Here is a 56579-nt window from a genome sequence, read left to right as displayed (position 1 = left end):
GCCCGGCCAGTATCCGACCTGGTCCACCCGGACGAGGGCGGGGGCGGCGGCCTGGGCGGGGGCGACGTTCGCGGACGCCAGCATCGCCAGCGCGAGCGTGGCAGGGATCAGCCTTCTCATCTGCTCCTCCTGAAATGATCGCGAACTCGGGTGCGCGCGGCCTCGGCCGCGCCGAGCAGGTCCAGTCCGGCCAGGGCGGCGCCCGCGACAGGAGGGAGGGCGCAGACCACGACCCGCGCGTGCGGCGCGCTCGCGCCGACCGCGGCCTCGATCATGCCCTGCATGTACGGGTCCCGAGCCGTCAGCACGCTCCCGCCGAGCACCACCTCGACAGGCGTGTTCAGCAGACCGAGCCGCTCCAGGCACACCCTGGCCATCACCGCCACCTCCTCTGCCTGCCGCGCGACCAACCCCCTGGCCACGGCGTCGCCACCGGCCGCGACGGCGAACAGGCCCGGCACCAGCTCGTGCAGCCGGGCCGGGTCCAGCTCGCCGAAGTGCAGGGCGAGCACCACCTCCGCGACGCTCGCCGTGCCGAAGCGCGTGACGACCAGCTCGGCCAGCGCCGTTGCCGGGCCACGCCCGTCCTCCATCCGGGAGGCGTGCCAGAGCACCCATTCGGCCAGCTCCTCGCCGCCGCCCCAGTCGCCGCTGCGCTTGCCGAGCGCTGGAAAGCGCGCCACCTCGCCGGACGGGGAGACGCCGGCGGCGTTCATGCCGGCCCCGCACACCACGACGACGCCGTACGGCCGGGAGGCGCCCGCGCGCAGCACCGCGAAGGTGTCGTTGGCCACCGACACCTCGCCCGCGCAGCCGCGTGCCAGAAACTCCCCGCGCAGCGCCTCCTCCTCAGCGGGGAAGTCGGCTCCGGCCAGGTAGGCCGACATCACGTCGGCGTACGGCGCGGCCATGCCGTCGCGCAGCGCTCTGGCCCCCCGCTCCACCACGTCCGCGGCGGCGCCCACCCCGGCGCTCTGGGGCAGGAACGGGCCGGTCCGGCCGGTGGCGAGCACCGTGCCGTCCTCGGCCACCAGCGCGAGGTCGGTCTTGCTGTTGCCGCCGTCCACAGCCAGGATCGTCCTCATCGCGCTCCTGCCCAGCGCAGGTGCGGACGGTTGGCCTCCAGCAGCAGCCCGGTCAGCTCGCGCGCCAGGTGCTCCTGGCCGACGAGCGGGTGGGCGAGCAGCGCGTCGGCGATCCGTCCACGCCCTCCGTGCAGGGCGGCTTCGAGGGCGAGCGTCTCGTACGCCGACACGTGCGCGACGAGCCCGGCGTACAGCGGCTCGACGGGGGCGACGGGCAGCGGGACGGCCCCCGAGGCGGTGATCCTGGCCGGGACCTCGACGACCGCCTCGTCCGGGAGGAACGGCAGGACGCCGCCGCCCCGCACGTTGACGACCTGGGTGTCGCCCCGGTCGCCGAGCAGCGAGGCGATGAGCGCCACCGCCGCCTCGGAGTAGAAGGCGCCACCGCGCTGCTCCAGCAGCGCGGGCTTGGTGTCGGCGGACGGCGAGGCGTAGAGCTCCAGCAGCCGCCGCTCCAGGGCGGCGACCTCGGACGCCCGCGTCGGCGCGGTCCGCTGCTCCTCGACGACGAGATCATGGGCGTAGAAGTAGCGCAGGTAGTAAGACGGCACCGCGCCCAGCCTGGTGACCAGCTCGACCGGCAGGCTGATCCCGGCGGCGATCTCCGGGCCGTGCCGCCGGATCAGCTCCGGCAGCACGTCAGCCCCGTCCAGGTGCACCGAGCGGACCCAGGTGAGGTGGTTGAGGCCGACGTGGCCGAGCGACACCCGCGACGGCTCGACGCCGAGCATGGACGCGAAGCGGCGCTGGAAGCCGATCGCCACGTTGCACAGCCCGATCGCGCGGTGCCCGGCGTCCAGCAGCGCTCTGGTGACGATGCCGACCGGGTTGGTGAAGTCGACGATCCACGCCTGGGGCGCGTGCTCGGCGATCACCTCGGCGATGTCCAGCACCACCGGCACCGTGCGCAGCGCCTTGGCCAGCCCGCCCGCGCCCGTCGTCTCCTGGCCGACGCAGCCGCAGCGCAGCGGCAGCGTCTCGTCCACCTCGCGGGCCGCCTGCCCGCCCACCCTCAGCTGCAGGAGGACCACCGCCGCCCCGGCGACCCCTTCCCGCAGATCGGCGGTGGCGGTCACGGTGGCCGGGTGCCCGGCAGCGCGCAGCATCCGGCGGGCCATGCCCGCGACCGGCTCCAGCCGCTCCGCGGCCGGATCCACCAGCGCCAGCTCGGTCAACGGCAGATCCTCCCGCAGCCGCGCGAACCCGTCGACCAGCTCAGGCGTGTACGTCGAGCCGCCCCCGACCACGGCGAGTTTCAACCTTTCACTCCCGTCAATGTGACGCCCTCGATGAAGACCCGCTGGGCGAAGAGGAAAACGATGATCACCGGGGCGGTCACCAGCAGGGTGGCGGCCATGGTGAGGTTCCACTGAACGCTGTGGAAGGCCTTGAAGGTGGCCAGTCCGAGCGACAGGGTCCAGCCCTCCTGGTCGACTCCGGCGTACAGCAGCGGCCCGTAGTAGTCGTTCCAGCAGTAGAAGAAGGAGAACAGCGCCACCGCGGCGATCGCGGGGCGGGCCATCGGCAGGATGACGGTGAACAGGATCCGCACGTCCGAGCAGCCGTCCACCTTCGCCGCGTCGGTGTAGTCGCGCGGGATCGTGATGAGGAACTGGCGCAGCAGGAAGATCGAGAAGGCGTCGCCGAAGAGCATCGGCAGGATCAGCGGCCACAGCGAGTCCGTCAGGTCCAGCCGCGCCCACACCAGGTAGATCGGCACCGCGACGACCTGTGGCGGCAGCATCATCGTGCTGATCACGACGAGGAAGGCCGCCTTGCGGCCGCTGAAGCGGAAGCGGGACAGGGCATAGGCCGCGGGAATGGACGAGACCAGCATGAACAGCGTCGCCAGCGAGGCGTAGACGAAGGTGTTGACCGTCCAGGTGAGCAGTTCCGAGCGGGCGAAGACCTCGCCGAAGTTGGCCCAGTTCCACTGCTGGGGCCACAGCTGACTGGTGAGCGCCTGCTCGTCGGTCATGAGCGCGGTCAGCGCCACGAACGCGATCGGGCCGAGGAACATCAGCGCGAGCGCGATGGCCAGCGCGTGCTGCGCGATCCACATCAGGCCGCGCCTGTGCGTCATGACGCCCCCTCCGCCCGGTTGAACTGGCGCAGCAGGATCAGTGTGAACAGCATCGCGACCGCGAACAGCAGCAGTGCGTGCACGCAGGCCAGCCCCATCGACCAGTCGCGGAAACCGGTGTGGAACAGGTGCTGGGGCAGGGTGAGCAGGGAGCCGTCCGGATAGCCGGGGGTGAACGTGCTGCCTGCCGAGTCGGTCGCGCCGGAGGCCACCCGGGAGGCGATCATCGCCTGGGTGAAGTACTGCACGGCGTAGATCACGCCGGTGACCGCCGAGAACATCAGCACAGGGGAGATGACGGGCAGCGTGACGCTGCGGAACTGCCGCCAGCCGCCCGCGCCGTCGATCGCGGCCGCCTCGTACAGGTGCTTGGGCACGTCCAGCAGCGCCGCCAGGAAGATCATGATGGTGTTGCCGGCGCCCCACAGGGCGAGCAGGGTGAGGCTGGGCTTGGCCCAGGCGGCACTGCCGAACCAGTCCGGGCCGGTGATCCCGAACCAGGCCAGCACCTGGTTGACCGGGCCGGTCGCCGGGTTTAGCAGGTACACGAAGGCGACCGTGCCGGCCACCATGGGCACCAGTGACGGCAGGTAGAAGATCGTCCGGAGGATCGCGCCGCCGCTCTTCAGCTTGGCCAGCAGTTGCGCCACGCCGAGCGCGAACAGGACCTGGGCCGGGACCATGAACACCACGAGCCAGAGGGTGTTCAGGGCCGACTGCAGCACGCGGGTGTCGGAGAAGGCGTAACGGTAGTTGTCCAGGCCGATGAACTCCAGCGTGAACAGGTCGTACCGGTGGAAGGAGAAGTACACCGTGGACAGCAGCGGGTAGACGAAGAAGACCGCGACACCGATCATCCACGGCGACAGCCACAGCAGGGCGCGCGCGCCCTCGCCGCGCCACCGGGGCGGCGGCGCGACGCGGGTGGAGACCATCATCAGCCTCCGGAGAGCTTCAGCTTGTCGTTGATCCGCTTGTCCACCCCGGCCAGCCCGGCGTCGAGGTCCTTGACCGCGCCCTTCTCCCACTGGGTGAGGAAGGTGGAGAAGGCGTCCTGGTTGAAGACGCTGTTGACGTTGGCCGGCAGCGTCGAGGTCTTGGGGTGGGCGAAGATCTTGAGGAACGTGGCGAAGTTGTCGTCCCTGGCCAGGTCCGGGTGTTCCATGGCGGCCTTGGTGGTGGGCACGTTGCGCAGGGCGTTGGACAGCGTCACCAGCGACTCGGTGTCGGTGGTGAGGTGCTTGACCAGCTCCCAGGCGTGCTGCGGGTTCTTGGAGCCGCGCGGCACGCCCATCACGGTCCCGGCGGTGAAGCCGCTGCCGTACAGCTCGGGCTTGTCGTCGGCGACGGGCAGCGGGGCGGTGCCGTAGTCCATGTCCTTCGCCACCGGGTCGTTGGCGATCATGGCGTTACGCCACTCGCCGTCGAGCACCATGGCTACCTTGCCCTTGAAGAACGGGTGTTCGGCGCCCCACTCGTCACCCAGCCCCTTGCGGAACTTCTCCAGCTTGTCGTAGCCGTACCAGTCGACCAGCTCCTTCTGCCAGCGCAGGAGCTCCTTCCAGGCGGGGTCGGCGCCGATGGCCGAGGTGCCGTCGTCGTTGTACCAGCTGGCGCCGACCATGGGGCCGAGGTGGCTGGGGGAGTTCTCGTAGTACTGGAAGCTCGGGATGAACCCGGCGACCTTGATGTCGCCGTCGGCGTCGCGGACCGTGAGTTTCTTGGTCAGCTCGGCCAACTCGGTCAGGGTCTTCGGCGGCTGCTCGCCCTTCATCAGCGCCTTGTTGTAGTACAGCCCGTACGCGTCGGCCAGTAGCGGCATCGTGCACCGCTTGCCCTCGAACTCGGTGTAGGCCCGGGACGCGGCCGGCAGCACGCCGAGGTCGATGCCGTCCTGCTTGATGACCGGGGTGAGATCCTGGAACGCGCCGCTCTTGCACCACTGGGCGACGTTGTCGGTGGTGAACGAGGCCGCCACGTCGGGCGCCTTGCCACTGCGGATCGCCTGGGTGATCTGGTCGTCCTGGATGCCCTTCTTCATGGTGACCTTGATCTGCGGGAACTTCTTGGTGAAGCTCGCGACCGCCTCCTCGAACGCCTTCGCCTCGACGTCGGTGGAGAAGCCGTGCCACAGCTCCAGCGTGGCGGCGGGCAACGCGGCGGCGGCCGGGCCGCTGCCGCTCGTCGTGGGTTTGGGCTGGGCGCCGAGCGAGGGTGGTGCCTCCTTGCCCGCGGTGCATGCGGTCAGCGACAGGGCCAGCAACCCGGCCGCCGCGAGAGGGACGAAGCGCACGAGGGTCTCCTAGGGCTGGTGTGGGGGGTTACGTCGTCCACCGGAGAATTAGTAAGGATTCCTAACTTGCTTGGGACCGTAAATGGTCGATTCGGCGCGGTCAAGCTCCCGAAACCAACTTGTGACGTCATGGTGAGCGCGTCGACCAGCGAATTGGGTTAGGACCCCTAACTAACTACGCCATCTGCAGCCGCTCCGCACGCCCTCCGGCCGCCGGTTCTTCTTCTCGTACAGCAGGACATCCTCCTTGAAGCAGATCTTCGAGCCGGCCCGCATCAGCGGCAGGGCAGAGCGGCGATTCAGCGGCCAGGCCGATGTGGGCCACCCGGCGGCGAACGGATAGTGGGGACGCACGTTCCCCACAAGATCATCCAAAAGGGAGATTTCCATGCCCAAGCCGTTCCGCATGATCGCCCTCGCCGCCATGGCGACGGTCCTGGCCGCGACCCCGGCCGCGGCCACGGCCAACCCCGACCCCCAGCCTTTACCGCGGGACGGAGACACAGTTCAGGCCGCCGGATGGTACAGGATCAAGAACGACAACAGCGGCCTGTGCCTCGATGTGGAGGGCGCCAGAACCGGGAACGGCGCCCAGGTGATCCAGTACCAGTGCAACGGCAACTACAACCAGCTCTGGTACATCTCCGGCGACGGGTCGATCAAGCCCAGGCACGTCTCCTCGCTCACGAGGTGCCTGGCCATCGGCAAGAGCAGCCAGGCCAACGGGGCTGACGCCATCCTCTGGGACTGCCTCGGCAGCCCGGGCCAGAAGTGGGGCTTCTATCAGCTCGGCGGCAACGTCAACAAGATCGTCAACATGAACTCCCAACGGAAGTGCCTGGCCATCGGCAGGAGCGTGGTCGCGAAGGCCGACGCCATCCTCTGGGACTGCATCGCGACGAGCCCGGGCCAGAAGTGGCAGTTCTACAAAATCTCCAACTGACCTCGGGGGCGAGGCTCCCCGGCGGACCTCCCGGGCCTGCGCACCGCGCAGGCCCGGGAGGCGCTGATGGGCGGGGGCTCTCGCGCGAGGATTCCGTTCCTGACGCCCTGTCCTGGCAGTCATCGGAGGGCCGCCGCACTCAGCCGGGCTTGGTCAGCCCGTTCTCGAAGGCGAAGATCACGGCCTGCACGCGGTCGCGCAACCCCAGCTTGGCCAGGATGTGGCTGACGTGCGTGCGGACGGTGCCTTCCGAGAGGAACATCCGGGCCGCGATCTCGGCGTTGGACTGGCCGGTGGCGATCTCGGCGAGGACCTCGCGCTCGCGGCGGCTCAGCAGCTCGGCGCGCCTGTCAGGAGCGTGCGCCGGGCGCGATGGCTGGTGGGCGACGAAGTGGGAGACGAGCAGCCGGGTGGCCGACGGCGCCAGCACGGACTCGCCGCGGTGCACGGTCTTGATCGCCTCGGCGAAGGCCTGCGGCCCGGTGTCCTTGAGCAGGAATCCGCTCGCGCCGGACTTGAGCGCGCCGAAGACGTAGTCGTCGAGGTCGAAGGTGGTCAAGATCAGGACTTTCGGCCCAGCCTTGGCGCAGATCCGTTCGGTGGCCTCCAGGCCGTCCATGCCGGGCATGCGGATGTCCATGACGACGACGTCGGTCTCGACCTCGGCCAGCAACTCCAGCGCCTGCTTGCCGTCCGCGGCCTCGCCGACCACGGTGATCGCGGACTCCCTGCGCAGCACCAGCCGGATGCCGGTGCGGACCAGTTCCTGATCGTCCACCAGCAGCACACGAATGGCGGTCATGACGTCCTACGCCCACGGCAGTGTCGCATCGACCTGAAAACCCGCCCCTTCCAGCGGCACGGCGCGGCTGGTCCCGCCGAACATGGCCGCCCGCTCCCGGATGTTGACCAACCCGTGCCCGTGCCCGTCCCTGCCCGGCTGGGCCGACCCGCCGGAGCGGCCGCCGCCGTCGTCGCGTATGCGCACGTGCAGCCCGTCGTCGGCGTATCGGAGCAGCACCTCGGCCGTGGCCTCCTTCCCGGCGTGCTTGAGGGTGTTGGTCAAAGCCTCCTGCACGATCCGGTAGGCCGCCAGCCCCAATCCCGGCGACACCTGGCGGACGGGTCCGTCGATCCGTAACCGTACTCGAAGGGGCAGCCGTTCCACCAGGGCGGTGATCGTCTCGATGCCCGGCTGGGGCGCCATCGGCGCCTCACGCAACATCCCGACGACCAGCCGCAGCTCCGCCAGCGCGGCCCGGCCCAACCGGCCGATCGCCCCGATGGCCCCGCTCACCTCCGCCAGGTCCGCGTCCAGCAGCGCGGCCTCGGCGCCGTCGGCCTGGATCACCATGGCGCTGACGTTGTGGGCCACGGCGTCATGGACCTCGCGGGCGATCCGCACCCGCTCCTCCGCCACCGCCCGGGCGGCGGCCGCCTCCTGCTCGCGGCGCAGTTGCTCGGCCAGGTCCGCCAGTTGCCGGTTCCGTACGGCCAGCAGACGCATGCCGGTGGCGAAGACCAGGACCCAGCCCACCACGAACGTCGCGTTGCCCAGGGCTGACCAGAACGCGCTCGGCAGCCACGTGTTGGCATGCGTCCACTCGATCAGCACCAGGGCGCTGCCGGGCGCCGCCGCCCACGGCGAACGGTGCACGGTCACCGAATACAGGGCCAGCAGCGGGCCCATGTTGTTCTGCCCGTAGTGGTAGCCCAGCTCGTGGTAGGTCATCGCGGCAGCGCAGGAGACCAGCAGCACCGTCACCGGCCAGCGGCGGCGCCAGATCAGCGGCAGGTTGACCAGGGCGCTGATGGCCAGGCCGAGCGCGTCGGGCGGCCGGTCCGGCGGCTGGGGTTCGATGACGGGGAAAATCCACGACCCGACGGCCAGCATGACCGCCACCACCCCGTCCACGAGCAGCGGGTGGCGCCGGGCCAGGGACACGGCCTTAGCATGCACTCGCGCATGCTAAGCGCCCGCCACCGTGATCACATCAGCCGCGCGGCAGATCCTCGGTACGCGTTCTGACGGATGGACGGCAGACACCGTCCGTACGGGTCACGGCGTGGACGCCCTGGCGGGGGAGTCGGCCGCGATCTCCTTGGCCAGCCGGGCGGCCGTTTCGCGCAGCCACAGGTGGGCCGCGTCGTGGGTGTGCACCGGGTGCCACCACATGGCCTCCTGTAGGGTCACCGCCTCGAAGGGGCAGGGCAGCGTGCGCACCGGGGCGAGATCGTGCAGCAGGTCGGCCAGCCGCCGCTGGATCAAGGCCACCCGCCGGGTGCCGGCCACGAGGCCGGGCAGGAGCTGGAAGCTCTGCACGGACACGTCCACGTACGGTTCCAGGCCGAGCATGGTGAGCTGGCGGGTGACGGGCGCGTCGAAGGGCCGCTGGTAGATCACCCAGGGCAGGCGGGCCAGATCGTCCATGGTGATGCGCTCGCCCACGTCGGGGTGGTCGTCGGCGACCAGGCACACCCACTCGTCACGGAAGAGCTCCACGGCCGGCAGGTCGCTGATGACGCCGTGCGGCATGAGCATCCCGTCCACGCCGCTGAGGATCGCGTCGGCGTTCTCCACGATCTCGGGCGTCACGTGCCGGAAGTGCAGCCGGACGCCGGGCGCCTCCTCGTGCAGGATGCGTGCGAGCCGGACGCCGAAGACCGCGATGCCGTAGTCGGAGGAGAGCAGGGTGAACTCGTGCTGCTCGCTCGCCGGCTGAAAGTCGGCGCGGCTGGCGAACAGCCGCTCCAGCATCGCGGACGCGTTGGCGGCCGGAGCGCGCAAGGCGGTGCCGAGCGGGGTCAGCTCATAGCGGTTGCCCTGCCTCACCAGCAGTTCGTCGGAGAAGTGGCGACGGAGTCTGGCCAGGGCGGCACTCATCGCCGGCTGGCTCAGCCCGATGCGCCGGCCCGCCTTGGTGACGTTCCGCTCCTCCAGAAGGGCGCACAGGGCGACGAGAAGGTTGAGGTCCAAGCTGGCGAGATTCATGGCACATCCGTGTGGTGGATGGTCGGGATCCAGAGAATCGATTTCCCAGATTCTTTTGCAGGGTTCAAGGTTAGGGGCACTGCCACTCGGAGGAAACCTCGTGGAAACATCCCCGTCTCTCGCCGGACCGTTCGCGCTCGGCACCTTCTCATCCGGGACCGGTTCTGCCTTTCCCGGCCTCGTCATGGACGATCGGGTCCTCGACCTGAGCACGTACGCGTCGTCCACGCGGACCCTCCTGGAGCGCTGGGACAGCGCCCTGCCCCTGCTGCACGAGGTCGCCGCCGCGAGGTCGGGGGAGTGGCTGCCGCCGGCGGAGCTACGGGTGCACGCGCCTGTCGAGCCCCGGCAGATCTTCCAGTCCGGCGCCAACTACCGCACGCACGTCATCGACCTGGCGGTCGCGCACGAACCCGCCGATGGTCGTCCCGCGGGACAGGTGCGGGCCGAGGTCGGGGCGATGATGGACCGGCGCGCGGCCGAGGATCAGCCGTACGTGTTCATCGGCCTGCCGTCCTCGGTCACCGGTCCGTACGACGATGTGGTGATCCCGGCCTGGTGCGCCAAGCCGGACTGGGAGCTGGAGCTGGCCGCCGTGATCGGCCGCGCGGCCTTCCGCGTCAGCCCGGGCGACGCGCTCGGCCACGTCGCCGCGTACACCGTCGCCAACGACATCACCGCTCGCGAGCTGGTGTTCCGGCGCGACATGCCGGAGATCGGCACCGACTGGCTGCGGGCCAAGAACGCGCCTACGTTCACTCCGCTGGGTCCGTACCTGGTGCCGTCGGTGTTCGTCGCGGATCCCGGCGACCTGCAGGTGACGTTGCGGCTCAACGGTGAGGTGATGCAGGACGAATCCACCAAGGACATGATCTTCGACGTGGCGCGGTTGGTGTCGTACGTGTCGCAGACCGTGGAACTGCTGCCCGGCGACCTGGTGCTGACCGGCAGCCCGGCGGGCAACGGCCTGCACTGGGGACGGCTCCTGCGGGCCGGAGACGTCATGGAGGGAACGATCACCGGGCTCGGCACGCAGCGGAACAGGTGCCGCGATGAACGCTGAAGAGGCCATCGCCGAGGTCGCCGCCCGCTGCTCCAACTGGGGGCGTTGGGGCGAGGACGACGTGCTGGGCACCGTCAACTTCATCGACGCCGCCAAACGTCGCGCGGCCGCCGCGCTGGTCCGGCAGGGCGCGTCCTTCTCGCTGTCCCAGCGCTTCGACACCGACGGCCCGCAGAAGGGCTGGCGCCGCCGCACCAATCCGGTGCACACGATGACCGACACCGGGCTGGACGCGGTGCACGGCGACCAGGGGTTCCCGCACGGTTTCGGCGGGGCGGACGACGTGATCGCCATGCCTCTGCAGTGCTCCACCCAGTGGGACGGCCTGGGCCACATCTTCGACCACGGCAGAGCGTGGAACGGCCGCCCCGCCGACAAGGTCGTCACCAGCGAGGGCGACCTGGTCACCGGCATCGAGCACCTGGCCGCCCCGGTGGCCGGCCGGGGCGTGCTGCTGGACGTGGGACGCGTGATCGGCGACGGCGAACTGCCCGACGGCTTCGCCATCACCGAGGAACACCTGACCGCCACCGCCGAGGCGCACGGCGTGGCGGTCGGCCGCGGTGACATCGTGTGCGTGCGCACCGGCAGGCTCAGCCGGGCCCGGCGCGAGGGCTGGCGCGACTACGCCGGCGGGCCGGCCCCGGGCCTGTCGTTCACCACGGCCGGTTGGCTGCACCGCACCGAGATCGCCGCGATCGCCACCGACACCTGGGGCTTCGAGGTGCGCCCCAACGAGTTCGAAGGAGCCTTCCAGCCCCTGCACCAGGTCGTCATTCCGCACCTCGGGCTGCTCATCGGCGAGATGTGGGATCTGGACGCCCTTGCCGAGGACTGCGCCGCCGACCACGTCTACGAGTTCTTCCTCACCGCCGCCCCGCTGCCCGTCACCGGCGCGGTCGGTTCCCCCGTCAACCCCCTGGCCATCAAGTGAGGCACGCATGACGGCAGTCGAGAACGTCCTGATCGTCGGCGGCGGCACCGCAGGCTCGGCCCTGGCGATCCCGCTCGCCCGCGCCGGCGTCAGCGTGGACATCGCGGAGATAGAGCCGGCGCCGACCGCGCTCGGTTCCGGCATCACGCTCCAGGGCAACGCGCTGCGGATGCTGCGCGATCTGGGCGTCTGGGAGCAGGTCAGCGCCGTTGGCTTCGCGTTCGACTCGCTCGGGTTGCGCACGCCCGACGGCAGCCTGCTCGCCGAGATCCCCGACGCCCGCACCGGCGGCCCCGACCTGCCCGCCACCCTCGGCATGAACCGCCCCGGGCTGGCGGCGATCCTCGCCGACGCCGTACGTGAGAGCGGCGCGCGCACCATGCTCGGCGTCACCGTTGACGCGCTGGACGATACCGGGGACACCGTGCGGGTGACGCTGTCGGACGGTACGGCCGGCGCCTACGATCTGGTCGTCGGTGCGGATGGCATCCGTTCCAAGGTCCGTGGCCTGCTCGGGATCGACGCCGCCCCCGAGCCGACCGGCATGGGCATCTGGCGCATCCACACCCGCCGCCCCAAGGAGGTCGAACGCACCGACCTGGTCTACGGCGGCCCCTGCTTCATCGCCGGCTACTGCCCGACGAGCCAGGACACCATGTACGCCTACCTGGTGGAGAGGGCCCGGCCCCGTGACGCGGTCGCCGACGCGGACAAGCCCGCCCACATGCGGGCGCTGGCCGAGGGCTACGGCGGCGCCTGGGACGAGATCCGCGCCGACATCACCGACCCCGACCGCATCAACTACACCTGGTTCGAATCCCTGCTGGTGGACCGGCCGTGGAATCGAGGGCGCACGGTCCTGATCGGCGACGCCGCGCACGCCTGCCCGCCCACCCTCGCCCAGGGGGCGGCCCAGTGCCTGGAGGACGCCGCCGTCCTGGCCGAGCTGCTGCTCGCCGCCGACCGGCTCGACCAGGACCTGTTCGACGCCTTCATGGACCGCCGCCACGAGCGCGTCAAGGCCGTCGTCGAGGCGTCGGTGCAGCTGGCCCGCTGGCAGCTCGACCACGTGGAGGACGCCGACGTACCCGGGCTGATGGGCCGCATCGCCGCGATGGTCACCGAGCGCCCATGATCACCGTTGACGTGCACGCGCACGTGCTGCTGCCCGCGGTCGAACAGGCCGTGGCCGGCCGGCCCGGCCACGCCGAGCACAGGGAGCTGGACGCACGCCGCAACGGCCCCGCCTCGGTGGAGGTCAGCGGCCGGATGATCAGGGATTGCCTCCCGCGCCTCACCCGGGCGGATGCGCGCCTGGCCGCGATGGACTCGGCCGGGGTGGATGTGCAGATCGTCTCGCCGTCACCGTCGCACTACCACTACTGGGCCGATCCTGGACTGGCGACCGAGGTGTGTCGTCTGGCCGCCGAGGGTGTCGCCGAGCAGGTGGCCCGGGCCCCCGACCGGCTGTATGGCCTCGGTTCGGCCCCCCTTCAGCATCCGGAGCTGCTGGTCAAGGCCCTCGATCATGCGCTCGGCCTCGGCTTGAAGGGCGTGGAGATCTCCTCTCACGCCCCCGGCCGCGAGCTGTCCGACCCCGCATACGAACTGTTCTGGGCACGCGCCGCCGAGATGGGCGCGGTGGTGTTCCTGCACCCGTTCGGCTGCACGCTGGATGAGCGGCTGGACCGCTGGTACCTGTCGAACATCGTCGGCCAGCCGGTGGAGAACGCCGTCGCGCTGTCCCACCTCATCTTCTCGGGCGTGCTCGACCGGCATCCGGGGCTGAAGCTGCTGGTCGCGCACGGCGGCGGCTACCTCCCGCACTACCTCGGCCGGGCGGACCACGGCTGGCGGATCCGGACCGACGCCCGCACCTGCGCCCGCGAACCCAGCAGCTACCTGCGCGATCTCCACTTCGACTCGCTCACCCACGACCCCGACGTCCTGCGCGGCCTGCTCCGCGTCGCCGGGCCCGGACACGTGCTGCTCGGTTCGGACTTCCCCTTCGACATGGGCGACCCCGATCCGCTCGCCGCCCTGCACGCCGCCGGGCTCGACGCCGCCACGACGGACGCCGTCCGCGGTGGAAACGCCGTACGACTCTTCGACCTGAAGGACCACCGATGAGACTCATCACCCACCTGCGGCATGTCGACCTGGCCGTGCCCGACTACGACAGGCAACGCGACTTCTACTCCGGCGTCTGGGGCCTGACCGAGGTCGCGGGCGACACCGGCATCAGCTTCCTGGCTGCCGAGGGCTCGCCCGAGCAGTACGTCATCCGGCTGCGCAAGGCGGGGGAGAAGCGGCTCGACCTGGTCTCCTTCGGCGCGGCGTCCGCGCAGGACGTGGACGCCCTGGCCGGACGGCTGCGCGCCGCCGAGGTCCACCTGATCAACGAGCCCGGCGAACTGGACACCCCCGGCGCCGGGTACGGCTTCCGCTTCTTCGACGTCGACGGCCGCACCGTCGAGGTCTCCGCCGACGTGGCGGTCCGCCGGCACCGCAGGCTGGAGGCCAAGGAGTCCATCCCTGTACGCCTGTCGCACGTCGTGCTGAACGCCCCCGACATCGACGCCACCCGCACCTGGTACGAGACCCACCTCGGCTTCGCCCTGTCCGACACCCTCGCCCACCCCCACATGGGCCAGGTCATGCACTTCATGCGGTGCAACCCGCAGCACCACAGCATGGCCATCGCCCGCGGCCCGCACGCCAGCCTGCACCACATCAGCTTCGAGCTGCGCGGCCTGGACGAGTACATGTACGGCACGGGCAGGCTGCTCCGCGCCGGGGTGAGGATGATCTGGGGTCCAGGTCGTCACCTGGCCGGGGACAACACCTTCTCCTACTTCATGGACCCGCACGGCAACACCGTCGAGTACACCACCGAGCTGGAGGAGCTCGACGAGGACGCCTGGCACCCGCACGTCCATGACTTCTCGGAGCCCGAGGTCACCGATCAGTGGGGCACCGCCAACCCGATGAACGAGCTGGTGGCCAAGGAGTCGTTCAACGACGTCGACCGCGGCGTGTTCGTCGCCCCGCCCGTCTGACCCGCCATGCGACTCGCCACCTTCACCCACCGGGCTCGTCGCGGCAGCGGCGTCGTCGAGGGGGAGGCCATCCTGCCCTTCCCGCCCGGGACCGAGCTGCTCGACGTGATCCGCGCCGGCGAGCTCCCGCCCACCACGGCGGCCGTGCCGCTGACCGAGGTGCACCTGCTGCCGCCCGTCGAGCCGCCCTCGGTCCGCGACTTCGTCACCTTCGAGGAACACGTCGAGGGGGTACGCAGAAGCGTGGAAGGCCGCGGCGGCGTCCCGGACGCCTGGTACGACGCACCCACCTTCTACTTCGGCAACCCGCACGCCATGGTCGGCGCGTACGACGACGTCTCGATCCCACCCGGCTGCCGGGCGTTCGACTTCGAGCTGGAGGTCGCCGCCGTCATCGGCAAGGAGGGCGCCGACCTCACCCCGGAGCGGGCACGCGACCACGTCTACGGCTATACGATCTTCAACGACTGGTCCGCCCGTGATCTTCAGTCTCGCGAGATGCAGGTCGGCCTCGGCCCGTGCAAGGGCAAGGACACGGCCACCACCCTTGGCCCCTGGCTGGTCACCGCCGACGAGCTCGAACCCTACCGAGACGCCGACGGCTTCCTGCGCCTGGCCCTCACCGCCACGGTCAACGGAAAGGTGATCGGCCGAGATCTGCTGTCCAACATGAGCTGGACGTTCGAGGACATGGTCGCCTACGCCTCCCGCGGCACCCGCGTACGCCCCGGCGACGTGCTCGGCTCCGGCACCTGCGGCAACGGCGGTTGCCTGGCCGAGCTCTGGGGCCGCAGCGGAAGCCAGGACCCGCCGCCGCTCAAGCCCGGCGACGTGGTCGAGATCACTGTCGAAGGCATCGGCTCCATCGCCAACACCGTCGTCGCGGGCGCGGAGCCCGCGCCGATCGCCAGGGCCAGACCACGCCACCGGACCCGCCCCTGAGGTCGTGGTGGTCACCGGCGCCGCCATGTCGAGAGCCAGAAACGAGCGTGGAGCGCTAGTCTGTAAATTCATTCTACAGATAAGATACAGCCCGCTAGCGACATGTAGCATTTATGGCGGGAGCTGACGGTGGACGGCACAGTGAAGATCGAGGACGGCCCGGACCGGCTGCTGGTCCGGCTGGACCGGCCGCAGGTGCGTAACGCGATCGACGCGTCCATGGTGGCCGACCTCCACGAGGTGTGCGCGGAGCTGGAGAAGCGGCCGCGGATCCTCGTTCTGACCGGTTCCGACGGGATCTTCGCCGCCGGGGCGGACATTCGCGAACTGCGTGAACGTCGCCGCGAGGACGCGCTGGCGGGTATCAACAGCGGCCTGTTCGACCGGATCGCCCGGTTGCCGATGCCCACGATCGCCGCCGTCGGCGGCCCCGCCCTGGGTGGCGGTGCCGAGCTGGCCTACGCCTGCGACTTCCGCATCGCCACGCCGAAGGCCCGGTTCGGCAACCCGGAGGCGGGGCTCGGCATCATGGCCGCCGCCGGAGCCTGCTGGCGGCTGCGTGAGCTGGTCGGCGAGCCGCTCGCCAAGGAGGTCCTGCTCGCGGGCAAGGTGCTCTCCGCGGAGGAGGCGCTGGCGGTCAGGCTGGTGACCGAGCTGGTCGCGGCGGACGAACTGCCGGCCGCGGCCGACCGGCTGGTCGATCGGATCGCGGCCAACGCGCCGCTGGCAGTGCGGCTGACCAAGCTCGCTCTGGCCGCTCCGCCCGGCGCGCACCCACGCTTCGACGACGTGGCCCAGGCCGTGCTCTTCGAGACGGAGGACAAGCACGAGCGCATGACGGCGTTCCTGGAGCGACGACGCTGAGATCGCACCGTCCTCATATCCTCATGGCGTCAGACCAGATACGCGGGCACGCCGAATGCTAGGGCTGCGGCTCCACCGTCCACGGCCGGAGCTTGTCGGGGTTGCGTATCGCCCAGATGTGCTTGACCCGGTCGCCTGCGACCTCGAACGCGTACACCGACACGGTGACGCCGTCCTGCTGGGCGATCAGGCCGGGTTGGCCGTTGACCGTACGCTCCAGGAGCGTGTGGTTGCGTAGCCTGTCGGCGAGATGGACCATGGAGCGCACGATCTGCTCGGCGCCTTCGATCGGGCGGAGCGCGGTGCTGACCAGGCCGCCGCCGTCGCTGATCGCCGTGGCGTCAGGGTCGAGGAGGCTGATGAGGGCGTTGATGTCCCCGGCTTCCAATGCCCGCTTGAAGTCCCTGATGATCCGGGCCTGCCGGGATGCCGGCGTCGCGGGAGCCTGCGCGGCGCGGATGCGACGGCGTGCCGATGAGGCCAGCTGGCGGCAGGCCGCCGGGGTACGGCCGACGATCTCGGCCACCTCGGCGAAGGAATACCGGAAGACATCGTGCAGGACGAACGCCACGCGCTCGGCCGGGGTCATCGAGTCGAGCACGACGAGGAAGGCCATGCTGACCGACTCGTCGAGGGTGACCCGGTCGGCCGGGTCGACGGTGATGCCGTCCGACCGTCCGCTGATCCACTCCGTAGGTTCGGGTAGCGGCTCGGGGATCCATTCGCCCACGTAGGTCTCTCGCCGGGCCCGTGCCGAGGAGAGCACGTTGAGGCAGATGCGGCTGGCGACCCTCGTCATCCAGGCGCCGGGAGATGCGATGGCGTCCTGCTGCTGCCGGGACATGGCGTACCAGCGGGCGTAGGTCTCTTGGACGACATCTTCGGCGTCGGCCAGGGAGCCGAGGAGCCGATACGCGAGATTGATCAGCTGACGCCGCTCGCTCATGATCGCGCTCAGGCCCGGACCGGATGGGGTGGTCATGGTGTCGCCGCACTTCCTTAGGTCGTTCTGTCCTCACAAGTACGACAAGACAGCGCGGTGAACTGTGAGGTTGGCGCGTCGCCTCACATTCCGGGGTGTTGCGTTGTCGTACTGGTGAGAACCATTCAGCACGCAGGAAGGCTCAGCGACCCCGGAACCGACTCCACCAGGTCGCGCAGCTCGAACCCCCGCTGAAAGCGAGAAGGGAAACCTCACCATGCCCCTGCCCGGCCACCACACACCCCACAAGGTCGTCGTCGTCGGCGGCGGTTACGCCGGCACGCTCGCGGCCAACCACCTGCGGATGCGCGCCGACGTCGACATCACTTTGGTCAATCCCCGCCCGGAGTTCGTCGATCGTATCCGGCTGCACCAGCTGGTAGCCGGCACCGGCGAGGCCACGGTCGACTACGGCACGCTACTTGGCGAGGGCATCAAGCTGGTCGTCGACAGCGTCACGCGCATCGACACCGCCGCCCGCACGGTGCGGCTGGCGTCGGGCCGCGCGCTGGACTACGACTACGTCATCTACGCGGTCGGCAGCACCGGGGCGATACCGGCATCGGTGCCTGGCGCGGCCGAATTCGCCTTCGACATCGCTGAACTCGAGCCCGCGCGGCGGCTGCGTGCCAGGCTGGAGGAGTTGCCCGTCGATGCACCGGTCACCGTGGTCGGCGGTGGGTTGACCGGCATCGAGACGGCCGCCGAGCTGGCCGAGCAAGGCCGCAGGGTCACGCTGGTGTGTGGCCGGATCCTGGCGCCGTCACTGAGTGCGCCGGGTCGCCGTTCCGTGGCCAGGTGGCTGTCCCGGCACGGTGTCGCGGTGCTCGAGGCCGCAGTGGTGAGCGAGGTCCGGCAGGATGAAATCGTCTTTGCCGACGGTGGGGTGCGCGGGAGCGCACTGACCATCTGGGCGGCCGGTTTCGGTGTGCCGGAGTTGGCGGCCGCGAGTGGGCTGCCCACCGACGCGCTCGGCCGGCTGCTCACCGACGAGACGCTGACCAGCATCGGCGACGACCGCATCATCGCGGCCGGGGACGCCGCCGCACCGTCGGGCCAGCCGCTGCGGATGAGCTGCTACGCCGCCGGGCCGCTCGGGGCACAGGCCGCCAACACCGTGCTGAGCCATATCGCGGAGACCGCTCCGGCGGTGATCGACCTGGCCTTCACGGGGTCGTGCGTCAGCCTCGGCCGGCGCGCCGCCCTACGACAGTTCGCCCGCAAGGACGACACCGCGACGAACGTCTACTTCGACGGCCGCATGGGCGCGGCGTACAAGGAGTTGACCGCCAGGCTCGCGACGTGGAGGATCCGCCGCGAGGCCCGCAAGCCAGGTTCCGCGATCTGGGTCAAGGGCGGCCCGCGTCCCGAGCAGCCGGCCTCCGCCGCGCGGGTGGTCACGTCCCCGTGACCACCGGCGAGCATGCCGAGCGGACACCCAGGGCCACCGCGACCAGCCGGTTCCGCACGGCCGTCCCTGAGGCCGTGCATCGCACGATGCTCGGCGGGCGGGTCCTGCGGGCCGTCGTCAGCGCGCACACGGCGGCGGTCGTCGGCCAGCCGGTGTTCGCCGGCGTGTATCTGAGCGGTGACTACGACGGCCTGCGCTGGCATGCGGCCGGCGCCGACGTGGTCACCTCCATCGGCTACCTGCAGGTGGTCGTGGCGATCATGGTCTGGGTCCGGCTGCGTCAGGTCTGGCCGTTCCTCGCCACGGTGGCGGTGGTGGCGGCCGAGACGGTGCAGTACTTCGCCGGGCTGGACGGCGCGCTGTGGTTGCACATCCCACTGGGGGTGATGACCGTCGCCGGGCTCGTCGTGCTGTTCATCGCCGTGTGGCGGCACCCCCTCCTGCGGCGGCCGCGCGAGCAGCGGGAGGCCCACGATGCGTGAGCAGGACCGTGCCTACGGCCTGACCAGGCGGCGGATGTTGGGCATCGGCGGGGCGCTCGGGCTGATGGCGGCCACCGGGCTGTCGGCCTCGGCCGCGCTCGCCCGCCGGCCGCCGATCACCGGTGCCGAGCTGCGCAGCGCCGTGCCGCTGCCGCCCGCCTTCCGGGTGCCGTTGCCGATTCCCGCCGTGCTGGCGCCGGTGAGCACCTCAGGCGGGGTCGACCGTTACGAGATCACCCAGCGCGAGGTGACCGCGGAGATCCTGCCCGGTGTCAGGACACCGCTCTGGACGTACGAGGGCGCCTTCCCGGGGCCGACGATCGAGTCCCGCCGTGGCCGGCCGATCACCGTGACGCATCGCAACGAGCTGCCCGTGCCGACCGTCGTGCACCTGCACGGCGGCCGGACCCCGGCGGAGTCCGACGGCTACCCGACCGACCTCGTCCTGCCCGAGGGCTGGCCGGAGGCCGGCATGCACACGGGGCACGGCATGCACGATCCGCGGGGGGTGGTGACCAAGCTGACGCGGGACTACACGTTCCCGCTGGACCAGCGGCCGGCGCTGCTCTGGTACCACGACCACCGGATGGACTTCACCGCCCCCGCGATCTGGCGGGGCCTGGCCGGGCTGCAGATCGTCCGCGACGATGCCGAGGACGCGCTCGGCCTGCCCGCGGGACGGCGCGAGCTGCCCCTCATGATCGCCGACCGCGCGTTCGCCGCCGACGGCGGCCTCGACTACCCCGCCCTCGACCCCACCCTGCGGGAGCGGCCGGGCGTTGGCGGGCCCTATCTCGCCGGAGTCCTCGGTGACGTCATCTTGGTCAACGGCGCCCCGTGGCCCGTGCACGAGGTCGACGCGGCCCGGTACCGGCTGCGCATACTGAACGCCTCGAACGCCCGGCACTACGAGCTCGAAGCGGTCAGCGACGACGGACGCCCGCTCGATCTCGTCCAGATCGGCGCCGACCAGGGACTGCTCGCAGAGCCGGTCACCCACCGGCTACTGCCGATCGCGCCGGCCGAACGCTACGACGTGATCATCGACTTCTCCGGTGTCCCGGTCGGCAGCCGCGTCAGGGTCGTCAACCGCCTGGGCTCCGGGCGTACCCGCGACGTGATGGCGTTCCGGGTCGCACGCAACGCCACCGACGACAGCCGCACCCCAGGCACCCTCTCCAACGATCTGCCGACCTGGCGCCGGTCGGACGCCGTCAGGGTGCGCGACTTCTCCTTCCGCACCGGGCAGATGCGCGGCGGCCACGGATGGCTGATCGGCGGGCTACCGTTCGACCCCGCCCGCTCCGATGTCACCGCCGGTCTCGGCGAGGTCGAAGTGTGGCGGCTGATCGCCGACGTCCACCATCCCGTCCACCTGCATCTGGTTGGCTTCCGGGTGCTCTCGCGCAGCGGCCGGCCGCCGCTGCCCCACGATGCGGGCCTCAAGGACACCGTCTCGTTGCGGCCGGGCGAATCGGTGGAGATCATCACCCGTTTCGACGGCTACCGCGGCCGCTATCTCTTCCACTGCCACAACGCCGAACACGAGGACATGGGAATGATGGCCAACCTCGAAATCGTCTGACACCTTGCGCACCACCCCCGGCTTCGCTCATTCCTCCTGGGGCAGGCCCGCGTACACCGCTCTGGCGCTCCCGGCGAGCACGGCTCTGGCGACCTCGTCCGGCAGCAGCTCTGCGACGGCGCGGGCGTTGGCGGCGATGCCGGGGACGCCGGGCCAGTCGGTGCCGAAGATCCATTTGCGGGCGAGGCGGGCGATGTCGTACCTGGCGTAGTACTCGGGCAGCCGTTTGGGCGGCAGGCCGGACAGTTCCAGCCAGACGGTGTCGTTGGACAGGGCCAGGAAGGCGGCGGCGTCGTACCACCAGCCGCGCCCGCCGTGGGCGAGCACGACGTTCAGGCCGGGGAAGTCGCGTACGACCGGGATGAGGAAGCCCGGGTCGGCGTTCTCGTTGGCCGCGCCGGGGAAGGAACTGGTGCCGCAGTGCACGACGAGCGGGACGCCGCGCTCTTCGAGCACGTGGTAGGCGGGGTAGAGGGCACGGTCGTCGCAGCGGAAGCCGCCGTGCACGGGGTGCAGCTTGAGCGCTGCCGCGCCGTGGTCGAGCTGGCGGCGCACCTCGGCGGGGAGGGGGAAGTGCAGGTGCGGGTTGACGTTGGCGATCGGACGGAACCGGGACGGGTTGTGCTCGACGATCGGCAGCAGGTCCTCGAACGCCTGCATGCCGGTCGCCTTCGGGCTGTACTCGCACAACAGCAGCGCGACGTCCACGCCCTGGGCGGCGAAGAGCGCGTCCAGACGGGCCGGGCGCGGCCTGCCGTCCGAGTCCCACACGTCCTCCAGGAGCCCGTCCTCGCCGAAGTCGCGGGCCCAGCGCAGCCAGGCGGGCTTGAGGGTGCCGAGCAGCGGCACGTGCACGTGCGCGTCGATGAGCGGGAAGCCGTCGAGCATCGCCTACCTGCCCTCGACCAGGAAAGTGTCCATTTCGAGCTCGCCCAGCACGTCGACGCCGAGAACGCTCATCCGGACCGCCCTTCGCCGGACAGGTCCGCGACGATCTCGCGGACTCTGAAGCGCTGGATCTTGCCGGTCGCGGTCTTGGGCAGCTGGTCAAGGAAGATCACTTGGCGGGGACGCTTGAAAGCGGCCAGACCGTCGCGGCACCACTGGACGAGTTCCCCGGCGGTGACGTCGCCCTGGACGACGACGCACGCCACCGGTTTGTCGAGCCCGTGCTCGTCCGCCAGGCCGACCACCGCGGCCTCCTGGACCTGAGGATGCTCCAGCAGGCGGCTCTCGACCTCCACCGGCGAGACCCAGATGCCGCCTGCCTTGAGCAGATCATTGCTCCGGCCCAGGCAGGTGTAGTAGCCGTCGGGGGAGCGGACGTAGGTGTCACCGGTGTTGAGCCACTCACCGGCGAACACGGCGCGGCTGGCGTCGGTCCGCCTCCAGTAGCCCAGGGCGATGGACGCGCCTCGCACATGCAGCGAGCCGGGCTGCCCGTCCGGCACGCAGGCCCCCTCCACGTCGCGCAGCTCGATCTCGTACCCGGGGACCGGGCGGCCCGTGGTGCCGGGACGCACCTCGCCGGGCATGTTGGACAGGAAGATGTGCAGCGCCTCGGTGGAGCCGATGCCGTCGATGATCTCGACGCCGAAGCGGTCGGTGAACCGCTTCTGGAGCGGCGCAGGCAAGGACTCTCCCGCCGAGATGCCCAGCCGCACCGACTTGAAGGTGCTCTCGGGGAGACCGGCGGCGAGCAGGGCGGCGTAGAAGGTGGGGACGCCGAAGAACAGCGTCGGCTGGTCGGCGGCCAGGCGCTCGGCGGCCACGGCGGGGGTGGAGCGGCGCGGCTCCAGCAGTGTCGCCGCGCCGGCCGACAAGGGGAAGAACATCGAGTTGCCGATGCCGTAGGCGAAGAAGAGCTTGGCGACGGAGAAGCAGAGGTCGTCAGGCTGGATGCCGAGCACGTGGTCGCCGTAGGTCTCGCACACGTGCCGGATGTTGGCGTGACGGTGCATGGCGCCCTTGGGTGCGCCGGTCGTCCCGGAGGTGTAGAGCCACAGCGCCCAGGAGTCCTCCACCGTGGCGGCGGGCTCGCGCAGCCCGGACGGCGCCCGCTCGCCCTCCGCGACGAGGTCCTGCCAGGTCAGTGAGGTGATGCCGGCGTGGGCGGATAAGGGCGTGGGGCCGTCGCACACCAGGTGGCGCACCTCGGGCGCCATGGTGAGCGCGTCCTGGAGCTGGGGGCCGTATTCGGGGCTCGCCACCACCACGCAGGCGCCGCAGTCGGCGATGATCGTGCCGAGCTCCCGGGAGCTCAGCATGGTGGAGACCGGCACGGCGACGAACCCGCCGCAGAACGCTGCGAGGATGCCGGCGAACATGGGCACGTCGTCGTTGGTGACGAACAGCACCCGGTCGTCGCGCCGCAGGCCGAGTCCGCGCAGGCCCGCGGTGACCACGCCGACGAGCTCCGACAGCCCGGCGTAGGTGAGCATCGTCCCGGCCCGTACCGCGACCTGATCGCCGCGGCCTTCCCGTACGTGGCGGTGGGCGAGCCAGACCCCCGCGTTGAACTCCGTGCCGCTCATGCTCACACCCGCTCGCTGTCGTAGTCGCCCTTGCGGCCGGTGCCGTAGCGTCTCAGGGCGCCGTCGGGGCCGGAGGCGTTGGGCCGGATGAAGATCCAGTTCTGCCAGGCGGTGAGCCGGCCGAAGATCTTGGTCTCCAGGGTCTCCGGGCCGACGAAGCGGTGGTTGGCCTCCATGCCGGTCAGCGCGTCGGGTGACAACGAGGCGCGCTCCTCGAAGGCGATGCGTAGTTCTTCTTCGAAGTCGATGTCGTCCAGGGCCATGGTGACCAGGCCGAGCTCAGTCGCGGCGGCGGCGTCCAGCTGCTCGCCGAACCTGGCGCGGACGGCGGCCAGGTCCTCGTCCTTGCCCCAGAAGCGGGACTCCAGGCGGGACAGGCCGTTGCCCATCGGGTAGTCGCCGTCGTTGGCCGGGCTGAGGACGACGGTGGCGGGGGTGGCGTCGTCGTCGCGGTCCTCGTAGACGCCCTCCAGCATGTACTGCCGGTCGGCGGCCAGGGCCAGCTCGGCCAGCGACCCGGCGAAGGCGGTGCCCGGCTCGATGACGGCGATGAGGCTGCGGCTGGTGACGTCGAGGCGCTTGAGCGTGCGCTTGTAGTAGTGGCGCACCTCGTTGACGAACCAGTCGCCGGCCAGGTCACGCAGCTGGGCGTCGTGGGCCAGCACGCGCTCGGGGTCGCCGACGGCGCGGACGACCCAGATGCCGAGGTCGAGTTCGTTGGTCCGCAGGTGCAGGATCAGGTCGTCCAGCGCCCGGGTCATGGCGAGGGGCCAGTAGTCCGCGCCCTGGGCGGCGGGATCGGCGGGCGGGGTCTCGTGCGGGCCGGACACCGTGATCTCGACCCGGCGGTTCGACCGGTCGAGGAGGGCGGACACGTAGGGGTAGACGATGGTGTCGCCCTCGTCCTTGCGGTCGAGCGGAGTCAGGGCCACGCCGGTGGCGTCCGAAGGCCGCCTGGAGGTCTGCGCCGCCTGCCGTGCTCGCCTGGCGACCTCTTCGGCCAGAGCGTTGCGCGGGACGGCCGCGTCGACGAGTCCCCACTCGACCGCGGTGCCGCCGCGGAAGCCCTCTGACTTGGTGGCGAACAGGTCGGCGCGGTCCTTGCGCACATACCGCTTGTCGACGACGCGGGTCAGTCCGCCGGTGCCCGGGAGCACGCCGAGCAGTGGAATCTCGGGCAGGGAGACGGCCGAGGAGCCGTCGTCGACGAGGACGATCTGGTCGCAGGCCAGCGCCAGCTCGTAGCCGCCGCCTGCGGCGGTGCCGTTGAGCGCGGCGATCCAGGTCTGGCCGGAGTGCTCGCTCGCGTCCTCGATGCCGTTGCGGGTCTCGTTGGTGAACTTGCAGAAGTTCACCTTCCACGCGTGCGAGGACTGGGCGAGCATGCGGATGTTGGCGCCCGCGCAGAACATCCGGTCCAGGCCGCCGGTCACCACGACCGCCTTGACCTCCGGATGCTCGAAGCGGAGCCGCTGGACGAGGTCGTACAGCTCGATGTCCACGCCGAGGTCGTAGGAGTTCATCTTCAGCTCGTAGCCGGGGACCAGGCCGCCCTGCTCGTCCACGCGCAGTGTGACGGTGGCCACCGCCCCGTCCACCTCCAGGCTCCAGTGACGGTAGCGGTCCGGTGAGGTCGCGAAGCGGACCATCGGTGGGGTTTCAGCGGTGACAGTCAATGGGTGCTCCGTTGAACGAGAGGGGTCCATCTCAATATTCGACGCGTTCTGGAAGATACGTCAAGAGTTTGTAGTATTATTGCCGCGGTCGGGATTTAGCAGACGGGCCACCTCGATGGTTTTCGTGACGGCATGCCCGACCTGGCAGAATGCGCGTCATCAGGGCGTCGAAGGACAGGGGGGCGACGTGGTCCCGCGCGCAGCGCGCACCGGCATCGGGCAGGCGGCCGAGCTCGCAGCACCGCAGCATGAGAAGACCTCGGCCAGCGCCCGCTCGATGCTGCTGACGGTGCTGGGCGAGTTCGTGCTCCCGCGCGGCGGCGAGGCCTGGACGGGCAGCCTGATCGACGCGCTGGGAGCGCTCGGCGTGGAGCAGAAGTCCGCCCGCCAAGCGCTGTCCCGCACCGCCGCCGAGGGGCTGCTGGAATCCCTGCGGCATGGCCGTAAGGTGCGCTGGAACCTGACCGAGACAGGCGATCGGCTGCTGCGCGAGGGAACCGAGCGCATCTACGGTTTCATGCGCAGGCCCCACACCTGGGACGGACGCTGGCTCGTCCTCACGGCCGGTGTGCCGGAGAGCCAGCGGCGGTTGCGGCACCGCCTGCGCACCAGGCTCACCTGGCTCGGCCTCGGCTCGCCCGCACCCGCGCTCTGGGTCATTCCTGACGCCTCGAAGGAGGCCGCGGTCCGCGAGGTCATCCGCGACCTCGACCTCACCGACCGGGCCTACGCCTGGACGGGGCCGGCGGCCGAGATCGGCGACACCGCCAAGCTGATCAACGCCGCGTGGGATCTCGACGACGTCGAGAAACGGTATCTCGGCTTCATCGACAGCTTCGAGGGCCGGACGGCGAGCTCGGACCGGGAGGCGTTCGTCAACCAGGTCCTGATGATCCAGGAGTGGCGGCGCTTCCCGTTCCTCGACCCCGACCTGCCGGCCGAGCTGCTCGACCATGACTGGCCGGGCCCCCGGGCTGCGGCCGTCTTCCACGACCTGCACAGCCGGTGGCACCGACGCGCCCAGGCCGACTGGGACCGCAGGGAGGAGGAGGCCGCCGCGCGGCACTAGATGAGCCCTTCTTCGGCCAGGTGCACGTAGTCGAACTCGACCGGTTGGTCGTTGATGCCGGTCTTCGGCGGGGCGATCCAGCCGGCGAACTTGCCGTACTCGTACTCGGGGATCATCAGGGAGGCGACCTTCTCCCGGTCCAGGGGCCCGGGCAGCCACTCGGCGGCGTGGGCCTGCCAGGCGGCCTCGTCCACGACCTCTCCCTGCGGCGTGACGTGGTGGCCGGCGTAGACGCCGACCTTGCGGTTGAAGCCCTCGTGCGGCAGGTAGAGCCGCTCGACCAGGCCGGCGTCCTCCAGCGCCCGGTTCCAGCGGCGCACGCCGTTGGCGCAGTCGGCCGCGTACTCGTCGCGCAGGTCGAGGTTGAGTGCGCTGAGCATCGGCACGGTCCTGGTCTTGATCTGGCCGTCCTCGACGTAGCGCAACTCACGGGTGGCCTCCAGCAGGACGTGGTCGTCCTTGCGTCGGGTCTCCATCCAGCGGCCCTTCAGTCCCGAGGTGTAGTAGTTGCCGGCGTTCGTGGACTGCTCGGAGCCGAACAGGTCCATCGACACGGAGAACTGGAAGTTCAGGTATTTCTGCACGATGTCCAGGGGGATGCCGCCGTGCGGCAGGACGTCGGCGGTGTCGTGCCGCCGCATCAGCTCGGCGGTGCGCTCCACCACCCGGTCGACGCCGGTGGTGCCCACGAACATGTGGTGGGCCTCCTCCTTGAGCATGAACTCGCAGGTGCGGGCGAGCGGGTCGAAGGCCGACTCCTTCAAGGTGCCGAGCTGGTACTTGCCGTCGCGGTCGGTGAAGTAGGTGAACATGAAGAACTGCAGCCAGTCGGTGGTCTGTTCGTTGAACGCGCCCAGGATGCGCGGCGCGTCGAGGTCGCCGGAGTTGCGCTTGAGCAGCTGCTCGGCCTCCTCGCGGCCCTCCCGGCCGAAGTAGGCGTGCAGAAGGTAGACCATGGCCCACAGGTGGCGGCCCTCCTCCACGTTGACCTGGAAGAGGTTGCGCAGGTCGTAGATGCTGGGCGCGGTGTTGCCGAGGACGCGCTGCTGCTCGACCGACGCGGGTTCGGTGTCGCCCTGCACGACGATGAGTCGCATGAGATCGGCGCGGTGCTCGCCGGGCACCTCCTGCCAGGCGGGCCGGCCCTTGTTCTTGCCGAAGTTGACCTTGCGATCCGGGTCGCGCTCAGCCAGGAAGATGCCCCAGCGGTACTCGTCCATGGGGACGTGGGCGAAGTGCGCCCACCCGTCACGGCCGACGGCGATCGCGGTGCGCAGGTAGACGTCCTTGGTCGGCAGGGCCGGGCCGAGCTGCTTCCACCAGTCCAGGAACTTGGGCTGCCAGCTCTCCAGCGCCCGCTGCAGGCGGCGGTCGCCGGCCAGGTCGACGTTGTTGGGGATGCGCTCGCTGTAGTCCACGGGGCTGAGCGGGCCGGCGGGGGAGGGGGCGTTGCCCGTACGGGATTCGATGCTCATCGCTGCTCTCCTTAAGACGTCAGGTGATGATCGAGTCGAGGGTGCGGGGATCGCCCTGGACGGCGGTGCGCTGGAGATGGGCGTAGACCGCGCGACCTGACGCCAGCGAGACCGGGCCCACCATGGACAAGCCGGGGCATGGGCGTGCCATGTCCCGTGGGCTCGCCCGCGTCGGGTGCGATCACGTCCTCGACGGCGCGGAGCGTCACGAGCTTGAGGTCGATGTCCTCGGGCACTGCCTCGATGACCAGCCCTGCACCGTGCAACCCGGCCGGCAGCAGGGCGTGGGCGATCCCGGCCCCCATGCGTCCGCCGCCCACGACGCCGACCAGGTCCGGCAGTGCGGCGGGTTCGGTCATCGCCATCCTCACACTTCTCAACTTGCCACACTTGAATAGAGATGCGAAAGACAGATGTAGCAAATCACTGCGAAGGTCGGAGGCGAAGGGCCATCTTGGGTGTGGGGTGGCTCTACGGATGCGGCCGGTGCCGCAACCGAGATGTAGACGCCACAGGTGTTCTGGCCCACCCGGCGCAGCCGCTCTGCAGATACTGCCTCGGCAGATGTCAACTGCGCGCACCATCTGTAGCTCTTATCCACGCGACAGTGAGGCGGGCCGACCCTGGCCAACAGGCGGCGAATGTCTCGATTAATTACACACTATTGACGTCACAACACACGTATGTAGATTCTGGGCCCACCGTGTTACCGCGGGGCGCCGACGCTCATCCCTATGGAGTAGCCATGATCGTTCTCTCCGCTGATCTCCGCATGATACGCAAGAGCACGCCCGTCCTCGTCTTCATGGCGGCGGCTCTCGTGCTGTCGGGGTGCGCGGGTTCGAGCCTCGACCAGTCCAGCGGCACCCAGTCCAGCGGCACGGTGAAGATCGGCTTGCTGGTGCCGTTGTCGGGCGTCTACGCGCCGCTAGGCGAGGACATGAGCAACGGCTTCAAGCTCTACCTCGACCAGCATGGCGGCAAGCTCGGCGGGCGCACGGCCGAGGTGGTCAGCGCCGACGAGGGCGAGGGCCCGCAGACGGGTGTGCCGGCCGCGCAGAAGCTGGTGACGCAGGATCAGGCGGCCGCGGTGGTCGGGGTGGTCAACTCCGCGACCGCGCTGGGCCTGCGGGATTTCTTCCACGAGTCCCAGAAGCCGCTGCTGATCGCCAACGCGGGGGCCGATGACATCACCGGTGCCCGCAAGTCCGAGTACGTGTGGCGCACCAGCTTCGCCAACGGCAGGGTCTCGGCGGCGCTCGGTTCCACCGTGGCGAAGGAGGTCAAGGGCGGCGTCTACCTCATCGCCGCCGACTACGCCGCGGGCCGGGAGATGGTCGCGGGGTTCCGCAAGACGTTCGAGGCGGCGGGCGGCAAGGTCGCGGGAGAGAAGTACACGCCCTTCGGCAAGACCCAGGACTTCCAGCCCTTCCTGTCGGCGATCCGCGGCTCCGACGCCAAGGCCGTCTACAGCTTCTACGCCGGCGCCGAGGCTGTGAGCTTCGTCAAGCAGTACCAGCAGTTCGGGCTGTCCGGCAGCACCCCGCTCTACGGCACCGGTTTCCTGACCGAAGGCGGCGTGCTGGACGCGCAAGGGGAGGCCGCAGTGGGCGTCAAGACGTCGCTCCACTACTCCACCGAGCTGGACACCCCGCGCAACAAGGAGTTCGTGGCCGCCTACCGCAAGGCGTACGACGAGGCGCCGACGGTGTACGCGGTGCAGGCGTACGACGCCGCGTCCGTGCTGGACAAGGCGCTCGGCAGCGCTCCGCAGGCAAGCGGCGCGGAACTGGTCAAGGCGCTGGGCGCGGTCGGGACCGTCGACAGCCCCCGCGGTCAGTGGAGCTTCGACGCCGACCACGACGCCCAGCAGAAGTACTACCTGCGAGAGGTTCGCTCCAGCGGCGGCGCGGTCGTCAACGCCGTCGTCAGCGAGCTGAGCTGATGGCCACCTATCTGGTGAGCGTGCTCAACGGCCTGGCCATGGGCGCGTTGCTGTTCGCCATCGCGTTGGGCCTGTCGCTGGTGTTCGGCATGATGGACGTGCTCAACCTCGCCCACGGAGCGGTGTACCTGGTCGGCGCGTACATCGCGGTCGCGCTGGCCGCCGACGGCGCGAGCCCGGCGGCCTTCGTCCTCGCGGTGCTGCTGGCCGGTGTGGCCGGAGCCGTGCTCGGCGGCCTGCTCGCGGGCCTGACCCGGGCCACGCCGCACCACCTCGACCAGGCCCTGCTCACACTGGGCGTCTCGCTGGTCGTCGCCGAGACGCTGTCGGCGGTTTTCGGCAATGACGTGCACTCCATCGCCGCGCCCGCGCCCGTGGCCGGGAGCGTCACCGTGTTCGGCGAGACCTATCCGGTCTACCGCCTGCTGGTGATCGCTTTCGGGCTGGTGCTGGCCGCTGGGGTATACGTGCTGGTCGAGCGGAGCCCGCTCGGCTCGCTGATCCGCGCGACCGTCGCCGATCGCGGCATGGTCTCGGCGCTGGGCGTCAACACCGGCAGGGTGCTCGTCGGCGTCTTCGCCGCGGGGGCCGGGCTCGCGGCCGTCGGCGGCGTGCTGGCCGGCCCCATCCTGGGGGCGCAGCCGGGCCTGGACGAGAAGGTGCTGCTGCTGGCGCTGGTCGTGGTGGTGATCGGCGGGCTGGGCTCGGTGCGAGGCGCGCTGCTCGGCGCCGTGCTGATCGGGCAGGTCCAGGCGCTCGGCACCGCGCTGCTGCCGGAGTACGCGTCCTTCCTGATCTTCGCGGCGATGGGCCTGGTGCTGCTGCTGCGCCCGGCGGGTCTGCTGCCGGCGCGGGCGGCGGTGCACGCATGAAGGCCGCGTCCCGGACCATGACCTCAGCCGCTGACCGGACGCAAGCAGTGGACGACACCCGGGGCCGGCCGGCCGCACGCGCGGCGCTCGTGGCCGTGCCGGTGCTCGTGGTGCTCACGGCGGCGCCGCTGGTACTCGGCGCGTATCCGGTGTCGACCATGACACGCATCCTGGCCTTCGCCGTGCTGGTGCTCAGCGTCGACCTGCTGACGGGCGTCACAGGGCTGCCCACGCTGGGGCAGGCGGCCTACTTCGGCGCCGGCGCCTATACGGCCGCGCTGGTCGGCATCCACCTCACCTCCGACGCGCTCGTGCAAGCGCTCGCGGGCTTGGCCGCGGGCCTGGTCACCGCCGCGGTCACCGGATGGGTGGCCGTGCGAGCCAGAGGCATCGTCTTCCTCATGCTGACGCTCGCCATCGGCGAGTCGGTGCACCAGGTGGCCGACACCTGGTCGGCCGTGGGCGCGAGCAACGGCCTCGCGGGGATGCCGCCGATCAGCCTGTTCGGCGGCGCGCCGCTGGTCGCCGCCGGGTTCGTCTACTGGTGGGTGCTGGCGGTCGCGGTCATCGTGTACGCGGCGGTGGCGCTGGTCGTACGTTCCCCTTACGGCAGGACACTGCGTGGCATCCGCGACAACGAACCCCGGCTGAGGGCGCTGGGCTACCGTCCGGCGCTCGCCCGGTACGGCGTGTTCTGCATGGCCGGAGCGGTGGCGGGAGCGGGCGGGGCGCTGTGGGCGGCGCACACCCGGTTCGTCTCGCCCGGCGACCTGGGCTTCGAGGTCGCGGCGCTCGCCCTGCTCAGCGTGGTCATCGGCGGGGCCGGCAGTTTGTGGGGCCCCTGCCTGGGCGCGGCGCTGGTGCTGCTCGTCCGCGACAACCTGTCGGCGTCCATCGGCGGGCACGGCCCGCTGGTGCTGGGCCTGGCCTTCGTGGCCGTCGTCTTCCTGCTCCCGCGCGGCATCGCCGGGATCCGCCGCCGGAAGGAGAGGCTCTCGTGACACCCCTGCTGGAACTCCGTGGCCTCACACACACCTACGGCTCTCTGAGAGCCGTAGACCAGGTGGACCTGGCGGTGCTGCCCGGCGAGCGGCACGCCCTCATCGGGCCGAACGGCGCCGGCAAGTCGACGCTGTTCGCCACCGTCGCCGGGACCCTGCCGGCCACCGCCGGGACCGTGCTGTTCGACGGCCAGGACATCACCGCGCAGCGGGAGTCCGAACGGGCCCGGCGTGGCCTGCTGCGCACGTACCAGCACGCCAGCCTCTTCCTGAACTGCTCGGTGCTGGACAACGTCGCACTCGCCGTGCAGCGCGTCGACCGCGTGGCGCACCGCTTCGACCGGGCCGCGCGACGCTTCGGCCGTACCCAGTCCAGGGCCCTCGAGCACCTGGACGCGGTCGGGCTGGCCGGGCGGGCGGCGGATCACGCGGCCGCGCTCTCCCACGGCGAGCGCAGGCAGCTCGAGGTGGCGATGGTGCTGGCCGCTCACCCGACGCTGGTGATGTTCGACGAGCCCACCGCGGGCATGTCCGCCGCCGAGACCGAACGCTTCGCCGACCTCGTCGAACGGCTGCCGGACAGCCTGACCCTACTCATCGTCGAGCACGACCTGGACGTGGTGTTCCGCCTGGCCGACCGGGTCACCGTCCTGCACCTCGGGAAAGTCCTGGCCTCCGGGCCGCCCGAACAGATCAGGGCCGACGACGCGGTGCGCAGCGCCTACCTCGGCGCCGCCAGAACCGAAGACCTCTTCACCGGAGACCCTCGATGACGGACGTGCTCACCGTGCGCGAGCTGCGCGCCGGCTACGCCGGCACCACTGTGCTTGACGGCGTCGACCTCACGGTGCCCGAGGGCGCGGTCGTGGCGCTGCTCGGCCGTAACGGCGCGGGCAAAACCACCCTCGTCCATGCCATCATGGGCCTGCTCAAGCCCTACTCCGGCAGCATCCGGATCGGCGACCGCGAAATGGCCGGCGTCGCCGCGCACACCGTCGCTCGCAGCGGCGTGGCCATCGTCCCGCAGGGCCGTCGCGTGTTCGCCCCCCTCACGGTGGAGGAGAACCTGCGTCTTGCCGCCGGCCGGGGTCGCTCCCGCCAGACCTGGACGGTGGAGCGGATCTACGAGCTGATGCCCCGGCTCGCCGAGCGCCGTGCTCACCGCGGGGACCAACTGTCCGGCGGGGAACAGCAGATGCTCGCGATCGGCCGGGCCCTGGTGCGCGCCCCCCGCCTGCTGCTGCTGGACGAGCCGTCCGACGGCCTCGCGCCCGCCATCGTGACCCAGATCGCCGACCTGCTCGACGGGCTGCGCGGCGAGGGCATCTCCGCCCTGCTCGTGGAGCAGGACCTCCACCTGGCCTTCCGCCTGGCGGACGAGGTGACGGTCATGCGGAAGGGCCAGATCGTGCACCGCAGCCCCACCTCCGAGTTCCGCGCCGACCGCGCGCGGGCCCACGCCCTCCTCGGGGTCGGCTGACCGAGCAGCCGACACCGCAATTCGCCGGCCAGGTCATGCGCGAGCCTGACCGAACTGACCTTCACCGACGGGACCCGCGTCACCAGCGCCGAGGAGGCCACGACCTCCCCGGCCATCTGCCACGTCGCCCTGGTCGTCCCCCAAAGCATCAACATCGCCGTCTCACTGCCCGTCGGGAACTGGAACGGGCGATTCCAGGGCGTGGGCGGCGGCGGATACGCCGGGTCGGTCTCCTTCCCGGACGACGCCGCGAGCGCGGGGTACGCCGCGGCGGCCACGGACACCGGGCACACCGGCTCCGGCGGAGACTGGGCCTGGTCTCCCACAGGCATGAAGTGGAACCTGATCGAGGACTTCGCCTTCCGATCGCTGCACGAGCTGACCGTCAAAGGCAAGGCCGTGACCCGGGCCTTCTACGGGGAGTCGCCCGCCTACGCGTACTGGAACGGCTGCTCCACGGGCGGCAGGCAAGGGCTGATGGAAGCCCAGCGCTTCCCGGACGACTACGACGGCATCGTGTCCGCGGCACCGGCCATCAACTGGGATCGCTTCATCCCCGCGGGCGGCAAGCTGATCATCTGGCACGGCTGGGCGGACAGCCTCATCTTCGGGCAGGGCTCCATCGACTACTACGAACGGGTCGTCAGGAAGATGGGCGGCCCGCAGCGCACCGGACAGTTCGCCCGCCTGTTCATGGCCCCCGGCGTCGATCACTGCGGAGGCGGCTCCGGCGCGGCCCCGACCGACCCGCTGGCCGCGCTGGTCGCGTGGGTCGAACAGGGCAAGGCTCCGGACAGCCTGCCTGGTCAGAGTGTCTCCGGCATGACCAGGCCGTTGTGCGTCTGGCCTGAGGTGCCACGGTACAAGGGACACGGCAGCACCGCGGAGGCGACCAGTTTCCGCTGCTCCGCCCGATACTGACCAGGATGGCGGCAGGGAGGAAAACCCCGGCCTTCACCGTCACCGCCGTTCAGCTCTGCATCGTCGACGCGTGCAAGGCCGTCGCCGCCCAGGCCCGACGTCACGTCGGCGCAGATCGCCCTGACCCGGCTACTCGCTCAGGGCGACGGCGTCCGCGAGTTGGAGAGACCGCGGTTTGTCATCTCGTCGAGAAGGCTGTTGATGAGGTCCACTCGGCGTTCGGTGTGGTCGGCGATCGCGATGAGCACCATGCTCAGGTCCAGATCGGGTATTCGGGCATGTAGGGCACCATTCTCATCATGGCCCGCCCTTGCGCAGAGATCGCTCTCCAAAAGATCGTTGGAAGGGACAGCCACTCAGGAAAGAGCCTCGACGACACCCCGCTCTCCTTGATGGCGCGACTTCGCCGAGCCACTGCATGCGGTCGGCCGCTCTCGCGTGTTGTCTTCGATCTGCACCAGGCGGGGAACGTGGACCAGGTCCAGCTGGAGCATCGTGCATCTCGCTGCGTGTCGCGGCAGCGTTGAGGGGACGTGGCAGGTGGTGCAGGTTCGAGGAAATGCGTTGTGAGCGTTGCCGCGGGCGGTACCTCGTACCATGACGCGGTGATGACTCAGGTGATCGTCCTCAACGGTGGTTCCAGTTCGGGCAAGTCCGGGATCGCCCGGTGCTTGCAGGCGATCCTGCCGGATCCATGGCTTGCCTTCTCGGTCGACACCCTGGTCGACGCGATGCCCGCCTCCATGCAGGGATCGGATGCGGGGATCGACTTCGCCCTTGACGGCCACGTGACCGTCGGGCCGGAATTCCAGACCATGGATGCCGCATGGGCGGCGGGGATCGCCGCAATGGCCCGTTCGGGTGCTCGGATCATCGTGGATGACGTGTTCCTGGGTGGGGCAGCGTCCCAGCAACGGTGGCGGAACGCTCTTGCCGGACTGGACGTGCTGTGGGTCGGTGTGAGGTGCGACAGCGCGGTCGCAGCAGGCCGTGAGGTCGCACGAGGCGATCGGGTCACCGGGATGGCCGCGTCCCAGGCGGAGGCGGTCCACCACGGCGTGGCCTATGACCAGGAGGTGGACACCACGCATACCGAGTCGATGGAGTGCGCGCGGTTCATAGCCGTGCATGTCAAGTGATCGACTGGACTGCCCCGGACGCCGGCCTTCTTTCTTGATGGCCGCGGACCCCGCCGTCGGCGAAAGGGCAGGCCGATGTGGAGCCCACTGGCCGAGTCAGCGGCCCCGACGGAAGGCGTCGGCTGCGGATTTGTCGATGATCGCCAGCTGGGTGTGGGTCTGGTCGGTGGCGGAGGGGGCGAGGTCGCCGAGCAGGGCGTGGGCGCTGCACCACTGCTCCTGCGCGGCCTCGTGGTCGCCGGCGAGGTAGTGGCAGGCGCCGAGGTGAGCGAGGGTGCTGGCTTCGGCGTACGGGTCCTCGAATTTCCGGAACAGATCCAGCGCCTGGCGGTAGCAGGCGATGGCCTCGGCGGGGGCACCCGACCGGAGGCGGATGTCGGCCAGGCACGACCATGTATGGGCCTCGTATGCGAGGTTGCCGAGCCTCTGGTGCAGGGCGAGGGCCCGCTCGCACAGGTAGAGGGCATGGTCGTGTTCTCCGAGGCGGCCGTGGTGCCAGCCGAGGTCGGTGAGCGCGATGGCCAGACCGACCTGGTCGCCGAGCCGGTCGAAGAGGTCGTGGGCGCGGCGGGCGGCGTCGAGGGCGTCGGCCTCCCGGCCCTGGAGGGTGTACAAGACGTCGCGGCGGTAGTGCGTCCACGCTTGACCGGCGAGGTCGTCACGTGATCGTTCCAAGGCCACGTCGAGGTTGTGGTGAGCCTCGTCGAAGTGGCCCAGGTCGGCCAGCGCGAAGGCCAGGTTGCGGTGCGCGCGGGTCTCTTCCACCGGGTCGCCCAGCCGCCGGGCGGCGGCCACGGCGGCCCGCTGGGTCTCGGCCCGCTCATGCCAGAGGCCCCGCCCGTGCAGGAAGACCGACATCGCCCGCGCCAGGTCGCAGACCTGCCGGTCGAGGCCCAGGTCGGCGGCGAGCTTCAGCGCGTCGAGCAGGGCGGGGCGCTCGGCCGCGAACCAGGCCATCGCCTCGTCGCGTCCGGCGAAGTCGGTCACCGAGACGCCCGGGCCCGGCACGCTGGGGCCGACGGTCTCGACGTCCTCCCGCATGTCCCCGCCAAGCAGCCGCTGGGCGGCGTCAGCCGTATGGACGTAGTGGTCCACGACGCGCTGCAGCGCAGCGTCCCGGTCGGTGTCGTCCGTCTGACACAGTTCGGAGGCGTAGGCGCGCAACAGGTCGTGGCACGAGTAGCGGCCCGGGGCGTACTCGGTGAGCAGGCTGGCGCGGACCAGCTCGGCCAGCGGCGCCCGCACCCGCGACAACGGGACGCCGGCGAGGCTGGCGGCGGCGATCGCCGTGGCGGGACCGGGATGCAGCCCGGCGACCAGCCGGAACAGCCGCGCCGCCGGCTCGCCGAGTGGCTCGTACGACCACGAGAAGATCGCCCGTACGTTGGCGGCGTGGTCCAGCGCGCCGAGGGCGTCCCGGAGCTCGCCGGCGAGGGCGCCGAGCGGATGTGCGGGATGGAGCGCGGCGCGGGCGGCGACGATCGCCAGCGCGAGCGGCAGCCCGGCGCATCGGCGGACGATCTCCTCGGCGGCTTCAGGCTCGGCTGCCATCCGGTCGTCGCCCAGCCGACGGGCCAGCAGTCGCTCTGCCTCGTCCGGCGGCAGCAGGTCGAGGGTGATCGGGTACGCGCCGTACGTCATCACCAGTCCGGCGAGTTGATCCCGGCTGGTGACCGCCACCAGGCAACCGGGCGCCCCCGGCAGCAGCGGGGCGACCTGGCCGGCGTCGCGGGCGTTGTCCAGCAGTATCAGCATGCGCCGGTCGGCCAGCAGGCTGCGGAAGAGTCCGGCCTGCGCGGCCAGGCCGTCCGGGACCTGCTGCGGCGGCACCCGCATGGCAGAAAGGAGGTCCCGGATGGCCGCCTCCGCCGGCACGGCCTGCCCCGACGGGTCGTATCCGCGCAGCTCGACGTAGAGCTGACCATCCGGGAAACGCTCGGCGACCCGGTGCGCCCAGTGCACGGTCAGCGTGCTCTTCCCGACGCCGGCCGTACCGGCGATCACCGCGATCCGCGGCGACCCGGACTTGGCCGAGGCCGGCGGGCCGAGCAGCGCGTCCAGCGCCGCCAGCTCGGCCTCCCGCCCGGCGAACGTGTCCACGCCGGCAGGCAGCTGCCGGGGTACCGCGCCCCCGACCGGCGGGGCGCCGTCGGCGAGCAGGTCGGCGTGGGCCTGCCTCAGCTCGGCGCTGGGGTCGGCGCCTAACTCCTCGGCGAGCCGGCGCCGGATCGTCTCGTACCGCTCCAGAGCCTCGGCGGGACGGCCGGCCGAGTCCAGAACCCGCAGCAGCCGCGCCCACAGCGACTCCCGCAGTGGGTGCTGTTCGGCGGCCTCGGCCAGGTGGGCCGGGTCGGGATGTGGTCCTCGCGCGAGGTCCAGGTCGACCCGGCGCTCAAGCGCGGTCAGGTAGCGCTCCTGCAGCGACGGGGCCACGAACTGCTCCAGCCAGTCCGATGCGATCCCGTCGAAGGGGATGCCACGCCACAGCGCCAGCGCCTCGACCAGCCTGGACCGGTCGGCCGCAGCCGCGGCCTCGTCGAGCAAACGGTCGAAGCGCAGCGCGTCGACCTGGTCCGGCTCGGCCGCCAGCAGGTAGCCGCCCGGCCGGGCTTGGATCAGCCGGCCCGCGGCGGGCCCCAGGGCGCGGCGCAGCCGCTTGACGTTGGTCCGGACTTTGGCACCCGGGTCGCCGCCGGATTCCGTGCCCCATACCGCGGTCGCCAGCCTGCCGGTCGGGACGGTTCGGCCCGCCGACATCGCCAGCGCGGCCAGCAACGAGCGCGGCCGCCCGGCAGGCAGTTCGACCGGCCGCCCGTCCACCGAAACGCGCAGCGGCCCGAGCAACTCGACGGTCAGCACGCGGATGACACCTCTTTCTCGTCCGGAGGCGGGTGTCCCCAGACTGACACGGTTGTGTCACCCGCGGTCCACGATACTGGGGATCTTCCAGTAGGAGCGTGCTCCACCGAAGGCTCCTTGAGCAGGGCGTTGTTCGGTGCGGTACGTCGCCGGGCGGGGCCGTCGGCTCACCGCTCGGGCCAGGACGACGAGCATGGGCGCCGACCGGCGACCAGTTCGGATCGAGACCGCAGGAGGTCAGAGTGTCGGTATCAGTGCTTGCCATGTCGATGTCACTCGACGGATACATCGCGGGCCCGAACGACAAGCCGGGCAACCCGGGTGGCGACGGCTTCGTCCGGCTGCACGAATGGGGCCTCATGCCGGACGGGGGGTTCCGAAAGTCCGGGCCGGCCGGGGAGGTGCTCGGCGAGATAGCAGCGACAGGCGCGGTCGTCGCGGGACGGCGCACGGCAGAGCAGGTCGATCACTGGGGTGGCGATCATAACGGTCAAGGTGTCCCGATCTTCGTGCCCAGTCATCGGCCGCCCGACCCGTCCGTCGCGAACTATCCGCTGGTGACCTACGTGACCGACGGGATCGAAAGCGCGATGGCACAGGCGAAAGCCGCCGCCGGGGACCGGAACGTGCACGTGATCGGCGCCTACACCGCGCAGCGGGCGATCGAGGCCGGGGTACTGGACGAGGTGCAGATCCATCAGATCCCGGTCCTGTTCGGCGGCGGCAAGCGGTTGTTCGAGGTGTTGCCGTCGCGCGTGGAGCTGGAGATCGTCCGGGTGATCGACACACCCGAGGCCACCCACATCCGCTACCGCATCCGCCGCTGAGCCAGTTGGCCGGCAGCCCGGGCAGGAAAGGTGACGGCCGAGCCGCGCAGGGGCCAGGCTGGTCACCCCGGCGGGCACTACAAGCGCGACTCCGAGGTAGATCCCCCCGCGTCGGGGTAGCAGGACGACTGCCGCAGAAGGAGACAGGAGTCGCGCATGAGCACCTTGGTGGGGAACTGGAAAATGGCGATCACCGACGGGTGCATGCCCGGAGACCAGCTCAGCCTGTTCAATGTCAGCTCCGGCAACGCCCACGTCGAGCTGACGTTCTGCGCGGAGGGCGGTCAGCCGCTGGGGCCGTTCCGTTTGGTCATTCCCCCGCAGCGCACGCAGTCTCCGACCCTGGAGGACCTGGTCGATTCCGACGTCCGGCCCCCGAGCCTGCCGTACTCCGTCGTGGTGGTGTCGGACGCGCCAGTGCTCGTGCAGCCCCACCAGGCGGACCAGGACGTGCCGAAGTCGCGGCGGTCGGCGGCCTGAATGCGGCGAGGTGAGACCACCGCGTCCACCTCGCAGGCACAGGCGGCCTTAGCGGCGAGCGATGCTGAGCTCTCTGTTCACCGGCGACCGGGCTGGAAGGAACACCCCGGCGACCAACCGGAGCCTGAACGCCTTGCGTGACAACGCCCGCCGCCCCCAGCAGGCGGCCAACCAGCTCCCCGAACCCACGCGGCTGGCCGAACCGCTCTGGCTCGAGCCGTACCCCGACAGCCTGCTGGACGACGCGCTCACCGCGCCCGTCGGCCCGGAGGCCCGCTACGAGAAGCGTGAGACCGTCGGCGTCGCGTTCACCGTGCTGCTCCAGCGCCTTCCGCCCCGCCAGCGGGCCGCCGTCGTGCTCTGCGACGTCCTCGGGTTCCGTCTCAGCGAGGCCGCGCGAATGCTGGACAGCACGCCCACCTCGGTGAAGGGCCTGCTGCAACGCGCCCGCACGACCCTCCAAGCAGGCTGGGACGAGGTCTTCGCGCCCCCGTCACCGCGGGAACGCGAGCTGGCCGGCCTGTTCGCGACCGCCCTCGAAGCGGGTGACACCGACGCGATCGTCTCGCTGCTGACCGACGACGCCTGGCTCACCATGCCGCCCGAGCCCTACCAGTATCAGGGCCCGATCGCGATCGGCGACTTCCTGCGGTACACGGAGATGCGCCGGGGCGCCGCGCTGCGTGCCGTGCCCACGCGCGCCAACGGGCAACCGGCGCTCGGCTGCTACCTGCCGTGCCAGAACGCCTCGATCGCCCGGTCGTACGGGATGTTGGTGCTTACCACCACCGTGCAGGGGGTCTCGGCGATCACCTGGTTTCGTGACACCAGCGTCTTCCCCCATTTCGGCCTGCCCCGATCCCTCTGACGGAGGAAACGATCACCGTCCGGCCGGGGGCCGGACACCTTGGAAGCCTGTCGGCTGATCATGGGGGTGTCGCGGTGTTGCGCAGGAGGAGGACGGCGGTGTCGTCCGTACGCTGTGCGTTCGTGGTCGGCCCGATGAGCGAGTCGGCCAGGTCGTGCAGGGACTGGGTGGGCGTGGGGGTGAAGCGGGCGGCCAGGTCGGCGATGGACTCGCCCAGGTCGTGGCCGGGCTGCTCGATGAGGCCGTCGGTGTAGAGGACCATGACCGCGCCGGGTGGCACGTTCAGGTCCGTGGTGACGTACTCGGTGTCGGGGTCGATGCCGAGCAGCAGGCCGGGGGAGGTGTCGATGACCTCGGTCGGGGCGCCGAGCAGGCCGAGGACCGGCGGCGGGTGTCCCGCGCTGGCCAGGCCGGCGGCGCGCCGGCGCAGGTCGAAGCTGACGTACAGGCAGCTGGTGAAGCGATCCGGGGCCAGCTCGGTGAGCAGCCGGTTGGTGTGCGCGAGCACTTCGCCCGGGTCGGCGCCGGCGGTGGCGTGGGCGCGGATGGCGGTGCGTACTTGGCCCATGAGTGCTGCGGCGGTCATGTCGTGGCCTTGCACGTCGCCGATGACGGCCGCGGCCTCGGTGTCGCTGAGCCGGATCAGGTCGTAGAAGTCGCCGCCGATGTCCATGCCGGGGGTGGCGGGCACGTACCGGGCGGCCACCTCCAGGCCGGGGATCTGGGGCAGCGCGTGCGGCAGCAGGCTCGACTGCAGGGCCTGGGCGAGCTGGTGCTTGACGTCGTAGAGCCAGGCCCGCTCGAACGCCTGGGTGATCAGCCAGCCGAGCGCGGTGAGCGTGGCCCGCTCGCTGTCACTGAACCGATGGGGACGGTCGTAGGCCAGGACGCACGTGCCGATGGACCGCCCCTGAGCGACCAGTGGCAGGAGCGCCCAGGCGCCCATGTCATCGACGCGGATGGCGTCGGGGTAGGTCTGGCGGAAGTCGTCCCAGGTGGCGTAGAACTCCGCTCTACCCTCGTCGTAGCCGCGCGTCCAGCGGACCGGATGGACCACCGGGCGGCCGTTGAACTGTTCGATACCCCGGCGGCTGTAGCCGCGCGAGGCGGCCACGTGTATCCGGCCGCTCTGCCAGGTGAGGATGGCCATCGCCTGGGCGTCGCAGGCCGGCATGGCGTGGTCGGCGACAAGGTCCACCACGTCCTGCGCGGTCATCGCCCGCGCGAGGGAGGTCGCCAGGTGCAGCATGTCGTGCAGCCCGATTATTTGCGGATGCCGGCCGGCATCGTCGACGGAGGCCTCGGGCGTGGTAGCGGGCGTGATCCGGATGGTGACGCCGGGCAGGCTCGGATAGCACTGGAACGACAGCTGCCGCCCGTCGGGGTGGCGGGCGGTGAACCGTGTGGGCTGGTGGCTGACGATCGCGGCCCGGTAGCGGTCTTCACAGAGGGGGTCGTCCAGCCATGGCAGTGCCTTGCACAGGCGCTGCCCGATCATCTCGGACGGTTTCGCGGCGAGTAGCTCCGCGGCCGGTGCGGTGACGAGCGTCACCCGCCCGTGCCCGTCCAGGTGACAGTAGCCCTCGGGCAGGGAGGTGAGACACGTGAGCGCTGTCAGGCCGGCGTATGGGCCCGGCCTGTGCGCGTGAACCGGGTCCAGGATCCGGGGCAGGGGCTTTGGAGTGATCGGCCGGCCCCGCTCACCCGCCTGGCGGAGAAGGTCGCCCATTCTGGCGCAGATATCGTCGATGACGTCGAGCTGACGGCGGGTGAGCTCGGACGCGCCTGCCGTGGGCCACCCCAGGACCAACCCGCCCCAGACGGCACCGCCGGAGCAGATCGGCGAGGCGGCCACCGCGAAGTGATACGGCAGCGACAGCGCCGCCGCCGGGAACCCGCGGGCCAGGGCCATCCTGTCGCGGAGCCAGACCAGCCGCCGCTCACGCACCGAGACCCCAACCGGAACGGAATCGTTCGTCCTGACCCTGGCCCACGTTCGGGCGATGGTGGCAGGAATCCCTATCGCCGTCTCCATCTGCAGGAGCTGACGGCTTGCGTCCAGGACGTACACGATGCCGAAATGGGCCCCGGTGCTGAACACGGCTTCAATCAGCAGATCATCCAGGCGAGACGACCCGATCGCCGCGCCCGAGATCGAGGCGCTACCCCGTGGTCCTGCCATAGCGCCCCCGCTTGCCGAACCAGAAGCCTGACAAGCGTCCAATCAAGCCCATGCGATCCAAAGTACGCGCACACATGTACGGGACCGGCACCCGGGTCCGTGTCGGGGCTTGATCAGCAACCGAACAGCCAGTGGCGCGGTCATCGGGGCCGCGATCGTCCTCCGACGACATCGTCGATCCCGGACATAACGGGGCGATGTGCCTAATTCGGACAAGATTCATGTTTCCGGTGATCTCTCGGAGCCTGGAAGGCACTGGAGGGACACGGCGGCCTTCTAACCTGCGGGGGTTGTCACCTATGGAGGACTGATGATCACCCGTGCCCGCCTCGGCGTCATGCTCGCCGCCGCCTTCGCCACGGTCTTCACGACCGCCGTCGTGCCGGCCGCCGTCTCGGCGCAGCAGACGAACCAGGCCGCGACATCGGCGAGTGCCACCTCGCCCGCCGGCAAGATCCGAATGAACCAGATCCAGTTCATGGGGGCCCACAACGCCTTCCATCGTGAGATGCAGGGCGCCGAGCTGGCCGAGTCGATCAAGATCGACCCCGGCTACCCGTCGTGGGGCTTCTACTCGCACGCGTCGATCGCCGATCTTCTCGGCCGGCAGAACGTACGCGCTCTCGAACTGGACCTGCTGCCCGACCCCGACGGCGGCCTCTACCGGCACCCGCTCGCCCGAAAGCAGGCCGGCCTCGGCCCGATCGACGACCCGGCCATGGCCGCACCCGGCATGAAGGTCGTGCACGTCGCCGACCAGGACTACAACTCCACGTGCCGGACCCTGGTGATCTGCCTTCAGCAGGTGAAGACCTGGTCACAGGCTCATCCGCGGCACGTGCCGATCGTCATGCAGCTGGAGCTCAAGCAGACCGACGACCGCTGGGAGCGGCTGGGCGGCGCGGTCAGCCCGCCGTGGGACCGTCCGCTGCTGGACGGCATCGACCAGGAGATCCGCTCCGTGTTCTCCGAATCGCAGCTGATCACCGCCGACGACCTGCGACGGCCCGGCCAGACGCTGGAGCAGTCGATCCTGAAGAACGGCTGGCCCACTGTCGACTGGGCGCGCGGCAAGGTGATGTTCTTCTTCGACAACGGCGGCCCCGGCACGATCCGCGACATGTACCTCGACGGGCACCCCAGCCTCCAGGGCCGCGCGGTCTTCACCCGCGGCAACCCCGGCGACGCGGACGCGGCGATCACGATGGTGAACGACCCGCGCGGCGCCAACGAGGCGACCATCCGGGACCTGGTCAAGCGCGGCTACATCGTACGCACGCGCTCGGACGAGCCGCTGAAGACAGTCATCGGCGAGGAGTTCAGCCGGGTCCAGACCGCTCTGGCCAGCGGGGCGCAGATGGTGACGACGGACTTTCCGAGCGTCGGCATGGCGGCCCGGTACGACAGCGACTTCGTGGCCGAGCTCCCCGGTGGACGCGTGGTGCGCTGCAACCCGGTGAGCGCGCCGCGCAACTGCCACGACGACCAGCTGGAGCCCTCGTCTTCCGCGCGATGACAGTGCTCTGATGGGCGGCCGTCCGTGATCGGACGGCCGCCCGTTCGCATGCGGTCGCCGGCCCGCGGGCAGGTCGGGGGGTGTGGAAGCGGGCGGCGTCGCTGCCGGGGACCACAGGGGCTGGGAGGCGATCCGGTCGTGGGGCCGGCCGCGGTGGCCGGGCACAGCGTCCGCCGCCCCGGCCGAGCCCACCCGGAAGCCTTCCTGTGGGATGTCGACTTAACCCGTGGGCCGCCAGTCCGTACATCGCCGTGGAAAGCAGGCGTTCCATCAGGTCGGAAGGCCCGCCCGGCTGCTGCGCCGCGGCCGAGGAGCCGACCTCGTTGACAGCGCAGGTGGAACGGCCGACCGACCGGCCCAGCAAGGCTTCGTGTCAGTCAGCGTAGGTGGCGGCGTAGTGGTGAGGTGATCGGTGGGGCGGGGGAGAGCCGGATGCGGACGTCCACGGTGGTTGCGCCGTGCCGTGTGACGATGACCGGGTTGAGATCGAGCTCGGCCACCTCCGGCAGGTCCTCCAGGAGCTGTCCGACTCCGATGAGCTGCTCGGTGAGTGCGGCGGTGTCCACGGGGAGGCTTCCGCGGTAGCCGTACAGCAGCGGCGCGCAGCGCAGCTCTGCGATCATTCGTGTGGCGGAGGTGGTGGTTAGGGGTGTGACTCGGAACGCGCGGTCGGCGAGGAGGTCCGCGGTCACGCCGCCCATACCGATCATGACGAGTGGACCGAACGTCGGGTAGTTCACCCCGCCGATGATGATCTCCACGCCGCTCGGCAGCATGCGCTGCACGATCGCGCCGGTCATGACGGGCCCGACCGACTCGGCCATGTCCCGATAGGCCTGCCGTACGTCGTCCGACGTTGTCAGGCCGACGCGGACGCCGCCGACATCGCTCTTGTGTACCAGTTCGGGCCCGGTGGCCTTGACCACGGCGGGCAGCCCGACCAGCTCGGCGGCCTCGGCAGCGCTCTGCGGGCCATCGGCCTCGACGGAATCGGTCACGTCCAAGCCGTAGCAGCGCAGCAGCCGGGTTGCGGCCGACGGCTCCAGCCATCGGCCGTCTGGGTGCCCATCGAGTCCGGCTCGCACCAGTTCGCGCGCGGCCAGAACGTCACGTTGCCTGGCGGGCGCGGTCTCTTCGACGGGCTGCTTCCGCCGTTCCGCATAATGCACGACGCGGGTCAGGGCGCCTGCCGCCTGCTCGGGGAAGGCGTAGCTCGGGATGCGGCCGTCGATGAGGGCGTCGTGTCCCACGACGCAGGCCAGGACCGTCTTGTCGGTGTGCTGGGTGGCGGTGGCGATGACCTGCTCGGTCTTTTCGCGGCCGGAGCCGAAGGGCGGGGTATAGACGACGAGCACGATGTCGACCTCGGCGTCGGCCAGAAGTGCCTCGATGGCCAGGGCGAATTCGCCGGTCTCGGCGTCGGCGGTGAGATCGACGGGGTTGCCCACGGCAGCCGAGGGCCGCTGCGACAGCTTGCGCTGTGTGGCGGCGGCGAGTTCGGCGACGATCAGGCCATGTCGTTCGCAGGCGTCTGCGGCCATCGCCTCGGGCCCGCCGGAGTTGCCGACGATCGCGACCCTTCGTCCGTGGGGGAGAGGCTGGGCAGCGAAGAGCCGGGCGGTGTCGAGCAGGTCCTGGACGCTGTCCACGCGGATCACACCGGAGGCTTCGACGAGGGCGTCGACTGCCGCGTCCGGAGTGGCCGCGGCGGCCGTGTGCGAGCGTACGGCCCGGCCGCCCGCATCGGAGCGGCCGCTCTTGACCAGCAGGACCGGTTTGCGGGCGCCGACCCTGCGGGCGATGCGGGTGAACTTCCTGGGGTTGCCGAACGACTCCAAATAGAGCGCGATGACGTCGGTGTCGGGGTCGTCCTCCCAGTACTCCAGCAGGTCATTGCCGCTCACGTCGGCCTTGTTGCCGACGGAGACGAATGAGGAGACACCCGTGCCCAGGGTGGCGAGCCGGTCGAGCACGGCGGCGGCGACCGCGCCGGACTGCGACAACATGCCGATCCGGCCGGTGGCGGGTGCGGCCGACAGGAAGCTGGCGTTGAGCCGGGCAGCGGTGTTGACGACGCCGAGGCAGTTGGGGCCGACCAGTCTGATGCCGGCCGCGCGGCAGATCCGCAGCAGCTCCTTCTCCGCGCCGGGCTGAGCGCCCTCGGCGAAGCCTGACGTGAGGACCACCAGCCCGGTGATGCCCACGGCGGCGCAATCGCGCGCGACATCCAGGACGTTCAGGGCGGGGACGGCGACGACGACCAGGTCCACAGGAGCGGGTACGGCATGCATGTCGGGGAAGGCGGTGAGCCCTGCCACCTGGTCGGCCTTGGGGTTGACGGGATAGATCGGCCCTGGGAAGCCCGCATCGATGAGGTTGCGCAGCACCCGGTGGCCGACACCGGACGGATCACGGCTCGCGCCGATCACCGCTACCGAGCGGGGGGACAGCACCCGGGTCAGCGAGGCGCGCTCGGCCTGGTGATCGCGGGAATCGATGGTCATCTGCAGGTGCGCGGTAGGAGGCAGGGAGATACGGAGCTTGGCCACGCCGTCGTCGAAGCGCAGCTTCACGTCCATGCCAAGGTCGCGCAGCATGTGGATCATCGGATTGTTCTCGGGCAGGACGTCGCCGACCAGCACGCGCACCTGGTGATCGGCCGCGTCCAGGGCCAGGTGCTCCAGGAGCAGCGTCCCGAGCCCGTGGCCGTGCACGGCGTCGTCGAGCAGGATCGCCATTTCGGCTTCGTCGCCGTCGTCGTCGGGGATGTACTCGGCGATGCCGACCACCTGTCCGTGCACGGTGGCGACCAGGGCGTGGCCCCGGTATCCGGGTGCTGCGACGGTGTCCATGTAGCGGTGGGCGCTTGCTGTGCCTCCGGCGAAGAAGCGCAGGTGGGCCGAGCGTTCGGAGGACCGGTCGACCAGGCCGTGCAACGCCTTACCGTCATCGGGCCGCAGCGGGCGCAGGTGGGCGATACCGCCGTCACGCAGCAGAACGTCGTACTCGTCTGGCATGGTGCTTCCCCAGTTCGATGGCGAGGAGCGAAGTCGTGGCGCGGGTCAGAAGCCGCGGATGCGGCGGCCGGTGATCTGGTGCGGGATGATCCGGATGTAGAGCTCACGTTCGCCGCCTGCCCAGGAGTCCACCCGAGCGCCAGACACAGCAGGTGTTTCGTCCGAGGTGACGTGATGGGCGGGCCCCTGGATGAGCACGCTCCAGCCTTCGCGCTTGGCCTCGTCGATCCAGTCGACCTCAAAGCCGATCTTGACTTCGACGCCTTCCAGCCTGGTACGGAGATTCTGGTCCATCGGACCGCCTGCTCGGGTGCGGAAGACGACTGCGCCGTCATGCATCCGGTAGTTGACCGGGAGGACCGTCGGACCTGACGGGCCGCTGAAGGCCACCCTGCCGATGCCTCCGGCGGCGATCAGGCGCAGGCACTCCTCGGGGCCGAGCTCGTTCAGGACTGGCTTGGTCACCGCGCCGGCGTACCCTGGAGGGCCGTTCGTGCCGCCGCCGAGCAGGTCGTCGGTGCTCGTCTCCAGCGCACCGGCAAGCCGTACCAGCGTTCCCTGGGTCACGTTGGCAGGATTGCCTTCCACGTACTCGACGTATCCGGCTGTCATGCCCGCCCGCTCGGCGAGGTCCTCACGGGTCAGGCTCAGGCGTTCGCGGTGGTAGGCGACGCGTTGGCCGAGGTCGCCGGGGACGCTTGCTCTTGTGGACATCAGTGTTTCCTCTTCTGACGGGTGGGGAACGGCTCGGGTCTTCAGTATTTGCCGCGGCCCGGCGACAGGACATGGCCGATAGGCCCGTGTGCTCGGGACTTACGACCCTGGGGAGCCACATCGTCAGGGGGCGAATGGGGACAAGCTCCCCGAAGGGAAGACGGGCCAGGACGACTCGCACCTGGCGGCGGCCGGTGTCCGCGTGCGGCTCCCCGCTCCCTCTTCCACTCCACGCGGCGTACGCGGGGCGATGGCAGGCACCCTTTCATTGTTCGCCCTGTTCAGATGGTCCGATATGGCCGAGAGGCCCGCAGGCTCGGGACCTACGGCCCTGGAGAGAAGTGCAGATAAGGCGTCAGATGGGAGAAACAAGGAGGAAACATGAGCCATGTCATCGTTGTGGGCGCCGATGGTTCGCCCGGCGGGACCGCGGCCGTGGAGTGGGCGGCCGACGACGCTGCCCGCGCGAAGGCGCCGCTGCGCATCGTCTTCGCGGTGGAGCGTGAGCCGTACCGGATCGTGAAGTACCCCATTCCCGACCTGGGCGACGCGTTGAACCGGAGCGCGGAGAAAGTCCTGGGCGAGGCGGAGACGACCGCGCGCAAGCGACAGCCCGACCTCGACATCACCACCGAGGTGAGCCAGGACGCCCCTGCGGTGATGCTGCGCGCTCAGGCCGAGGACGCCGCCGAGGTCGTGGTGGGCAGCCGGGGGCTGGGCGGCTTCGCGCGAGCCGTCATGGGCTCGGTGAGCATCCACGTGGCCGGTCAGGCGCACGGCCCGGTCGTCGTCGTTCGTTCCAGCCCGGAAACGACCTACGGCGAGATCGTCGTCGGCGTCGACGACTCCACGGCCTGCGAGGCCGCGATCGCCTATGCCTTCGAGCAGGCCGGCCTCCGCGCCGGCACCCTGCGCGCCGTCTTCGCCTGGCAACGGCCGATGCACGCCTACATGCCCGAGCTCGACTACGACATGGACGAGGTCGCCGCGATGCAGCGCCGGATCGCGGCGGACAAGCTCCGGCCATGGCGGAAGAAGTACCCGCAGGTCACGGTCATCGAGGACGTCTACACCGCTCACCCGGTCGACGTGCTCACCGATGCCTCGAAGCGGGCCGACCTGGTCGTCGTGGGCTCCCACGGGCGCGGCGCCATCGGCTCCGCCGTACTCGGCTCGGTCAGCCGCGGCGTCCTGCACCACGCCCGCTGTGCGGTCGCGGTCGTCCGGCCGTAGCGCCGGACAGCGGCCGCAAGGACGGGGTGCCCGCGGACGGCTACCCGACCGAAGGTGGGCGGACCCCTGCGAATGAGGGTCGAAGGTCCCCTCGATACCGGCCCTACGGCCCTGATGGCGGGCCGCGGAAAGCGATCTGCTGGAGATGTGAGAAATCTCCGTACGGATAGCAGTGAGAGGAACTGATGATGGCCATCACCAAAGGACGGCAGTCCGCCCCCGTCATGAACGCCGCGCGCCCTGGGCCGGGGCCCCGGCCTGTCGACTACGTCTGGGCCGCCGCGCGGATCAGCATCGGCTGGATCTTCCTGTGGGCTTTCCTCGACAAGACCTTCGGCTGGGGACTGGCCACGCCGGCCGACAGGGCCTGGATCTCCGGCGGGAGCCCGACCACCGGCTTCCTCAAGGGGACCGGCGAGAACGCACTTGGCGCCTTCTTCTCCAGCCTGGCCGGACAGCCCTGGGTCGACTGGCTGTTCATGCTCGGCCTGCTCGGCATCGGGGTTGCTCTGATCCTGGGCGCGGGCATGCGGATCGCCGCGGTCACCGGCGCTGTGCTGCTGGTCTTCATGTGGGCCGCCGAACTGCCGCTGGCCAACAACCCGTTCATGGACGAGCACCTCATCTACGCCATCGTCCTGGCCGGCCTGGCCCTGGCAGGTGCCGGCGACACCCTCGGCATCGGCAGGATGTGGGGCCGTACCGCACTGGTGCGCTCCTATCCGGTGCTGAAGTAACCGCCGGCAGCGACGCCCCCCTCGCGGGTGGGCGTCGCTGCGTATTGGTGCGAGACTGCCTGCTATGTCCCCCGATGAGCCGCGCCCGCTGATCCCTAACATGCGGCTCGACGAACTGCTGACCGAGCTCCGCGTCCGGCTCGAGACCGTTCTGGCCACCCGCGACCGTGTGCATGCGCTGCTGGAAGCCGTCGTCCTGGTGGGCAGCGACCTGGATCTGGAGACGGTGCTGCACCGGATCGTGGAGACCGCCACCACCCTGGTCGACGCCGGTTACGGCGCGCTGGGCATGGTGGGGCGAGAGAGCGAGCTCATCCAGTTCATCCCGGTGGGGCTGAGCGAGGAGGAGATCGCCGCCATCGAGCACTGGCCGCACGGCCTCGGTCTGTTGGGCCTGCTCATCAAGCGGCCTCAGCCGCTGCGGCTGGCGCGTATCTCCGATCATCCCGAGTCCTATGGCTTCCCGCCTGGCCACCCGCCCATGGGATCGTTTCTCGGGGTGCCGCTCCGGGTCCGAGACCAGGTGTTCGGCAACCTCTACCTGACCGAGAAGCGCGGCGGCGCCGAGTTCGACGAGGAGGACGAGGCCGTCGTCATCGCGCTGGCCACAGCCGCCGGGGTGGCGATCGACAACGCCCGGTTGTACGCGGAGAGCAGGAGCAGGGAGACCTGGCTGCAGGCCTCCTCGGAGATCACCACCAGCCTGCTGTCCGGGCAGGGCGTCCAGCAGGTCCTCACCCAGGTGGCTCGCAGAGCCAGGCAGATGGCCGACGCCGACATCACCGCGATCCTCCTGCCCGCCGAGGACGGTGACGGCCTGGAGGTGATGATCGCGGACGGCCAGGGGGCGGAGCGGCTCGTCGGGGCCGCGGCGACGATGACAGGGTCCCTGGCGGGAAGCGTGTACTCCAGTGGTCAGCCCCTCATGGTCACCGATCTGGCCGCCGGCGACTTCCACCGGATGATGGCCGAGCACCTGACCGTCGGCCCGGAGGCAGCCGTTCCGCTGGGCGCGGCAGGATCGCTGCGCGGCGTGCTGTCGCTGGCCAAACGCTCGGGCCGAGCCCCGTTCAGCCGCGCGGAGTTGCACATGCTGCACGCCTTCGCCGGGCAGGCCGCCATCGCCATGGAGCTCGCCGAGGCGCGCGAAGACGCTGAGCGGCTGAGCCTGCTGGAGGATCGCGACCGGATCGCCAAAGATCTGCACGATGTGGTCATCCAACGCCTGTTCGCGGTCGCGATGACGCTGATGAGCGCGGTCCGCATGGTGCAGCAGCCCGAGGCGTCCAGCCGGGTGCAGCATGCGATCGATGAGCTGGACCAGACCATCAGGCAGATCCGCTCGACCATCTTCGGCCTGCAGACCTCTCACACCGACGGCGACCCCGGGCTGCGGGCCCGGATCGTGGACCTGGTGCAGGGGGCGCGCGGGCATCTGGGCTTCATGCCGGGCCTGGTGATGGAGGGACAACTGGACACCCTGGTTTCACCGCCTGTTGCCGAGCACCTGCTGGCGGTCCTTCAGGAGGCGCTGTCCAACCTCCTGCGCCATGCGCAGGCCTCCAAGGCCGAGGTGGCGGTGGAGGCGACCGACGGCCGGGTCACGCTCAGCGTGGCCGACAACGGGGTCGGGCTGCCCGGCGACGGCCGGCGCAGCGGCCTGCGCAACCTCCAGGAGCGGGCCGAGCAGTTGGGCGGCTCCTTCGCCGCGGAATCACCGCCCGAGGGCGGGACCCGGCTGCGGTGGAGCGTCCCGCTCGGCTAGAGCCGTGCGGCGTCCCGAGATCTCCTCAGCACGCATCACGACGAAGTGATCACGCCCGTTCGTCGCCCACGGCGCCAGGGGCAGCTCGGCCAGGTGGGCCATCTCCTCCGGGGCGTGTACGGCTCGCGCCCGTCCGACCAGCGTGACCGACCAGCCCGTGCTCATCCGGGGGTCGAAGTCGTCGATCTCGAAGGCCACGACGGTATCCCGGGTGGCCGAGGCGAGTCTGGACCCAGCCGTCGTCCGGATGACGATGCTCTCGCCGTTCAGGCAGAAGACGACCGGCTGCACCGCGGGCAGAGCGCGATCGGTGAAGACGATCCGCCCGATCGACGTCGAAGACAGCAGGGCGAGGCACTGCTCGCGGGAGAGCACCCGCAGTCCGGCTGAATCGAATCTCATACCCCCGAGCCTGCTCGGCCGCCTGGTCTCCCAGGCAGGGCCGAAAGTCACCTCACCGCGGCCGTTCTGCCCTCATCCCGCCGATCTGCTCGCGTAGCCGTTTCCCCGCCGTACGACCTCGTAAGTCCCGAAGGAGGAGCTCATGAGCGTCGAAGAGCTGACCGCCGAGCAGGTGATGACCCACATCCTGGTCACCGTCACCCCCGATGAGTCACCGCTGATGGCCTGGGAGCTGATGCGCCGCGCGGGCATCCGTCACCTGCCGGTCGTCGACCGTGACCTGCTGGGCGTCATCACCCGCGATGACCTCGCCGCCGACTGGTCCGGCGGCCCGCAGCAGCAATCCCTCAGACAGGTGCGCAATTTGCTCGGCCGCCGCAGGATGCCACGCGCGAACCTCTCCGATCCGCTCCCCCAGGTGGTGGCGGCCATGCTCGACGCGGACTGCGACGCCATACCGGTCATGGCCGAAGGAAAGGCGCTGGTCGGCCTGATCACGGCCACTGACGTGCTCCGGGCGGTCGCCGGCCGCATCTCCGCTGGACAGGAGCCAGGCGAGGTGCACGGCGGGATGTTCCGCCTCGAACCTGTGCTGCCCTCGGCCTGGGGAAGCTGAGGCCGGGACCAAAGTCCCTGCTGAAGGTGTCCTTCGCCCGCAGATCCGGGCGCCGGTGAATGATCTGCTTCAGGTATGAGGACCACTGTGGATGCCACGTCCGGGCTCACCGAGGACGAGGCCGGACGCCTGCTGGCCGAGCACGGCGCGAACGAGCTTCCACAGCCTCGTCCGCCGACCCTGCTCGGCCGCGCCGTGCGGCAGCTGGCCGACCCGTTCTCGATCTTGCTGATGATCGCCGGGCTGGTCACCCTGCTGGTCCTCCGCGAGGTCCCGGAGGGGGCCGCGATCCTGGCCATCCTGCTGGTCAACGTCATCATCGGCGTCAGCCAGGAAGCCAGAGCCGACCAGGCCGTCCGCGCACTGCGCACGCTCACCGCGCCCATGGCCAAGGTGCGCCGCGACGGCATCACCCGCCGAATCCCGGCGGCCGAAGTCGTACCCGGCGATCTGATCGAAGTAGCAGCCGGTGATCGGATTCCGGCGGACGCCCGCGTGCTCGAAGCCAGCTCGCTCGGCCTGGACGAGGCGACACTCACCGGTGAATCCCGCTCGGCAGACAAGACAGCCGATGGAGCCTCCGGTTCGGAGGTGCTGCTGGGGGACCGCGACGGCGCGCTGTTCTCCGGCACTCTCGTGGTGCGCGGCTCCGGCCTGGCACGGGTCGAACAGACCGGCGCCCATACCGAGATGGGCCGGATCGCCTCCGCTCTCGAAGGCAGGACCAAAGGCCCGCTGGAGCTGGAGCTGGCACAGGTGTCCCGCAAGATCGGCATGTTGGCGATCGCCGCAGCAGTGGTGATGATCGCCCTAGGCCTGACCCGCGTGGTCCGCGGCGAGGCCGCCCTGCTCGACATCATCCTGGCCGGAGTCGCGCTGGCCATAGCCGCCGTACCCGAGAGCCTGGCCGCCGCCGTGACGACCGCCCGCGCGCTGGGCTCCCAGCGCATGGCCGGGCTCGGCCTCATCGTCCGCCGCCTCTCAGCGATCGAAGGACTCGGCGCCACCACAGTGATCGCCACCGACAAGACCGGCACGCTCACTACCGGCAAGCTCACCGTCGTGGATCATGTCACGATCCCGGAAACCGATCTGTGGCTGGCCGCACTGCGCTGCAACGACGCCCGCGACGGCCTGGGCGACGGCATCGACGTGGCACTCGGGACCGCGGCCGAGCAGCACGGGACCCGGCTCCCGCCGGGGGAAGGCCGCCTGGCGAGCCGTCCCTTCGACGCGGAGACCCGGTCCATGGCGGTCATCACCGACGGCCCGCTTCTGACTGTCAAGGGCGCGCCCGAAGTGGTGCTCGCCCGCTGCGAGCCCGGGCAGCATACCGATCGGCTGACACGGGCCGTGTCCGATCTCGCGGGACGGGGGCTGCGGGTTCTGGCGGTCGCCGAGAAGAACACCACAGATCTGGACGCGGGCGGGTTGCGGCCGGTCGGGCTCCTGGGGTTGCGCGATGAGATCCGCCCCTCGGCCGGTCAGGCCGTCGCCGACTGCCGGGGCGCCGGCATCCGTGTGGTCATGGTCACCGGGGATCACGCCGACACCGCCCGCGCCGTCGCCGAAGAGGTCGGCATCCACCCCGACCCCGTCATCACCGGCGCGTTACTCAACGGCCCTGATCGGGCCCTGCAGCTGCGCGAGGCCGGGGTCATCGCCCGCGTCGACCCGGCCACCAAACTCGACCTGGTCCACGCCTTGCGCGAGGACGGCGAGGTCGTCACCATGACCGGCGACGGAGTCAACGACGCTCCCGCGCTGCGCCACGCCGACGTCGGCGTGGCCATGGCCGGTGACGAAGGCACCGACGTGGCCCGCGAGGCCGCCGCCGTCGTCGTCACCAACGGCGAACTCGGCACCATCGTCACCGGTATCCGCGAGGGACGCAGGCTCCGCCACAACGTGCATTCCATGATCGGTTACCTCCTGGCCGGGAACCTGGCCGAGATCTTCCTCGTCATCGTCGGCCTGCTCGTCTGGCCAGACTTGATCATCCCGCTGCTTCCTGTTCACCTGCTCTGGATCAACCTGGTCCTCGACGGCATCCCCGCCATCGCCCTCGGCGTCGACCGCCCTGCCGCCGACCCCCTGGCATCGCCACCCCGCCGTGATGGCCTGCTGGCCCGGCCCGTCCTCATCCGCATCGCCGTCAGAGCGCTCATCGTCGGCGCGCTGGTCTTCGCCGCTGTGGAGGTCGCCAGACGGCTCGGCTGGAGCGAGGAACAGGTACGCACCCAGGCCGTACTCGCCCTCGTCTTCGCCCGCCTGACCCTGGCCTACGTCGCCCGAGCTCGCCGCTGGACCTTCGAGCACGGCTGGTGGCGCGGCCGCGCGGTCCTCATCGCCGTGACCGCCGCCGCCTCGCTGCAGGCGCTCGTGACCCTGGTGCCCGCGCTGGGTTCCCTGCTCGTCCTCGTGCCTCTGCCGCCGATCGGCTGGGCCGTGGCCCTCGCCGCCGGGCTGCTCACCCCGATCCTGTGCGACCTGGTGCGAAGAGCCTTCGGCTCGTCGAGGGCGTGAGCGGTGATCAGCTCTCGCGATGAGCTTTGCTCCGAACGCCCATATCCACATCCTGGCAAGCGGCGTTGACTGACAGTGTCCGGGTTCCTGTCTTCGGGCGGGATGCGCTGGCGACATCGGGCGGAGGCGGTCGTGACCACCGAGAGCGTGATGTGGGTGGCCGTCGTCGCCGGGGTGATGGTGGTTGTGCCGGCCGTCGGCTTCTTCTTGCTGCGCAGGCGTCGAGATCGCCTTCGCCGGCGATTCGGCCCCGCATACGAACGCACTGTCACCGCCGCGGGCGACCGCAGGGTGGCCGAGCGTGAGCTGCGAGCCCGGCGAACGGGATCAGGGCCACTCGACATACAGCCGCTCGATCCCGAAGCACGCCGCGGCTATGCCGAGAGGTGGGCCGCGGTGCAGGAGCGCTTCGTGAACGAGCCGAGTCCCGCGCTCGGCGAGGCCGATCTACTGGTGAGAGCCGTCATGGCCAAGCGCGGCTATGCCACCGAGGACTTCGCGCAGCAGGCGTCCGACCTGTCGCTGCGACACAGCCGCAGCCTGGAGCACTACCGCCAAGCCCATGAGATCAGCGGGCGGGCCGCAGCCAGTTGGGTGCCGATACAGGAACTGCGGCAGGCCATGGCGCACTTTCACGCCCTGTTCGATGACCTCATCGAGGGCGACCAGCGGACCGTCCGGACTCGGGCTGCCGCTCGAGCACCCTTGACACTCCCACATGGAGCTGCGGCTCCCCGCCAGTGAGGTCGCGGGCGTTGAGGAGGCCGCGAGCCGAGAACACGATCGCTGGATCCAGCCCGTGGCAGTGCCACGGAAGACTCACGGAGGTGTCAGGCCGATGGCGTTGCCCCGGCAGGAAAGCCAGAGCCGTCTTCTCGCCGATGGCGAATCCTCTGCCGTGACGGCCGAGGAGAGCAGCGTCGATGAAAGCCACAAGGAACGCATCGACCGTGAATTGTCCGAGCTCCTGCAGGGGTTGAGGGTCATGGTGACCGGAGTGCAGGTGCTGTTCGCCTTTCTGCTCGCGATGCCGTTTCAGAGCGGCTTCGCCAAGGTGGACACCTCGGGACACTGGCTGTTCTTCATCGCGTTGACGGGGGCGGCGACCGCCTCGCTCTGCTTCATCACGCCCGCTGTTCAGCACCGGCTGCTGTTTCGTACCGGGCTGAAGGAGAAGATCGTGCACCGCGCCAACGAACTGGGCCTGGCCGGCGCCGTGTCCCTGGCGATCGCGATCACCGCCGCGATGGCTCTGGTGGCCGAGGTCGTGCTCGGCAACTGGCTCGCCATCGTGTTCGGCGCCGCGGCCGCGCTGGCCACCTGCTGGCTGTGGCTCCTGCAGCCGATCATCGACCTGCGCCGCCAAACTACGGCCAACGGGGAGCGGACAACAGATGGCGCGGACTGATCAGCCCGGCGCGGTGAACCGGCCATGACCGACCTGTGATCGCGATCGGACGCTCACCTCGTCAGCCAGAACACCGCCTCCGACGTCACCATCCAGACATGGCCGTCGGGGTCGGCAAAGGCGCCGGCGTAACCCCAGGGCTGCTGACCGGGCTCGGTGACAACCTCGGCGCCCGCCTTGTGCGCGCGTTGAACCATCTCGTCAACACCTGCGTCGGTGTCCGCGCACAGGCTGATGACGCACTCGCTGTGCCCGTTGGGTGCGACCTCACGGTCCCCGGCCATCCAGCCGAACCCGTCCGTCGGGACCAGCATGATACGCATCCCGTCATTGACAACGAGCTGCAGCGGTTCGGGGACGCCGTCCTCGGCCGGCTCCCCGACGGTCTCGAAGCCCAGTCCGTCACGGTAGAAATGGAAAGAGGTCTGACGATCGGCGATCGGCAGGCTGACGACGATAGGTGCGTTGGCCATGGTGAAGCTCTCCTATGACGGCGAGATGGTGCGGGCTGACACGCGTGGTTCTGTCCTCTTCATGAATGAGACCTGGCAATGCCGCGGATCTCGCGGCCGATCTTCGCCGTATCTCGGCTGGACCTG

Annotated in this window: 51 protein-coding genes (1 of these 51 running past the window's edge); 30 read left to right on the top strand and 21 right to left on the bottom strand. The window is 70.3% G+C overall.

Annotation, left to right across the window (positions count from 1 at the left end; translation table 11 throughout):
* The 6 genes in view from V5E28_RS41220 to V5E28_RS41195 are tightly spaced (each overlapping or abutting the next) and all read right to left on the bottom strand, a layout consistent with a single transcriptional unit that may run on beyond the window.
* Positions 1–120, bottom strand: partial view of a glycoside hydrolase family 9 protein gene (locus tag V5E28_RS41220; RefSeq protein ID WP_336215299.1) — the start only. 1695 nt of this gene lie to the left of the window's left edge; 120 of the gene's 1815 nt are visible here — the first part of the coding sequence; its start codon is at positions 118–120; the stop codon falls past the left edge of the window.
* On the bottom strand, positions 117–1085 hold the full coding sequence (locus tag V5E28_RS41215; RefSeq protein WP_336215297.1) for an N-acetylglucosamine kinase: 969 nt from the start codon (positions 1083–1085) through the stop codon (positions 117–119). The genes V5E28_RS41220 and V5E28_RS41215 overlap by 4 nt, the downstream gene beginning before the upstream one ends.
* Positions 1082–2344 carry a 6-phospho-beta-glucosidase gene (locus V5E28_RS41210; protein WP_336215296.1) on the bottom strand — a complete coding sequence of 421 codons (1263 nt, stop codon included), beginning with the start codon at positions 2342–2344 and terminating at the stop codon, positions 1082–1084. Before V5E28_RS41210 ends, V5E28_RS41215 begins: the two co-directional genes overlap by 4 nt.
* Entirely contained in the window at positions 2341–3168 is an 828-nt protein-coding gene (locus tag V5E28_RS41205; protein WP_336215294.1) for a carbohydrate ABC transporter permease, read from the bottom strand. Before V5E28_RS41205 ends, V5E28_RS41210 begins: the two co-directional genes overlap by 4 nt.
* Positions 3165–4106 (bottom strand): carbohydrate ABC transporter permease, encoded by a 942-nt coding sequence (locus tag V5E28_RS41200; RefSeq protein WP_336215292.1) that lies wholly within the window; start codon positions 4104–4106, stop codon positions 3165–3167. The genes V5E28_RS41205 and V5E28_RS41200 overlap by 4 nt, the downstream gene beginning before the upstream one ends.
* Entirely contained in the window at positions 4106–5461 is a 1356-nt protein-coding gene (locus V5E28_RS41195) for an extracellular solute-binding protein (RefSeq protein ID WP_336215290.1), read from the bottom strand. Before V5E28_RS41195 ends, V5E28_RS41200 begins: the two co-directional genes overlap by 1 nt.
* Positions 5462–5849: 388 nt before the next feature.
* Between V5E28_RS41195 and V5E28_RS41190 the strand changes: the two genes are divergently transcribed.
* Positions 5850–6404: an RICIN domain-containing protein gene (locus V5E28_RS41190; protein ID WP_336215289.1), complete on the top strand. Its 555-nt coding sequence runs from the start codon at positions 5850–5852 to the stop codon at positions 6402–6404.
* Positions 6405–6543: 139 nt separating this feature from the next.
* Here V5E28_RS41190 and V5E28_RS41185 read toward each other — a convergent pair whose 3' ends face one another.
* The 3 genes from V5E28_RS41185 to V5E28_RS41175 form a co-directional block, all read right to left on the bottom strand.
* Positions 6544–7206: a response regulator transcription factor gene (locus V5E28_RS41185; RefSeq protein WP_336215288.1), complete on the bottom strand. Its 663-nt coding sequence runs from the start codon at positions 7204–7206 to the stop codon at positions 6544–6546.
* Between the two features lie 6 nt (positions 7207–7212).
* A complete protein-coding gene (locus V5E28_RS41180) occupies positions 7213–8364 on the bottom strand; it encodes a sensor histidine kinase (RefSeq protein ID WP_336215286.1) in 1152 nt (383 codons plus the stop codon).
* Positions 8365–8463: 99 nt separating this feature from the next.
* Positions 8464–9396, bottom strand: a complete 933-nt coding sequence (locus V5E28_RS41175) for a LysR family transcriptional regulator (protein ID WP_336215284.1) — start codon at positions 9394–9396, stop codon at positions 8464–8466.
* A 100-nt stretch (positions 9397–9496) separates the two neighbouring features.
* Between V5E28_RS41175 and V5E28_RS41170 the strand changes: the two genes are divergently transcribed.
* The 7 genes from V5E28_RS41170 to V5E28_RS41140 all read left to right on the top strand — a co-directional run bounded on the left by V5E28_RS41170 (position 9497) and on the right by V5E28_RS41140 (position 16258).
* Positions 9497–10459: a fumarylacetoacetate hydrolase family protein gene (locus V5E28_RS41170; RefSeq protein ID WP_336215283.1), complete on the top strand. Its 963-nt coding sequence runs from the start codon at positions 9497–9499 to the stop codon at positions 10457–10459.
* Complete coding sequence (locus V5E28_RS41165; protein WP_336215282.1) at positions 10449–11393, top strand: cyclase family protein; 945 nt, start codon at positions 10449–10451, stop codon at positions 11391–11393. Before V5E28_RS41170 ends, V5E28_RS41165 begins: the two co-directional genes overlap by 11 nt.
* A gap of 7 nt (positions 11394–11400) precedes the next feature.
* A complete protein-coding gene (locus V5E28_RS41160) occupies positions 11401–12528 on the top strand; it encodes an FAD-dependent oxidoreductase (protein WP_336215281.1) in 1128 nt (375 codons plus the stop codon).
* Complete coding sequence (locus V5E28_RS41155; protein WP_336215280.1) at positions 12525–13523, top strand: amidohydrolase family protein; 999 nt, start codon at positions 12525–12527, stop codon at positions 13521–13523. The genes V5E28_RS41160 and V5E28_RS41155 overlap by 4 nt, the downstream gene beginning before the upstream one ends.
* Positions 13520–14452, top strand: coding sequence for a VOC family protein (locus V5E28_RS41150; protein WP_336215279.1), 933 nt, complete (start codon positions 13520–13522; stop codon positions 14450–14452). Before V5E28_RS41155 ends, V5E28_RS41150 begins: the two co-directional genes overlap by 4 nt.
* 6 nt (positions 14453–14458) lie before the next feature.
* On the top strand, positions 14459–15394 hold the full coding sequence (locus tag V5E28_RS41145; protein WP_336215277.1) for a fumarylacetoacetate hydrolase family protein: 936 nt from the start codon (positions 14459–14461) through the stop codon (positions 15392–15394).
* 129 nt (positions 15395–15523) lie between these two features.
* On the top strand, positions 15524–16258 hold the full coding sequence (locus tag V5E28_RS41140) for an enoyl-CoA hydratase/isomerase family protein (RefSeq protein WP_442945945.1): 735 nt from the start codon (positions 15524–15526) through the stop codon (positions 16256–16258).
* A gap of 58 nt (positions 16259–16316) precedes the next feature.
* Here the strand turns inward: V5E28_RS41140 and sigJ are convergent, their stop codons facing one another.
* Positions 16317–17240 carry an RNA polymerase sigma factor SigJ gene (sigJ, locus tag V5E28_RS41135; protein WP_336215276.1) on the bottom strand — a complete coding sequence of 308 codons (924 nt, stop codon included), beginning with the start codon at positions 17238–17240 and terminating at the stop codon, positions 16317–16319.
* A 217-nt stretch (positions 17241–17457) separates the two neighbouring features.
* Here sigJ and V5E28_RS41130 point away from each other — a divergent pair, with 217 nt between their 5' ends.
* Genes V5E28_RS41130 through V5E28_RS41120 form a run of 3 tightly spaced genes read left to right on the top strand, consistent with a single transcriptional unit; the run spans position 17458 to position 20718 of the window.
* On the top strand, positions 17458–18651 hold the full coding sequence (locus V5E28_RS41130; RefSeq protein ID WP_336215274.1) for an NAD(P)/FAD-dependent oxidoreductase: 1194 nt from the start codon (positions 17458–17460) through the stop codon (positions 18649–18651).
* The gene (locus V5E28_RS41125) at positions 18648–19133 is read left to right on the top strand and encodes a hypothetical protein (protein WP_336215272.1); all 486 of its coding nucleotides are present in this window, start codon (positions 18648–18650) and stop codon (positions 19131–19133) included. The genes V5E28_RS41130 and V5E28_RS41125 overlap by 4 nt, the downstream gene beginning before the upstream one ends.
* A complete protein-coding gene (locus tag V5E28_RS41120) occupies positions 19126–20718 on the top strand; it encodes a multicopper oxidase family protein (RefSeq protein WP_336215271.1) in 1593 nt (530 codons plus the stop codon). Before V5E28_RS41125 ends, V5E28_RS41120 begins: the two co-directional genes overlap by 8 nt.
* Before the next feature lie 27 nt (positions 20719–20745).
* Here V5E28_RS41120 and V5E28_RS41115 read toward each other — a convergent pair whose 3' ends face one another.
* The 3 genes from V5E28_RS41115 to boxC form a co-directional block, all read right to left on the bottom strand.
* On the bottom strand, positions 20746–21606 hold the full coding sequence (locus V5E28_RS41115; protein ID WP_336215270.1) for an amidohydrolase family protein: 861 nt from the start codon (positions 21604–21606) through the stop codon (positions 20746–20748).
* Between the two features lie 68 nt (positions 21607–21674).
* On the bottom strand, positions 21675–23252 hold the full coding sequence (locus V5E28_RS41110) for a benzoate-CoA ligase family protein (RefSeq protein ID WP_336215268.1): 1578 nt from the start codon (positions 23250–23252) through the stop codon (positions 21675–21677).
* Positions 23253–23254: 2 nt separating this feature from the next.
* On the bottom strand, positions 23255–24928 hold the full coding sequence (boxC, locus tag V5E28_RS41105) for a 2,3-epoxybenzoyl-CoA dihydrolase (RefSeq protein WP_336215266.1): 1674 nt from the start codon (positions 24926–24928) through the stop codon (positions 23255–23257).
* Positions 24929–25115: 187 nt separating this feature from the next.
* Here boxC and V5E28_RS41100 point away from each other — a divergent pair, with 187 nt between their 5' ends.
* Positions 25116–25997, top strand: a complete 882-nt coding sequence (locus V5E28_RS41100) for a PaaX family transcriptional regulator (RefSeq protein ID WP_336215264.1) — start codon at positions 25116–25118, stop codon at positions 25995–25997.
* On the opposite strand, the gene boxB is transcribed toward V5E28_RS41100, so the two are convergent.
* Positions 25994–27472: a benzoyl-CoA 2,3-epoxidase subunit BoxB gene (boxB, locus tag V5E28_RS41095; protein ID WP_336215263.1), complete on the bottom strand. Its 1479-nt coding sequence runs from the start codon at positions 27470–27472 to the stop codon at positions 25994–25996. The genes V5E28_RS41100 and boxB overlap by 4 nt on opposite strands.
* Before the next feature lie 19 nt (positions 27473–27491).
* On the bottom strand, positions 27492–27623 hold the full coding sequence (locus V5E28_RS41090) for a hypothetical protein (RefSeq protein WP_336215262.1): 132 nt from the start codon (positions 27621–27623) through the stop codon (positions 27492–27494).
* Positions 27624–28217: 594 nt separating this feature from the next.
* Between V5E28_RS41090 and V5E28_RS41085 the strand changes: the two genes are divergently transcribed.
* The 7 genes from V5E28_RS41085 to cpt all read left to right on the top strand — a co-directional run bounded on the left by V5E28_RS41085 (position 28218) and on the right by cpt (position 34830).
* On the top strand, positions 28218–29417 hold the full coding sequence (locus tag V5E28_RS41085) for an ABC transporter substrate-binding protein (RefSeq protein WP_336215261.1): 1200 nt from the start codon (positions 28218–28220) through the stop codon (positions 29415–29417).
* The gene (locus tag V5E28_RS41080; RefSeq protein ID WP_336215259.1) at positions 29417–30289 is read left to right on the top strand and encodes a branched-chain amino acid ABC transporter permease; all 873 of its coding nucleotides are present in this window, start codon (positions 29417–29419) and stop codon (positions 30287–30289) included. The genes V5E28_RS41085 and V5E28_RS41080 overlap by 1 nt, the downstream gene beginning before the upstream one ends.
* Positions 30286–31290, top strand: a complete 1005-nt coding sequence (locus V5E28_RS41075; RefSeq protein ID WP_336215258.1) for a branched-chain amino acid ABC transporter permease — start codon at positions 30286–30288, stop codon at positions 31288–31290. Before V5E28_RS41080 ends, V5E28_RS41075 begins: the two co-directional genes overlap by 4 nt.
* Positions 31287–32063, top strand: a complete 777-nt coding sequence (locus V5E28_RS41070) for an ABC transporter ATP-binding protein (protein WP_336215256.1) — start codon at positions 31287–31289, stop codon at positions 32061–32063. Before V5E28_RS41075 ends, V5E28_RS41070 begins: the two co-directional genes overlap by 4 nt.
* Positions 32060–32770 (top strand): ABC transporter ATP-binding protein, encoded by a 711-nt coding sequence (locus V5E28_RS41065; RefSeq protein WP_336215254.1) that lies wholly within the window; start codon positions 32060–32062, stop codon positions 32768–32770. Before V5E28_RS41070 ends, V5E28_RS41065 begins: the two co-directional genes overlap by 4 nt.
* Before the next feature lie 45 nt (positions 32771–32815).
* Positions 32816–33691, top strand: a complete 876-nt coding sequence (locus V5E28_RS41060) for a tannase/feruloyl esterase family alpha/beta hydrolase (protein WP_336215356.1) — start codon at positions 32816–32818, stop codon at positions 33689–33691.
* 608 nt (positions 33692–34299) lie between these two features.
* Positions 34300–34830 (top strand): chloramphenicol phosphotransferase CPT, encoded by a 531-nt coding sequence (gene cpt / locus V5E28_RS41055; protein ID WP_336215354.1) that lies wholly within the window; start codon positions 34300–34302, stop codon positions 34828–34830.
* A gap of 96 nt (positions 34831–34926) precedes the next feature.
* On the opposite strand, the gene V5E28_RS41050 is transcribed toward cpt, so the two are convergent.
* Entirely contained in the window at positions 34927–37689 is a 2763-nt protein-coding gene (locus tag V5E28_RS41050) for an AfsR/SARP family transcriptional regulator (protein ID WP_336215253.1), read from the bottom strand.
* 263 nt (positions 37690–37952) lie between these two features.
* Here V5E28_RS41050 and V5E28_RS41045 point away from each other — a divergent pair, with 263 nt between their 5' ends.
* From V5E28_RS41045 to V5E28_RS41035, 3 genes are all read left to right on the top strand, one after another.
* Positions 37953–38516 (top strand): dihydrofolate reductase family protein, encoded by a 564-nt coding sequence (locus V5E28_RS41045; protein ID WP_336215251.1) that lies wholly within the window; start codon positions 37953–37955, stop codon positions 38514–38516.
* Between the two features lie 156 nt (positions 38517–38672).
* The gene (locus V5E28_RS41040; protein WP_336215250.1) at positions 38673–38996 is read left to right on the top strand and encodes a sensory rhodopsin transducer; all 324 of its coding nucleotides are present in this window, start codon (positions 38673–38675) and stop codon (positions 38994–38996) included.
* Between the two features lie 61 nt (positions 38997–39057).
* Positions 39058–39864, top strand: coding sequence for a sigma factor-like helix-turn-helix DNA-binding protein (locus V5E28_RS41035; RefSeq protein WP_336215249.1), 807 nt, complete (start codon positions 39058–39060; stop codon positions 39862–39864).
* A 58-nt stretch (positions 39865–39922) separates the two neighbouring features.
* Here V5E28_RS41035 and V5E28_RS41030 read toward each other — a convergent pair whose 3' ends face one another.
* Positions 39923–41965 carry a SpoIIE family protein phosphatase gene (locus tag V5E28_RS41030; RefSeq protein WP_336215247.1) on the bottom strand — a complete coding sequence of 681 codons (2043 nt, stop codon included), beginning with the start codon at positions 41963–41965 and terminating at the stop codon, positions 39923–39925.
* A 391-nt stretch (positions 41966–42356) separates the two neighbouring features.
* On the opposite strand from V5E28_RS41030, the gene V5E28_RS41025 reads away from it, so the two are divergent.
* On the top strand, positions 42357–43562 hold the full coding sequence (locus tag V5E28_RS41025; RefSeq protein ID WP_336215246.1) for a phosphatidylinositol-specific phospholipase C1-like protein: 1206 nt from the start codon (positions 42357–42359) through the stop codon (positions 43560–43562).
* Positions 43563–43939: 377 nt separating this feature from the next.
* Here the strand turns inward: V5E28_RS41025 and V5E28_RS41020 are convergent, their stop codons facing one another.
* Positions 43940–46579, bottom strand: coding sequence for a bifunctional acetate--CoA ligase family protein/GNAT family N-acetyltransferase (locus V5E28_RS41020; RefSeq protein ID WP_336215245.1), 2640 nt, complete (start codon positions 46577–46579; stop codon positions 43940–43942).
* A 45-nt stretch (positions 46580–46624) separates the two neighbouring features.
* Positions 46625–47293: a pyridoxamine 5'-phosphate oxidase family protein gene (locus V5E28_RS41015; protein WP_336215243.1), complete on the bottom strand. Its 669-nt coding sequence runs from the start codon at positions 47291–47293 to the stop codon at positions 46625–46627.
* 381 nt (positions 47294–47674) lie between these two features.
* Here V5E28_RS41015 and V5E28_RS41010 point away from each other — a divergent pair, with 381 nt between their 5' ends.
* From V5E28_RS41010 to V5E28_RS41000, 3 genes are all read left to right on the top strand, one after another.
* Entirely contained in the window at positions 47675–48526 is an 852-nt protein-coding gene (locus V5E28_RS41010) for a universal stress protein (RefSeq protein ID WP_336215241.1), read from the top strand.
* 188 nt (positions 48527–48714) lie between these two features.
* Entirely contained in the window at positions 48715–49263 is a 549-nt protein-coding gene (locus V5E28_RS41005; RefSeq protein WP_442945943.1) for a hypothetical protein, read from the top strand.
* Positions 49264–49327: 64 nt separating this feature from the next.
* Positions 49328–51028 (top strand): sensor histidine kinase, encoded by a 1701-nt coding sequence (locus V5E28_RS41000; RefSeq protein WP_336215240.1) that lies wholly within the window; start codon positions 49328–49330, stop codon positions 51026–51028.
* Here the strand turns inward: V5E28_RS41000 and V5E28_RS40995 are convergent.
* Positions 50978–51430: a pyridoxamine 5'-phosphate oxidase family protein gene (locus V5E28_RS40995; protein ID WP_336215238.1), complete on the bottom strand. Its 453-nt coding sequence runs from the start codon at positions 51428–51430 to the stop codon at positions 50978–50980. The two genes, V5E28_RS41000 and V5E28_RS40995, sit on opposite strands and share 51 nt — an antisense overlap.
* Positions 51431–51572: 142 nt before the next feature.
* On the opposite strand from V5E28_RS40995, the gene V5E28_RS40990 reads away from it, so the two are divergent.
* The 4 genes from V5E28_RS40990 (at position 51573) to V5E28_RS40975 (ending at position 55980) form a co-directional block, all read left to right on the top strand.
* Entirely contained in the window at positions 51573–52046 is a 474-nt protein-coding gene (locus V5E28_RS40990; protein WP_336215237.1) for a CBS domain-containing protein, read from the top strand.
* Positions 52047–52121: 75 nt separating this feature from the next.
* Positions 52122–54572: a cation-translocating P-type ATPase gene (locus V5E28_RS40985; protein ID WP_336215235.1), complete on the top strand. Its 2451-nt coding sequence runs from the start codon at positions 52122–52124 to the stop codon at positions 54570–54572.
* A gap of 132 nt (positions 54573–54704) precedes the next feature.
* On the top strand, positions 54705–55316 hold the full coding sequence (locus tag V5E28_RS40980; RefSeq protein WP_336215233.1) for a hypothetical protein: 612 nt from the start codon (positions 54705–54707) through the stop codon (positions 55314–55316).
* Positions 55317–55410: 94 nt separating this feature from the next.
* Positions 55411–55980 carry a DUF6328 family protein gene (locus tag V5E28_RS40975; protein ID WP_336215231.1) on the top strand — a complete coding sequence of 190 codons (570 nt, stop codon included), beginning with the start codon at positions 55411–55413 and terminating at the stop codon, positions 55978–55980.
* 53 nt (positions 55981–56033) lie between these two features.
* Here V5E28_RS40975 and V5E28_RS40970 read toward each other — a convergent pair whose 3' ends face one another.
* Positions 56034–56453, bottom strand: coding sequence for a VOC family protein (locus V5E28_RS40970; protein WP_336215229.1), 420 nt, complete (start codon positions 56451–56453; stop codon positions 56034–56036).
* Between the last annotated feature and the right edge of the window lie 126 nt (positions 56454–56579).

The organism is Nonomuraea sp. LPB2021202275-12-8, from assembly GCF_037044575.1.
Taxonomy (GTDB): Bacteria; Actinomycetota; Actinomycetes; order Streptosporangiales; family Streptosporangiaceae; genus Nonomuraea.
Note: the sequence above shows the minus strand (reverse complement) of the source record. Positions and strands in the feature narration are given on the sequence as shown.

What these genes read in the sequence shown, in the direction of transcription:
- V5E28_RS41215 (WP_336215297.1), bottom strand. Translation starts at nt 1,085, where the DNA reads ATGAGGACGATCCTGGCTGTGGACGGCGGCAACAGCAAGACCGACCTC.
- V5E28_RS41205 (WP_336215294.1), bottom strand. Translation starts at nt 3,168, where the DNA reads ATGACGCACAGGCGCGGCCTGATGTGGATCGCGCAGCACGCGCTGGCC.
- V5E28_RS41200 (WP_336215292.1), bottom strand. Translation starts at nt 4,106, where the DNA reads ATGATGGTCTCCACCCGCGTCGCGCCGCCGCCCCGGTGGCGCGGCGAG.
- V5E28_RS41190 (WP_336215289.1), top strand. Translation starts at nt 5,850, where the DNA reads ATGCCCAAGCCGTTCCGCATGATCGCCCTCGCCGCCATGGCGACGGTC.
- V5E28_RS41185 (WP_336215288.1), bottom strand. Translation starts at nt 7,206, where the DNA reads ATGACCGCCATTCGTGTGCTGCTGGTGGACGATCAGGAACTGGTCCGC.
- V5E28_RS41175 (WP_336215284.1), bottom strand. Translation starts at nt 9,396, where the DNA reads ATGAATCTCGCCAGCTTGGACCTCAACCTTCTCGTCGCCCTGTGCGCC.
- V5E28_RS41165 (WP_336215282.1), top strand. Translation starts at nt 10,449, where the DNA reads ATGAACGCTGAAGAGGCCATCGCCGAGGTCGCCGCCCGCTGCTCCAAC.
- V5E28_RS41160 (WP_336215281.1), top strand. Translation starts at nt 11,401, where the DNA reads ATGACGGCAGTCGAGAACGTCCTGATCGTCGGCGGCGGCACCGCAGGC.
- V5E28_RS41155 (WP_336215280.1), top strand. Translation starts at nt 12,525, where the DNA reads ATGATCACCGTTGACGTGCACGCGCACGTGCTGCTGCCCGCGGTCGAA.
- V5E28_RS41150 (WP_336215279.1), top strand. Translation starts at nt 13,520, where the DNA reads ATGAGACTCATCACCCACCTGCGGCATGTCGACCTGGCCGTGCCCGAC.
- V5E28_RS41145 (WP_336215277.1), top strand. Translation starts at nt 14,459, where the DNA reads ATGCGACTCGCCACCTTCACCCACCGGGCTCGTCGCGGCAGCGGCGTC.
- sigJ (WP_336215276.1), bottom strand. Translation starts at nt 17,240, where the DNA reads ATGACCACCCCATCCGGTCCGGGCCTGAGCGCGATCATGAGCGAGCGG.
- V5E28_RS41130 (WP_336215274.1), top strand. Translation starts at nt 17,458, where the DNA reads ATGCCCCTGCCCGGCCACCACACACCCCACAAGGTCGTCGTCGTCGGC.
- V5E28_RS41120 (WP_336215271.1), top strand. Translation starts at nt 19,126, where the DNA reads ATGCGTGAGCAGGACCGTGCCTACGGCCTGACCAGGCGGCGGATGTTG.
- V5E28_RS41115 (WP_336215270.1), bottom strand. Translation starts at nt 21,606, where the DNA reads ATGCTCGACGGCTTCCCGCTCATCGACGCGCACGTGCACGTGCCGCTG.
- V5E28_RS41110 (WP_336215268.1), bottom strand. Translation starts at nt 23,252, where the DNA reads ATGAGCGGCACGGAGTTCAACGCGGGGGTCTGGCTCGCCCACCGCCAC.
- boxB (WP_336215263.1), bottom strand. Translation starts at nt 27,472, where the DNA reads ATGAGCATCGAATCCCGTACGGGCAACGCCCCCTCCCCCGCCGGCCCG.
- V5E28_RS41090 (WP_336215262.1), bottom strand. Translation starts at nt 27,623, where the DNA reads ATGGCACGCCCATGCCCCGGCTTGTCCATGGTGGGCCCGGTCTCGCTG.
- V5E28_RS41085 (WP_336215261.1), top strand. Translation starts at nt 28,218, where the DNA reads ATGATCGTTCTCTCCGCTGATCTCCGCATGATACGCAAGAGCACGCCC.
- V5E28_RS41080 (WP_336215259.1), top strand. Translation starts at nt 29,417, where the DNA reads ATGGCCACCTATCTGGTGAGCGTGCTCAACGGCCTGGCCATGGGCGCG.
- V5E28_RS41075 (WP_336215258.1), top strand. Translation starts at nt 30,286, where the DNA reads ATGAAGGCCGCGTCCCGGACCATGACCTCAGCCGCTGACCGGACGCAA.
- V5E28_RS41065 (WP_336215254.1), top strand. Translation starts at nt 32,060, where the DNA reads ATGACGGACGTGCTCACCGTGCGCGAGCTGCGCGCCGGCTACGCCGGC.
- cpt (WP_336215354.1), top strand. Translation starts at nt 34,300, where the DNA reads ATGACTCAGGTGATCGTCCTCAACGGTGGTTCCAGTTCGGGCAAGTCC.
- V5E28_RS41045 (WP_336215251.1), top strand. Translation starts at nt 37,953, where the DNA reads ATGTCGATGTCACTCGACGGATACATCGCGGGCCCGAACGACAAGCCG.
- V5E28_RS41040 (WP_336215250.1), top strand. Translation starts at nt 38,673, where the DNA reads ATGAGCACCTTGGTGGGGAACTGGAAAATGGCGATCACCGACGGGTGC.
- V5E28_RS41035 (WP_336215249.1), top strand. Translation starts at nt 39,058, where the DNA reads ATGCTGAGCTCTCTGTTCACCGGCGACCGGGCTGGAAGGAACACCCCG.
- V5E28_RS41025 (WP_336215246.1), top strand. Translation starts at nt 42,357, where the DNA reads ATGATCACCCGTGCCCGCCTCGGCGTCATGCTCGCCGCCGCCTTCGCC.
- V5E28_RS41020 (WP_336215245.1), bottom strand. Translation starts at nt 46,579, where the DNA reads ATGCCAGACGAGTACGACGTTCTGCTGCGTGACGGCGGTATCGCCCAC.
- V5E28_RS41015 (WP_336215243.1), bottom strand. Translation starts at nt 47,293, where the DNA reads ATGTCCACAAGAGCAAGCGTCCCCGGCGACCTCGGCCAACGCGTCGCC.
- V5E28_RS41010 (WP_336215241.1), top strand. Translation starts at nt 47,675, where the DNA reads ATGAGCCATGTCATCGTTGTGGGCGCCGATGGTTCGCCCGGCGGGACC.
- V5E28_RS41005 (WP_442945943.1), top strand. Translation starts at nt 48,715, where the DNA reads ATGGCCATCACCAAAGGACGGCAGTCCGCCCCCGTCATGAACGCCGCG.
- V5E28_RS41000 (WP_336215240.1), top strand. Translation starts at nt 49,328, where the DNA reads ATGTCCCCCGATGAGCCGCGCCCGCTGATCCCTAACATGCGGCTCGAC.
- V5E28_RS40995 (WP_336215238.1), bottom strand. Translation starts at nt 51,430, where the DNA reads ATGAGATTCGATTCAGCCGGACTGCGGGTGCTCTCCCGCGAGCAGTGC.
- V5E28_RS40990 (WP_336215237.1), top strand. Translation starts at nt 51,573, where the DNA reads ATGAGCGTCGAAGAGCTGACCGCCGAGCAGGTGATGACCCACATCCTG.
- V5E28_RS40985 (WP_336215235.1), top strand. Translation starts at nt 52,122, where the DNA reads ATGAGGACCACTGTGGATGCCACGTCCGGGCTCACCGAGGACGAGGCC.
- V5E28_RS40975 (WP_336215231.1), top strand. Translation starts at nt 55,411, where the DNA reads ATGGCGTTGCCCCGGCAGGAAAGCCAGAGCCGTCTTCTCGCCGATGGC.
- V5E28_RS40970 (WP_336215229.1), bottom strand. Translation starts at nt 56,453, where the DNA reads ATGGCCAACGCACCTATCGTCGTCAGCCTGCCGATCGCCGATCGTCAG.